Raw genomic sequence first — 56,817 nt, 5'->3', positions numbered from 1 at the left:
GTACAGCGAGCCCGCGGTCAGCCCCACGTGGGCCGCCAGCTCGCGCATGCTGACCTGGCCAAAGCCCTTTTCGGCAAACAGCGCCATGGCCCGGTCACGTCGCTCTTCAAAGTTGGCACAGCGCATCGCGGCATTGACCGGGGGCATGGCGTTCGCTCCTCAGTAGGTGAAGAAACCGCGGCCGCTCTTGCGCCCCAGCCAACCGGCCGCGACCATTTCCTTGAGCAACGGGGCAGGGCGGTACTTGCTGTCGTTGAAGCCTTCATGGAAGGCCTCCATGATCGCCAGCAGGGTGTCCAGGCCGATCAGGTCGGCCAGGGCCAGCGGGCCGATTGGCTGGTTGCAGCCCAGGCGCATGCCGGTGTCGATGTCCTCGGCACTGGCCAGGCCTTCCTGGCGCACGAAGATCGCTTCGTTGATCATCGGCACCAGGATGCGGTTGACCACGAAGCCCGGGCGGTTGCCGGCGGTTATCGGGGTCTTGCCGACCTTTTCGGTCACCACCAGCGCCTGGGCGTAGGTGCTGTCGCTGGTCTGCAGGCCGCGAATGATCTCGACCAGCGCCATCATCGGCACCGGGTTGAAGAAGTGCACGCCAATGAAACGCTCGGGGTGCTCGATGCTGGCTGCCAGCTGGGTGACCGACAGCGACGAGGTGTTGGTGGCGATCAGGCAGTCGGCGGCGACGTTGGCGGCCACCTGCTGCAGGATGCGCTGCTTGAGCTGCAGGTTCTCGGTGGCGGCCTCGATCACCAGCTGCGCGCCGCTCAGCTGGGTGTAGTCGGTGCTGGTGCGAATGCGGGTCCGGGCGGCTGCCGCCTTGTCGGCGTCGAGGGTGCCTTTGCTGACCTGGCGCTCGAGGTTCTTGCTCAAGGTGGCCACGCCGCGCTCCAGCGCTGCGTCGGAAACGTCCACCAGCAGCACCTGGTAGCCGGCCACCGCACATACCTGGGCAATGCCGTTGCCCATGGTGCCGGCGCCGATCACGGCAATCTGTTCAATGCTCATGTGTCAGGCTCCCTCAGACGCGCTCGAAGACCACGGCGATGCCTTGGCCACCGCCGATGCACATGGTGGCCAGGGCATAGCGGCCCTGGATGCGTTGCAGCTCATGGATGGCTTTGGTGGCGATGATCGCGCCGGTGGCACCCACCGGGTGGCCGAGGGAAATACCCGAGCCGTTGGGGTTGACCTTTTCCGGGTCGAAGCCCAGTTCGCGGGCCACGGCGCAGGCCTGGGCGGCGAAAGCTTCGTTGGACTCGATCACATCCAGGTCCTGCACCTTCAGGCCGGTCTTCTCCAGCACCTTGCGGGTGGCCGGGATCGGGCCAAGGCCCATCAGTTCAGGCTCGACGCCGGCATGGGCGTAGCCCACCAGGCGTGCCAGCGGCTTCAGGCCCAGGCGGCGTACCGCATCACCACTGGCCAGTACCAGGCCGCCAGCGCCGTCGTTGATGCCACTGGCGTTGCCGGCGGTAACGGTGCCGTCTTTTTTGAATACCGTCTTCATCCCCGCCAGTTGCTCGGCGGTCACCTCGCCACGCACATGCTCGTCGGTGCTGAATTGCACGCTGCCCTTGCGGGTTTTCAGTTCCAGCGGGACGATCTGGCTGGCGAAGCGGCCTTCGGCAATGGCGCGCGCGGCGCGGCGCTGGCTGGTCAGGGCCAGTTCGTCCTGCATTTCGCGGGTAATGCCGTGCTTGGCCGCAACGTTCTCGGCAGTGATGCCCATATGGAAGTGTTCGAACGGGTCCTGCAGGACGCCGACGGTGTAGTCGATGCCTTGCAGGTCACCCATGCGTGCGCCCCAGCGTGCCTGCGGCAGCAGGTACGGGCCACGGCTCATGGATTCGGCGCCGGCCGCCACGGCCACGTCGGTGTCGCCCAGCAGCAGGCATTGGGCCGCCGAGACGATGGCCTGCAGGCCCGAGCCGCACAGGCGGTTGACGTTGAATGCCGGGGTTTCCTTGGGGATGCCGGCGTTCATTGCCGCTACACGGGCCAGGTAGGCGTCGCGCGGTTCGGTGGGGATCACCGTGCCCATCACCAGGTGGCCGACTTGCTCGGCGGCCACGCCCGAGCGCTCGATGGCGGCACGGGTGATCGCGCTGGCCAGGTCGGCCAGCGGCAGGTCCTTGAGGGAACCGCCAAAGCCACCAATGGCTGAACGGACGGCACTGACGACGTAGATTTCTGCGCTGCTCATAGGGGCTCCGATTGCGAAGGCATGGCGGGACGGGGCCAGGCTCTGCGAGAATGGCCGGCGATCCCGGAGTGGGTCCGAGTCTAGGCAAAGGCTCTGTTGCAGCCTATGCCGGAACTGTTCAAACAACCTGGCACTTTTTGCCACTCAGCATAGACAGCGAAAACCGCCATGCGCGATAGCGATTCGGTCGCCGTGTACTTCCTCAATGCCATGCTCCATGCCCTGCGCGATTGCCCCGCCGAACGCGATGCGCAGCTGCGTGCGGTGGGCATCGACCCGCAACTGCTCGAGCAGCCCCAGGCCCGTGTACCGGCCAAGGCTTTCGCCCAGCTGTGGCTGGCGCTGATCCAGCGCCTGGACGACGAGTTCTTCCGTCTCGACAGCCACGGCATGCCGCCGGGCAGCTTCGCCCTGATCTGCCGAGGCCTGATCCTGGAGCCGAACCTGGAGAAAGCCTTGCGCCAGTGCATGGCTGGTTTCGGCCTGTTCCTGCGTGATTTGCGCGGCAGCCTGACGGTGCGCGGCGGGCGGGCGTTGATCAGCGTGCAGTCGAGCATTGCCGACCCGCTGACCCGGGTGTATGCCGAGGAAACCTACCTGGTGCTGATGATCGGCATGCTGTGCTGGCTGGCCGGGCGGCGCATCGCCATCGACCGCACCGAGCTGGCGGTGTCGCGCCCGGCCCAGGAGGACGACCTGCTGCTGTGGGGGCCGGACCTGCGCCTGGGCAGCGGGCGCACCGAAGTGGAGTTCGACAGCGCCTACCTGCGCCTGCCAGTGGTGCAGGACCTGGCGGCCCTGAAAACCTTCCTGCGCAGCGCGCCGCAGGGGCTGGTGATTCGCTTTCGCAACCAGAACGGGCTGGTGGCCGAGGTGTATCGGCACCTGCGGGCGCGGCGCTATGGGCAGTGGCCGACGCTGGCGGCGCTGGCGCAGCAGCAGGGGGTCAGTGCCAGTACCTTCCGTCGGCAACTGGAGCGGGAGGGGCGTTCGTACCAGCAGATCAAGGATGAGGTGCGCCGGGCAACGGCCTTCGAGCGGTTGCGCGAAGGGGAGTTGAGCATTGCCGAGATTGCCGAGCAGACGGGGTTCCAGGAGCCCAGTGCGTTTCACCGGGCGTTCAAGAAGTGGACCGGGCAGAGCCCCGGGAGCTACCGGGCGCGATTGGCCGGACGTTGAGATGTTGCCTGTGCCGGCCTCTTCGCGGGCTTGCCCGCTCCCACAGGTACGGCGCAACTTTCAGATTCCGTGAGATCCCTGTGGGAGCGGGCAAGCCCGCGAAGAGGCCGGCACAGGCTCCGATCAATGATCAGGCCGGCACCATGGCAAACCCGACCCCGAAACGGTTCCAGGCATTGATGGTGGCAATTGCCAAGGTCAGGTTGGCCACCTCGGCCGGCTCGAAGTGTTGCTGCAAGGCCTCATATTCTGCCTGCGGCGCGCCGTGCTCGGGCAGCCGGGTCAGGCTCTCCACCCAGGCCAGGGCGGCACGTTCGCGCGGGGTGAAGTAGGCGGTTTCCTGCCAGACGCACAAGGTCTGCAGGCGTGCCTCGGTCTCACCGGCCTTGCGCGCATCGTTGGCGTGCAGGTTGACGCAATAGGCGCAGCCGTTGATCTGCGAAGCCCGCAGGCGCACCAGCTCCAGCAGGGAATTCTCCAGGCCGCTCTTGGCCAGGGCCTGCTCCAGGCCGACCATGGCTTTGTAGGCTTCGGGGGCGTGCTTGGCCCATTCGATACGGTTATGCATGGCTGTCTCCAAAGGGTGAGGGGAGGGATGGCGCTACTGTAGCGTCGCCCGTTGGCCCGCCCGATAGCCAATCACGCGCATAAGCGGGAGGCCAATCGGCCATTTGGGAGGCCACTGACAGGCATCCAATCTCTTCATTTCTGCCAGGCCGCCCAAGCCCGGATAATGACCAGGTCTTGCAACAGGAGGACCGATTCATGTCCGAAGAACGCTACATGCGCGAAGCCCTCGACCTGGCCCGCGCCAATATTCAGGCCGGTGGCCGGCCCTTCGGCGCCGTGCTCGTGTACCAGGGGCAGGTGCTGGCGCGTGCGGTCAACGAGATCCACAGCACCCAGGACCCGACCGCCCACGCCGAGATGCAGGCCATCCGCAAGGCCAGCCATGCCCTGGGCCAGGCGCGCCTGGACGGCGCCGAAATCTACGCCAGCGGCCACCCGTGCCCGATGTGCCTGGCGGCCATGCACCTGTGTGGCATCGAGCGGGCCTGGTTTGCCTACGACAACGCCGAGGGCGAAGCCTACGGTTTGTCCACCGCGGCGGTATACGCGCAGATGGCTCGCCCGCCCCAGCAGCAGAGCCTGCCGCTGCGCGCACTGAAGCCCAGCGGCGAAGCCGGTCTGTACCTTGAATGGAAACAGGCCAACGCACAATGAGAGCGGCATTGAACCTGTTGCTGGTCATCCTGCTGGCACTGAACCTGCGGCCGATCCTGACCAGTATCGGCCCGTTGCTCGAACCCATGCGCGCCAGCACCGGCCTGGGTTACCAGCAGGCAGCCTTGCTGACGGCGTTGCCGGTGCTGTGCATGGGCCTGGTGCCCTTGCTGCAACCCTGGTTGCGGCGCTGGATCAGCGAACATGGCGGCATGCTCGCTGGCCTGGCTGCCATCGCTCTGGCCTGCCTGTGGCGCCTGCAACTGGACAGCGCCTGGGCGCTGATTGCCAGTGCGGTGGTCGCCGGCCTGGGGGTGGCGGTAGTGCAGGGCATGATGCCGGGGCTGGTCAACCGCTGGTTCCCCGGGCGCCTGGCGGGAGCGATGGGCCTGTATTCGGCAGCACTGATGAGTGGCGGCGGCCTGGCTGCCGTGCTCGGGCCGCATATCAGTGGCTACTTCGGCCGCTGGCAGGCCGGCCTGGGCCTGTGGGCGATCCCGGCCGTACTGGCGGTGCTGGCCTGGGCCGCGCTGCGGCCACGCCAGGAGGCGCCGAAGCTGGCCGGTGCCACCGGCGGGCACTGGTTCGGTACGCGCCGGGCCTGGTTGCTGGCGCTGTATTTCGGCTTGATCAACGGCGGCTACACCAGCATGGTGGCCTGGTTGCCGGCCTATCACATCGAGCACGGCGGCAGCGCCCAGGGCGGCGCCGACCTGGTTGGCCTGATGACCATCTTCCAGGTGGCCGGTGCACTGGGCCTGCCACTGTTGCTGCGACGCTGGGCAGACCGGCGCCCGGGCCTGTGCCTGGCATTGGCGATCCAGCTGGTGGGTTTCCTCGGCCTGCTGCTGGCACCAACACTGGCCTCGGGGCTGTGGGTGGCGATGATCGGTTTCGGCCTGGGGGCCTGCTTCAGCCAGAGCCTGACACTGACCCTGGAACACCTGAAGACGCCTGCCGAGGCTGGCAGCCTGGCGGCGTTCGTGCAGGGTATCGGCTTCATCATCACCGGCATCGTGCCGTACGTCACCGGCTGGTTGCGCGATATGAGCGGTGATTTCCAGGCCTCGTGGACGCTGCTGACCGTGACTGTGGTGGCGATGCTGCTGGTAACCGCGTGCTTCAACCCACGCGGTTATGCCGCGGCCATTGCCCGCCCGGTTGTCGGGGGCAAGGCCGCGCCAGTCAACTGAGGCGCTGCAGGGTGTCGCGCACCCGGTCCAGCGCCGGGTCGATGTCCAGCAGCTCGATGGCGCCGAAGCCCAGCAACAGCCCCGGGCGTACTGGCGCTTCGCTGAAGAACGGTGCCAGCGAGTACAGGCCGACCTCCACCTTGCGCGCGAGGTTGGCCAGCAGTTCTACATCGACCCCAGGTTTGGCCAGCGCGCTGAGGTGGAAACCGGCGCTGGCGGGGATGGCGCTGAACCACGGCGCCAGGTCACCGCCCAGGCGCGCGAGGATGCGTTCGCGGCGGGCGCTGTAGACCTCGTGGCAACGGCGTATGTGCTTGTTCAGGTGGCCTTCGCCGAGAAACCGCGCCAGTGCCCACTGCAACAGGGTCGGGCTGTGCCAGTCGCTGAGGTGCTTGGCCACGCAGGCGGCCTTCAACACGGCGGGCGGTAGTACGGCGTAGCCCAGGCGCAGCTCGGGCAGCAAGGTCTTGGAAAAGGTCCCCACATAGGCCACCAGGCCATGGCGGTCGAGGCGCTGCAAAGCATCCGCGGCGGGGCCGTGGTAGCGGAATTCGCAGTCGTAGTCGTCTTCGATGATCAGTGCACCCAGCTCGGCGGCCCGTGCCAGCAGGGCGTGCCGGCGTGGCTCGCTCATCGGCATGCCCAGCGGGAACTGGTGCGAGGGCGTCACATAGATCAGCCGGGTGCCGTCGGCGATCTGCTCCACGCACAGGCCTTCATCGTCCACCGGTACCGATTGCAGGCGTGCGCCCAGGGCCAGGAACAGTTGCCGCGCCGGCGGGTAGCCGGGGTCTTCCATGGCCACCTGGCAACCTGGCTCGACCAGCACCCGGGCGATCAGGTCCAGTGCCTGCTGGGCGCCGTTGCACACCAGCAGGTCGGCGGCGCTGCAGTGCACGCCGCGGGCGTAGGCGACATGGTGGGCGATGGCCTCGCGCAGCTCTGGCAGGCCCTGGGCCGCGAACTGTCGCTCGGGGTGACGCTGGCTGCGGCGCAGGGCATAGTTCAGGCAACTGCGCCACTGGTCGAACGGGAACTGCGCCTTGCTCGACGCCCCGCCGATAAAGTCATAGCGCGAGGGTGCCTCCAACTGACGTTGGCTCAGCACGGTGGCGCGTTGCTGCCAGCGTTCGAGCGAGGCGGCACCGGCCAGGGGAATGGCGCTTGATTCGCTGTTGCGCAGCGGCTGGCGCGGGGTGATGAAGGTGCCACGGCCGACTACGCCGCTTAGCAGATTGTCGTAGGTCAGCCGGGAATAGGCCTCGGCAACGGTCTTGCGCGATACGCCCAACTGCACTGCCAGCAGGCGGCTTGGCGGCAGTTGAGTGCCGGCGGCCAGATGGCCGCTGTCGATGCCGGCACGCAGTTGCTGGTAAAGCTGGTCTGCCAGGCCTTTGCGGCCTTCCAGGCGAATGTGCAGTTCCATGGTGTGGTCCGGAGCAAGGGATTGCTCAGGATAGCGGATTGGCTGGGGAAGGGCAGGGGGCCGCTTTGCGGCCCATCGCGACACAAGGCCGCTCCCACAGTAACATCACAGACTTTGAATGCAGCGCTGTACCTGTGGGAGCGGCCTTGTGTCGCGATGGGGTGCGAAGCCCCCCCGGAAAGCCAACGCAAACTCAGATCCGGGCAGTGCTCACCGTGATGTAGCCCTTGTCCGCCAGCGCAATGCGTATCACCGTCTCGTCCGCCGGCGCCTTGCGGTTGCGTTTGATGCGCACGCCTTCCACCGCCGCCGCTTTCATATGCTCGGAAATGATCCGCCCGTTCGGGTCGAAGAACACCTCGCTGGCCAGCAACTCGATACGCTCGATCAGTTGGCGGGAGCGTTCATCGGTGGCGCAGAAGAACATCACCCCCGACAGGTGGGGGTCTTCATCCGGGTTGTTCATGTCATGGGCCAGCAGTTCGCGCAGGGTGCTGCGCAATTCGGCGGTGGGGCGGGCGTACGGGTGCATGCATAAACTCCTCTGGATCGCGACCTTGCGTCATCCAGTGCCGATCATGTTTTCAGTGGGCAGGGCCCACAATTAGGACGCTTCCGAGCGTCTTGTAGGAAATTTCTGAAGCGACCGGGATGCCCCCCAAGCTGGCGAGAGGACGGTGCCTGCGGCACAATCTGCCGCCCGCTACCTGCCTTGCCGAGGATTGCCATGAACAGCCATTTCCAAGCCGTCGACCTGAAAAAGGCCTATCGCCTGCTGAACCACGGCCCGACGGTGCTGGTGTCGGCCAGCCACGAAGGGGTGGACAATGTCATGGCAGCTGCCTGGGCCTGTGCGCTGGATTTCGATCCACCCAAGGTGACCGTGGTGCTCGACAAGAGCGCCCGCACCCGGCAGTTGGTGGAGGGCAGTGGCTGGTTCGTCATTCAGGTGCCAACCGCGGCGCAGGCGCAACTGACCCATCAGGTGGGTACCCGCAGCCTGTTCGACCAGCCTGACAAGCTCGCCAGCATTGGTGTGCAGCTGGCGCGGGTCGAGGGGCATGCGGCGCCGTTGGTGGAGGGCTGTTCGGCCTGGTTGATGTGTCGGGTGATCGACGAGCCGCACAACCAGAATACTTACGACCTGTTCATTGGCGAGGTGGTGGCGGCCTGGGCCGATGACCGGGTGTTCCGCGATGGCCACTGGGCCTACGAGCATGCCGACCCGCAGTGGCGCAGTTTGCACTATGTGGCGGGTGGGCATTTTTATGCGATTGGCGAGCCGCTGGTGGTCGATTCGCAAAATTGATTACACCGGTACCGGCCTCATCGCCGGCAAGCCGGCTCCCACAGGTATCACCCCAGGCCTGAAGCCTGTGTGGTCCTGTGGGCGCTGGCTTGCTGGCGATCGGGCCGCATAGCGGCCCCTGTCAGCATCAGCGCCCGACATCCTGCTTGAAGCGCAAGCGCCAGCCATGCAGCAACGGTTCGGTATAGCCACTGGGCTGCTGCCGCCCCTTGAACACCAGCTCACGCGCAGCGCGGAAGGCATGCGATGCCTCGAAACCGGCCGCCATCGGCCGGTACGCCGGGTCCCCGGCATTCTGCTGGTCGACCACGCGGGCCATGCGTTGCAAGGTCGCCTCGACCTGGTCGGCATCGACCACCCCATGGTGCAGCCAGTTGGCAATGTGCTGCGCCGAAATCCGCAGGGTCGCGCGGTCTTCCATCAGGCCCACATCATGGATATCCGGCACCTTGGAGCAGCCGACCCCTTGCTCGACCCAGCGCACCACGTAACCGAGGATACCTTGGCAGTTGTTGTCCAGTTCGGCCTGGATGTCGGCTGCGCTCCAGGGCCGCTCGGGGCTGACCGGGACGCTGAGCAGGTCATGCAGCAACTCCGCGCGCTGGGCATTCAGGTCAATCTGTTCCAGCGTTTGCTGCACGGCCGCCACATCTACCTGGTGGTAGTGCAGCGCATGCAGTGTTGCGGCGGTGGGTGAGGGCACCCAGGCTGTGTTGGCTCCGGCCTTGGGCTGGGCGATTTTCTGTTCGAGCATGGCCGCCATCAGGTCGGGCATGGCCCACATGCCCTTGCCGATCTGCGCCTTGCCGCGCAGGCCACAGGCCAGCCCCACCAGTACGTTGCTGCGCTCGTAGGCCTGGATCCAGGCGCTGCCCTTCATGTCGCCCTTGCGCAGCATGGCGCCGGCTTCCATGGCCGTGTGCATCTCGTCACCGGTGCGGTCGAGGAAGCCGGTGTTGATGAACACCACACGTGACGCGGCGCTGGCGATGCAGGCCTTGAGGTTGACGCTGGTACGCCGCTCCTCGTCCATGATGCCCATCTTCAGGGTATGCGCAGGCAGGCCCAACAGCGATTCGACGCGGCTGAACAACTGGTCGGCAAAGGCCACTTCGGCCGGCCCGTGCATCTTTGGCTTGACGATATACAGGCTGCCCTCGCGGGAGTTGCCGCGGCGCTTGAGGTCATGCAGGCCGATCAGGCTGGTGACCACGGCATCGAGGATGCCCTCCGGGATTTCCCGGCCATCGCGGTCGTGGATGGCCGGGTTGGTCATCAGGTGGCCGACGTTGCGGATAAACAGCAGCGAGCGGCCCGGCAGGGTCAGTGGCTGGCCGTTAGCGCCGCGGTAGTGGCGGTCTTCGGCCAGGGTGCGATTGAAGGTTTTGCCGCCCTTGCTGACCTGCTCGCTGAGGTCGCCTTTCATCAGGCCCAGCCAGTTGCGGTAGACGTTGACCTTGTCGTCGGCGTCCACGGCAGCTACCGAGTCCTCGCAGTCGATGATGGTGGTGAGCGCGGCTTCCAGGAGGATGTCCTTGACCCCGGCCGGGTCCTGCTGGCCGATCGCGTTGGCCGGGTCGACCTGGATTTCGAAATGCAGTTGGTGGTGCTGCAACAGGATCGCTGTTGGCGTGTTCGGCTCACCTTGGTAGCCACGCAGTTGCGCGGGCTGCCTGAGGCCGACCTGGCGGCCATCGGCCAGGGTTACCTGCAGCATGCCCTGATTGATCGCGTAGGCCTTGGCGTCGTTGTGCGACGCACCGTCGAGCGGGGCAGAGGTATCGAGGAACTGTCGGCCATAGGCGATCACCTTGGCGCCGCGTTGCGGGTTGTAGCCCTGGCCACGTTCGGCGCCACCGGTTTCGGCGATGGCATCGGTGCCGTACAGGGCATCGTAGAGCGAGCCCCAGCGGGCGTTGGCAGCATTCAGGGCGTAGCGGGCGTTGCTCAGCGGCACCACCAGTTGCGGGCCGGCCTGTACGGCAATCTCGCGGTCTACGTTGCGGGTGCTGACCTGCACGCTTGCGGGTGCCTCCACGAGGTAGCCGATGCCCTGCAGGAAATGCTGGTAGGCGGCCATGTCACGGATCGGGCCGGGGTGCTGGCGGTGCCAGTTGTCCAGTTCGGTCTGCAGGCGCTCGCGTTCGGCGAGCAGGGCGCGGTTTTGCGGGGCGAGGTCATGGACCAGGGTGCTGAAGCCTTGCCAGAAGGCGTGGGCTTCGATGCCGGTGCCGGGGAGCACTTCGTCTTCGATGAAGCGCTGCAGGGTGGGGGCGATCTGGAGTGGATGGTTTGGCATTGTCTGTTCGCTCTATGTTCAGGCTTCTGGAAAGTTGTTGCCTGTGCCGGCCTCTTCGCGGGTGAACCCGCTCCCACAGGTACTGCACAGGTCTCAGGCCATGTGAAAGCCCTGTGGGAGCGGGTTCACCCGCGAAGAGGCCGGCACAGGATTCAGAGGGCAGCCGCCCCGGCCTTGGCCACTTGGGCATCCTGCTCGGCCTTGACCCCGGATACGCCGATCGCCCCTACCACCTGCCCATCCACCCGCAGCGGCACGCCACCTTCCAGGCTGGTCAGCAGCGGTGCCGTGACGAAAGCAGTACGGCCACCATTGACCATCTCCTCGTAATCCCGCGTCTCCTTGCGCCCCAGCGCGGCAGTGCGGGCCTTTTCCATCGCGATATAGGCGCTGGCCGGCGCGCAGCCGTCCAGGCGCTCCAGGGCCAGCGGGTGGCCGCCGTCGTCGACCACGGCAATGGTCACGTTCCATTGTTGCGCCTGGGCTTCCTGGCGGGCGGCGGTCAGCACGCGGGTGACTTCGGCCTGGCCGATCACGGACTTGCTATGCATGGTGGTTCTCCGGGTTCAAGGCTGCTTCGACGATTTCGATCCAGTGTCGCACTGGTGTGCGCCCGGCCCCGTCGAGGTGGGCCTGGCAGCCAATGTTGGCGGTGGCGATGACTTGCGGTTTGCCGCTTTCCAGGGCGTTGAGGCGGTTGTCACGCAGTTGCAGCGACAGCTCAGGCTGGGTCAGCGAATAGGTGCCGGCCGAGCCGCAGCACAGGTGGCCGTCCGGTACCGGGGTCAAGGTGAAGCCCAGGCGTGTCAGCAACGCCTCCACCGCACCGCCCAGCTTCAGCGCGTGCTGCAGGGTGCACGGGCAATGGAAGGCCAGGCGCTGTTCGGCGCACAGCCCCAGTTGCTCGACCGGCTCGTCGCGCAGCACCTCCACCAGATCGCGGGACAGGGCGCTGACCCGTGCGGCCTTGGCGGCGTAGCGTGGGTCCTTTTCCAGCAGGTGGCCGTAGTCGCGCACGAACGCGCCGCAGCCGCTGGCGGTTTGCACGATAGCCTCGGCGCCTGCCTCGATGGCTGGCCACCAGGCATCGATATTGCGCCGCGCCCGCTGCAAGCCTTGTTCCTGGGCATTGAGGTGATAGTCCACCGCGCCACAGCAGCCGGCCTGCTGGATCGGTACCACGCTGATGCCCAGGCGATCCAGCAGGCGTGCGGCAGCAGCATTGGTATTGGGCGACAGCGCCGGTTGCACGCAGCCTTCGAGCATCAGCACCCGACGCGCATGGTGCGGCGCGGGGCGTTGGCCGGGGGCGGTGACTCGCGCCGGCAGCTTGCGCTTGAGCGTGGCCGGCAGCAGCGGGCGCAGGGCCTGGCCGCCGCGGGTCAGGGCCTTGAACAGCGCCGGGCGTGGCACCACTGCACGCAGGCCCTGGCGCAGCAGGCGCTGGCCGAGCGGGCGCGGCACCTGCTGTTCGACCACGGCGCGGCCGATGTCCAGCAGGTCGTGGTACTTCACCCCGGAAGGACAGGTGGTTTCACAGTTGCGGCAGGTCAGGCAGCGATCCAGGTGCAACTGGGTGCTGGCGGTGATCGGCGCGCCTTCGAGCATCTGCTTGATCAGGTAGATGCGCCCGCGTGGGCCGTCCAGTTCATCGCCCAGCAGCTGGTAGGTGGGGCACGTGGCGGTGCAGAAGCCACAGTGCACGCAGGAGCGCAGGATGCTTTCGGCCTCGTCGGCGCGGGCCAGGCGCCGGGCGGTTTCACTCAGGTTGGTTTGCATGGTCTGGCCTCACAGGTCCGGGTACAGGCGGCCAGGGTTGAACACCCCCTGGGGGTCGAGTTGCTGCTTGAGCGCACGGTGGTAGCGCATTAGCGCAGCGGGCAGCGGTGGGCTGCTGGCAGCGCCAGGGGCATGGCAGGTGGCATGGCCACCGACCTTGGCCACCTGCCGGCGGATGTCCTGTGCCGGTGCCGTGGACTTGAGCCAGCGCTGGGCTCCACCCCAGTCGATCAGCTGCTGGCCGGGCAGGTCCAGGTCGCCGGTGGCGTTGGGCACGGACAGGCGCCACAGCGGCGCGGGGTCGGCAAAGAATGCCAGGCGCTGCTCGCGCAGGTCGCTCCAGAAGCGGCTGTCCAGTGCTTCGCCGCCCAGGCGTTGGCGCGCCGACTGCACCGAGCCTTCTCCGCCTTCCAGGCGCAGGTACAGCGCGTCGCCGTCATGGCACGCCGCGCTGATCGGCAGCGGCTGCTGGCCCCACTCGGCCAGCGCCGCCAGCGCCTGGTGGCGGCCCATCGGCAGGCGCAGGCTGAGGCATTGGCGTGGGCGGGGCAGTACTTTCAGCGACACTTCGGTCAGCAACCCGAGGCAGCCGAAGCTGCCCGCCATCAGCCGCGACACGTCATAGCCGGCGACGTTCTTCATCACTTCGCCACCAAAGCGCAGCAGCTTGCCGTGGCCGGTGATCACCCGCGTGCCCAACACATAGTCGCGCACTGACCCGGCCCACGGCCGCCGTGGGCCTGACAGCCCGGCCGCGACCATGCCACCCAGGGTGGCGTCGGGGCCAAGGTGTGGTGGTTCGCAAGGCAGCATCTGGCCAGCTTCGTGTAGCGCCGCCTCGATCTCGCGCAGTGGCGTGCCGGCGCGGGCGGTGAGCACCAGTTCGGTCGGGTCGTAGCTGACGATGCCCCGGTGGCTGCGGGTGTCCAGCACCTCGCCGTCCACCGGGCAGCCGAGCATGGCCTTGCTGTTGCCGCCCTGGATACGCAGCGGCGTGGCCTGGTTCAGCGCCTGGTTGACCTGCTCCAGCAGGGCCTGGCTGATGTCGCGGTCCATGCTCATCAGAAGCGCTCCAGTTCGGGGAAGGGCAGTTGCCCATGGTGCACATGCATGGCGCCGAACTCGGCGCAGCGGTGCAGGGTGGGGATGTTCTTGCCGGGGTTGAGCAGGCCCTGTGGATCGAAGGCGGCCTTGACCGCATGGAACAGGGTGATTTCGTCGCTGTTGAACTGTGCGCACATCTGGTTGATCTTCTCGCGCCCCACGCCGTGCTCGCCGGTGATGCTGCCGCCCACGGCCACACACAGTTCGAGGATCTTGCCGCCGATGGCTTCGGCACGTTCCAGCTCGCCGGGCAGGTTGGCATCGAACAGGATCAGCGGGTGCATGTTGCCATCGCCAGCGTGGAATACGTTGGCCACGCGCAGACCGTATTCGCTGGACAGTTCGCTGATGCCCTTGAGCACGCGCGGTAGTTCGCGGCGCGGGATGGTGCCGTCCATGCAGTAGTAGTCCGGGGAAATGCGCCCCACCGCCGGGAAGGCGTTCTTGCGCCCTGCCCAGAAGCGCACGCGCTCGGCCTCGTCGCAGGCCAGCCGTACATCACGCGCGCCGGCTTGCGCCAGCACGGCGGCGACCCGTTCGCAGTCGTCGTGCACATCGGCCTCGACGCCATCCAGCTCGCACAGCAGGATGGCCGCGGCATCCACCGGGTAGCCGGCGTGGATGAAGTCTTCGGCGGCGCGAATGGCCAGGTTGTCCATCATCTCAAGGCCGCCGGGGATGATCCCGGCAGCGATGATTTCGGCTACCGCCCGGCCGGCGTCCTCGACGCTGTCGAAACTGGCCAGCAGCACCCGTGCGACCTGGGGCTTGGGCAACAGCTTGACGGTGACTTCGGTGACGATGCCGAGCATGCCTTCGGAACCGGTGAACAGCGCCAGCAGGTCGAAACCCGGGCTGTCCAGGGCATCGCTGCCGAGGGTCAGGTGCTCGCCCTCGACGGTGAGGATGTCCACCTTGAGCAGGTTGTGCACGGTCAGGCCGTACTTCAGGCAATGCACGCCACCGGCGTTTTCGGCGACATTACCGCCGATGGAGCAGGCGATTTGCGAGGACGGGTCCGGCGCATAGTACAGGCCGTGGGGTGCGGCAGCCTGAGAGATGGCCAGGTTGCGCACGCCAGGCTGCACACGGGCGAAGCGGCCCTGCGGGTTGACTTCGAGAATGCGGTTGAAGCGCGCCATCACCAGCAGAATGCCTTTGGCCAGCGGCAGGGCGCCGCCCGACAGGCCGGTACCGGCACCGCGTGCCACCACCGGTACGCCACGCTGGTGGCAGAGCCTGAGCAGCGCCTGCACCTGTTCCAGGCGCTCGGGTAGCACCACCAGCAGCGGCACCGTGCGGTAGGCCGAGAGGCCGTCGCATTCATAGGGCTTGAGGTCTTCCTCGCGGTGCAGGATCTCGAGGTCCGGCAGGGCAGCGCGCAGCGCCTGCAGCAGCGTGCCCCGGTCTATGTCGGGCAGTGCGCCATCGACGCGTTCGTCGTACAGGATATTCATCGGCTCACTCGGCAACGGTTTTTGTTGTTGTTGGCAAAGCGTTCTCCCTTGCAGCCTGCGCGTGGCAGCGGCCGGGGTCGAGCACGGGGTGAACTGGTCCTACCAGTTTTTGCTACGGGTACTGGCTATTGACAGCTTTGCCCGGCTAGATTGAGGCAGGTGTTCGAAGTGGTCCTACCAGTAGGAGGGTGCGCAGTGGGTACTGAAGGCAAGGCCAAGGTCGCCGACCAGGTGGCCGAACGGGTCGAGCGGCTGATCGTGGAAGGCGTGCTGAAGGTGGGCCAGGCGCTGCCGTCGGAGCGACGCCTGGTGGACAAGCTGGGTTGCTCGCGCTCGGCGCTGCGAGAAGGTCTGCGCATCCTGCGCGGGCGCGGCATCATCGACACCGAGCAGGGGCGCGGCTCGTTCGTTGCAGACCTGACGGGCCAGGCGGGTGCCACGCCTTTGATGCACTTGTTCAGCTCGCAGCCGCGCACGCTGTTCGACCTGCTGGAAGTACGGGCGTTGCTGGAGGCCGAATCGGCGCGCCTGGCGGCGTTGCGGGCCACCGAGGTCGACCGTTTGCTGATTCGTCGGCGTTATGAAGAAATGCTGGCTGCGCACGATGCCCCCGAAGCGATCGATGCCCGTGAACATGCCCGCCGCGACCATGCCTTTCACCGGGCGATCAGCGAGGCGTCGCACAACCCGGTGCTGGTGCATACCTTGCAATCGCTCAGTGACCTGACCTTGAGCACGGTGTTCGCCTCGGTCAACAACCTGTATTGCCGTCCGGCACAGAAGCGCCAGATCGACCGCCAGCATGCGCGGTTGTATCACGCCGTGATGGAGCAACTGCCCGAGCAGGCGCAGCGCGCGGCGCGTGAGCATATCAACGGGATCCGCGACAGCTTGCGTGAGATCGAGCAGGAAGAGCAGCGGTTGGTAAGGGCGACGATGCGCATGGATGGCTGGGGTTGAGGTTTTGCCTGTGCCGGCCCTTTCGCGGGTAAACCCGCTCCTACAGGGGACCACACTGGGTTTGAAGTCGGTGCGGTTCCTGTGGGAGCGGGTTTACCCGCGAAGAGGCCGGTGCAGGATTACCTTAATCAATGATCGGCTATGCGGTCATCCTGCGAGAGGATGGCCCGGGCCAGCTCTTCATCATTGGCCTGCAGGCCTGGGTGGTCCTTGCGGGCTTGTTCCAGCGCCGACTCCACATAGGCGCCACGGATTGCACCACCGCTGGCGACGTAGGCCGAAAGTTCGTCACGCGCCGGGATGATCCGTTTGTCGTCCTTGAAGGTCGAGTAAAGCGAGGCGGAAACACCGGCCGAGGTTGCGACGTCGCCTGCGTCGACGTCAGCCAGGGCAGCACCGGCAGGCAGCAGGAGCAGCAGCGCAGGGGCGAGGAGTAGGTGGCGCATGGTGTGTTCTCCAGTAGCATGAAGCCCAAGTAATTGAACCACTCAGTGTTTAAGAAAGCGCAGGTGGGGTGGTAGTTCCCTTGTTCGTCCCGGGAAACAGGCATTGACCATGTCGAGTCAGGCGTGATTTGCTCGGGCTGATGGCCCAATCATTCAAAGGACACTGAAGGTTCTCGCCCATGCCCGACTACAAGCTGCACTGTTTCGCCGAATCCGGAAACGCCTACAAGGCCGCGCTCATGCTTGAACTCACCGGCCAGGACTGGCAGCCGGTGTTCGTCGACTTCTTCAATGGCCAAACCCGCGAACAAGCCTGGCGCGAAGAGGTGAACGAGCAGGGCGAGGTGCCGGTGCTGGAACACGCCGGCAAGTCCATCACCCAGTCTGCCCTGATCCTTGACTACCTCGCAGAAAAAACCGGGCAGTTCGGCCCCCGCGACGAAGACGAAAAGCGCGAGATCTGGCGCTGGATGCTGTTCGACAACCACAAGTTCACCAGCTACTACGCAGCGCTGCGCTTTCTTTTCTGCCTGAAGAAAACCGGCGAAACGGACGTGACCCGGTTCCTGCGTGAACGTGCCACGGCGGCCTACCGTATTGTCGACGCGCACTTGGCGAAGACGCCGTTCATGGTCGGTGGCCGGCTGACTATCGCTGACCTGTCGCTGGCGGGGTATGTGTTCATGCCGGAGGACACTGGCATTGCGTTGGCGCAGTTCACCCACATTGAGGCATGGAAGGCGCGGATCCAGGGGTTGCCAGGGTGGAAGCACCCGTATGAGCTGATGCCACGCGCGGCCTCCTGACCAATCCGGCTCGCTGGGCCATGGTGCAGTAGCCTTTGGCGAGCCAACCATTCTGATGATCGGTCGGTGACAAGCGCAGCGGGGTGGCTACGCTCAAAAAAATCAAGAAACATTCTGAAATATTTGGCCAGCAGGCCCTGAAGGATCTCGTTCAACCGCTGCAGATGGAAGGTCGCGCTGGTTTGCAGGTCGCCCCATGGGGGGGCCGGAAATCACAGGGTGCGTCATGCAACCCTGTGCTACTCCAAGCGGAGGCTCATCATGCTCAGGAAATGCTTGCTGGCTTTGGCTATCGGTGCTGTGCTGTCGGCTTCGGCTGTGTTGGTGCCTGACTCCATTGGCGGTACCTCCAGCGCGTATGCGAAGGATGGTAGCGGTGGTGGTGGTGGTGGCCATGGTGGCGGTGGTGGTGGAAGCGGCGGTGGGGGTGGCCATGGCGGCGGAGGAGGTGGTAGCGGTGGTGGCGGTGGTCATGGCGGAGGTGGTGGAAGCGGCGGCGGTGGCTCGGGTGGTGGCCACGGCGGTAGTGGCAGCGGGCACAGCGGCGATGGCGGTGGCCATGGCGGCCCAGGCCATGATGGCCGCGGGCGCAATGGTGCTGATGATGGCGCCAACCACGAAGCTGATCACGAAGCCAACCATGAGGCGAATCACGAAGCGAATCACGACGTGGGCGAGCCCCACGGTGTAGGGCATGGTGCTGATGATGGGGCTGACCATGATGTTGGGGATGATCGCGGAGGCGATCAGAACTAGCAACTTGGGTGTCTGTGTCGGCCCCTTCGCGGGTAAACCCGCTCCCACAGGGACCGCGCCAAGCTTGAGCTCGGCACGGTCCCTGTGGGAGCGGGTTTACCCGCGAAAGGGCCGGCACAGGTTTACAAGCAATCAGATCGACAACCGCACCACCCGGTTATCCAGCACCTGCTGTTCCTGCCCGCGCCGCTTGTTCACCACCAACTCGCCGATCGCAATCAGCCGGGTACGGGTGATGTTGCGCGACAACCCCAGCAACTGTGCGGTATGCACCTGGTTGTAATGGCAGAACCGATACGCCGACCGCAGCAGGGCATTTTCCACCTTCTCGTACAGGTCGCCAGACTGCTCCTCGTACAAGCGGCTGAACGCCCGCTGCAGCAAATCCTCCACACCATTGCCCGCCGGCTCTTCCTCCTGCCGTTCGATACGCAGGTTGGACAGGCGCAGGTCCTGCGCCTGCACCGTACCGTCGCCGCAGGTCAGCAAGCTGTGGTGGATCACGTTCTCCAGCTCGCGGATGTTGCCCGGCCAGCTGTATTCCACCAGCTTGGCCTGGGCCTTGGCGCTCAGCTCCACCGGCCCGTAGCCCAGCCGGTCGCTGTAGCTGCGGATGAAGTGCCGGGCCAGCGGCAGGATGTCACCCGGGCGGTCGCGCAAGGGGTGCAACTGCAAGGTCACCACGTTCAGCCGGTAGTACAGGTCTTCGCGAAAATGCCCGGCGTTAATCGCCTTTTCCAGCTGCACGTTGGTCGCCGCCAGCACCCGCACATTGATCGGGATGCTCTTGCGCGACCCCAGCCGCACCACTTCGCGCTCCTGCAACACACGCAGCAGCTTGACCTGGATCGGCAACGGCAGGTCGCCGATTTCGTCGAGGAACAACGTGCCGCCGTTGGCCTCCTCGAACCAGCCAGCCTTGGCCGCCAGGGCACCGGTGAAGGCGCCTTTTTCATGGCCGAACAGCTCCGCCTCGACCAGCGACTCGGAGAACGCCCCGCAGTTGACCGCGACGAACGGGCCGTTGCGCCGACCGCTGAGGTTGTGGATGTGGCGTGCGACCAGCTCCTTGCCCGTGCCGGTTTCGCCGATGATCAGCACGCTGGCTTCGCTGGGGGCGACCTGTTGCAGGTGGGCGAGCAGCGCCTGCGACCTGGGGTCTTCGAAGACCTGTGCGGTCGCCCGGATCGAGGTGGCCAGTGTCGGGGACGGGGGGAGGGTCAGCAGTTGCATGGGCAATCCTCAGGAATAGAAGGATGGGGCAGGGCGCTTGTCGTTGAGGGCCCACTCGCCGAGTTCGTGGATGCGGTAGTCCACCGGGTCGTGCAGGGTTTGTGTACGCAGGTTGCGCCAGTGGCGGTCGAAGCGCAGTGAGGCATGGGTGGCGCGGGCGCCGGTGACCTCGAACAGCCGGTTGCAGATGTCCAGACCATGGCGGCTGGCGGCGACCTTGGCGGTGCCGATGGCCAGGGCCAGGTCGCCGCGCTCTTGCGCCGTGAGGGCGTGTTCCTTGGCCCAGGCGGCATCGAGCTGGCGCGCGGCCCGCTCGATCAGCAGGCGCACGCTTTCCAGGCCGACCCAGAACTCGCCGTAATGGCGCAGCACGTAGGGGTCTTCGGCGCTGCTGGCGGCGCTGGAGCGGAACCACGGCCGGCTTTCCTTGAGGGTGTACTGGCGGGCCTCCTCGAACGCCCCCTCGGCAATGCCGAGGAACAGGTTGGCGAAGTGCAACTGGGCAATCAGCGGGCGCAGGGCAGCGAACGGCGTGCTCAAGGGGCCTGGGTCGAGCAGCAGTTCGTTGTGCTCCACCCGTACCCGCTCGAAGGTGGCGCTGCCGCTGTCGGTCTGGCGCTGGCCGATGTTGTTCCAGTCGTTGTGCAGGCTGATGCCGGTACGGCCACTGGGGATGGCGGCGATCAGCAGCTTGCCGCCAGCACGTTCGTCCACCGCCGAGGCGATGAGCATTTCCGAGTCGCTGGCGCCGGAGCAGAAGCTTTTCTTGCCGGAGAACTCGCACCAGCCATCGAAGTGCTTGACCACGGTGCGGGTGTCCAGCGGGTTCAGGGCATTGCCCCAGAACCACTGCTTGCGGGCGGTCTGCTCGAACCACGGTTGCCATTGGTCCGGGCGTGAGAACAGGCGCACGGTGGCCAGCATCAGGTGATGGAAGCCGAATACGTGGGCGATGGAGCTGTCGACCCGGGCGAATTCGCGCACCACCGCGAAGGTGTCGTGCCAGCTGGCGCCCTGGCCGCCGAAGGCCTGCGGGATCACCAGCGACAGCAGGCCGCTGTCACGCAGGGCGTCGCGCTCGGCTTTTGGCGTGCCGCCGCGCTCATCGCGCTCGACGGCGGTCTGGGCAAACTGCCCGGCCAGTTCGCGGGCGATGGCCAGGGCAGGGCGCGGGGGCGTATTCACAGGTGCATTCATGGCCGCTCCTCAGGCGCTCTTGCGCAGCGCGTGATGGGCGCCGAACAGCGGCACGGCGCGCTCGGCGGCCAGGCGGATACGGGCGGCGAGGGCTGCGCTGGATACCCGGTAGTCGGCCATTTCTGCCTGGCTGGCGAACACACCGATGGGCAGGGTCAGGGCTTGCAGGAAGCTGAACAGTGGGCGCAGCTGGTGGTCGAGCACCAGCGCGTGGCGTTCGCTGCCGCCGGTGGCGGCGAGCAGCACCGGTGTGTCGACCAGTGCGTCCTGGCCGATCAGGTCGAACAGGTGCTTGAAGTGGCCAGTGAAGCTGCCGCGGTACACCGGCGTTGTCACCACCAGCAGGTCGGCTTTTTCCACCAGGCGCAGTTGCTGTTCGACGGCCTCGGGCAGTTCGCTGCGCCACAGGGCGCTGCCCAGCGGGCGGGCGATCTCGCCCAGCTCGATCAGGTGCGGCTTGATGTGCAGGTGCTGGGCCAGTTCGGCGAGGATTGCCTCGGTCAGGGCCAGGGTGCGCGAAGGGCGGGAAGTACCGCCGGACAGGGCGACGACGTTCAGTGGGGTGCTCATGGGCAGGTCTCCGGTTCGGGTTGAGCGGGGGACTTTGCTTGAGCAATCGTCGTGCCGAAATTTAATATTGTTTTACATCAAACAGTTAGCGCGTTTCTGATGCCTGCGGCGCTGTTGCCTTGCGGGCGTTTCCTGTTGATCGGGTGTTGCGCTGCAGACAGTTGGCCGGGTGTTGGCGGCTGTGCAGTTGGGGGATTTATAGAGGATTACGGAATGATGAAAAAGGAATAAGATTTTATATTCTTATTCCCAATTTTTATTTTAATATGCTGGGACCGTTTCGCGCCCCATCGCGACACAAGGCCCACGGGTGCTGCACATAGCTGCCCAGTGCATGGCTGGGGGGGGGTGAGGTGGTGCATAGAGCATGCCTTGATTCTTTCTGCGCCAGTGAGATCGAGCGCCGCGCTGCCTGTGACGCAACACTGAACTTGTGGGAGCGGCCTTGCGTCGCGAAAGGGCTGCGAAGCGGCCCCAAAATTCTCAAGTATGCGGCACGCTGCGAGGCGCTACCCCGCCCGCATACTCCGGCTTCAGATGCCCCTGCTCATCCAGCAGATAGGCATCCATCACCTCCCGCACCACCGGCCCCGCCACCCGTCCACCGGCCTCGCCGTTCTCGATCATCACCGCCACCACCACACTTGGGTGATCAGCCGGGGCAAAGCCGACGAACAGGGCGTTGTCGCGGTGCCGCTCCAGGGTCTTGTCGCGGTTGTAGCGTTCGCCCTGCTTGATCGCCACCACCTGCGCGGTGCCGCTCTTGCCGGCAATCCGGTACTGCGCACCGGCCGCGGCCGCGCGGGCGATGCCGCGCGGGTCGTGCATGACCATCTGCATGCCCTGGTTGACCTGGTCCCAGGCGTGCCTGTCGTGCAGCACGATATCGGGCATCGGGTGGGGGTCGACCGGCGCATCGCCGCCCACGGTCATGGCCAGGTGCGGGCGGTGCCACACGCCCTTGCTCGCCAGCAGGCTGGTGGCCTGGGCCAGCTGCAGCGGGGTGACCTGCATGTAGCCCTGGCCGATGCCCAGGATCAGCGTCTCGCCCGGGAACCAGGCCTGGCGCCGGGTGGCGCGCTTCCACTCAGCTGACGGCATCAGCCCGGGCGCCTCCTCGAACATGTCCAGCGACACCTTCTGGCCCAGGCCGAACTCGGCCATGTAGTCGTGCAGGCGGTCGATGCCCAGCTTGTGTGCCAGGTCGTAGAAGTAGGTGTCGTTGGAACGCATGATGGCGGTGTACATATCCACCCAGCCATCGCCGCTGCGGTTCCAGTTGCGGTACTTGTGGTCGTAGTTGGGCAGCTCGTAGTAGCCCGGGTCGAACACCCGGCTGCCCGGGGTGATCACGCCGCTGTCGAGGCCGGCGATGGCCACCTCCGGCTTCACCGTCGAACCGGGGGCATACAGGCCGCGCAGCACGCGGTTGAACAGCGGGCGGTCGATGGAGTCGCGCAGGGCGGCGTACTGTTTGAAGCTGATGCCCTTGACGAACAGGTTGGGGTCGAAGCTGGGGTTGCTGACCATCGCCAGCACGTCGCCATTGGCCGGGTCGAGTACCACCACCGAGCCACGGCGGTCGCCCAGGGCCTTTTCCGCGGCCAGTTGCAGGTGCGCGTCCAGGGTCAGGACGATGTCCTGGCCCGGGGTCGGGGCCTTGTGGTTGAGCACACGCATCACCCGGCCCTGGGCGTTGGTCTCGACCTCCTCGTAGCCCACGTGACCGTGCAACTGGCTTTCGTAGAAGTGCTCGATGCCGGTCTTGCCGATCGACTGGGTGCCCCGGTATTCGGTGCTGTCGAGGGCCTTGGCTTCTTTCTCGTTGATGCGCCCCACATAGCCCACCGAATGGGCGAAATGCTCTGCCAGCGGGTACTCGCGGATGAACTGCGGTTCCACCTCCAGGCCGGGCAGGCGGAACTGGTTCACCGCCACCAGGGCGATCTGCTCTTCGCTCAGGCCGACCATCAGGGTCACCGGCTCGAACGGCTTGCGGCCACGGCGCAGGTCCTTGTCGAACTGCTTGCGGTCGTCGTCGCTCAGGCTCAGCACCTGCGCCAGGGTATCGAGCACCTTGGCCGTGTCGCCGCCGGCCCGCTCGCGGGTCATGGTCAGGTCGAAGCTGGGCTTGTTGTCGGCCAGCACCACGCCATTGCGGTCGTAGATCAGCCCGCGCTCGGGGGCGATGGGCAGCACGTGCACGCGGTTGTTTTCCGATACGGCGGTCTGCTGGTCGTGTTGCAGCACCTGCAGCACATAGAGCCGGCCCACCAGGACGGCGACCAGGCTGAAGACCAGGGCGGCGCAGGCCAGAAGCCGGCGGTTGACCAGGTGCTTTTCCTTTTCGTGGTCCTTGAGGGGGATGGGTTGCGGCATCAGGGGCTCTTTTCTACGGGGTCGCCTTGGCCGTGCGGGCGCGCGAATGGGCGGGTGATGCTACGCAACCCGCTATGCCGCCTCAAGGCGAGTGCCATCTGGCGATAGCGTGGCATCGGCTGTGAGCCCCGTGATCAGGGCGCTGGCGGGCTATATGAAGATTTGTTCATGGCTGACCCTCCGTGAAGGTTTAATGGAGGTTTTTTTGCCTTTATGGATCCATAAAATTTGTTTGTTCGATAAACGAACAGTAATTCTTGATTTATTTAAGCTAATAACACATTGAAAAATCTAGATTTATTTTGCTTATCTCAAGCATGTAGTGGCGTATTGCTAAACGAAACCCTACGTTCTTGAGTTCACGATGATTGTTTATGGATCCATTATCTGGTTGATTAGCGCCTGACAACGGCCGGGAACCTCCGGCCGTATGCGACAACAATTACAAAAAGGGCCCAGTCATGAATGGCTTTTCAAGGGTGTGGAACCGCGAGGGTTCCTTGCGCTTTGCCTGCACGTGCGCATCTCTTCTCTCACCTGTGAACCGGCAGGTGAGCCCATGAATTCCAACCTCAAGCAACGCCTGGACGCCGACCCGATGGGGCGCTTCCAGTGCCTGGCCATTGGTATCTGCATCATTCTCAACATGATCGACGGCTTCGACGTATTGGTCATGGCCTTCACTGCTGCCTCGGTGTCTGCTGAGTGGAGCCTGAACGGGGCGCAGGTGGGGTTGCTGCTCAGCGCCGGTTTGTTCGGCATGGCGGCGGGGTCGCTGTTCATCGCGCCATGGGCCGATCGCCTTGGTCGTCGCCCGCTGATCCTGTTGTGCCTGGCGCTGTCCGGTATTGGCATGTTGCTCTCGTCGCTGAGCCAAAGCCCGCTGCAACTGGCAACATTGCGTGGACTGACCGGTTTGGGGATCGGCGGCATCCTGGCCAGTAGCAACGTGATTGCCAGCGAGTACGCCAGCAAGCGCTGGCGTGGCCTGGCGGTCAGCCTGCAGTCCACCGGCTATGCGCTGGGCGCGACCTTGGGCGGTTTGCTGGCAGTATGGCTACTGGGGCACTGGGGCTGGCGCTCGGTGTTCCTGTTCGGCGGCATCGTCACCGTCCTGGTGATTCCGCTGGTGCTGTTGTGGTTGCCGGAGTCATTGGACTTCCTGCTGGCACGCCGGCCAGCCAATGCCCTGGCGCGGGTCAACCGCCTGGCGGCGCGCCTCGGCCAGCCGACACTGGTGCAACTGCCAGCAATGGCGGCAAGGGAGCAGGGCGCAGCCAGCGGTTTCAAGCAGCTGCTGACACCGGTCATGCGCCGCATCACGCTGGTGATCTGGTTGTTGTTCTTCCTGGTCATGTTCGGCTTCTACTTCGTCATGAGTTGGACGCCGAAGCTGCTGGTGGCCGCTGGGCTTTCGGCCGAGCAGGGCATTACTGGCGGGGTACTGCTGAGCGTTGGGGGCATCCTTGGTGCGGCGCTGATCGGCGGCCTGGCCTCGCGCTGGCCACTGACCCGCGTGCTGGCGCTGTTCATGCTCATCACCGCAGCGCTGCTGGTGCTGTTCGTGGCCAATGGCGCCTCGGTCAGCGCGGCGTTGGTATTGGGGTTGTTGATCGGGCTGTTCTCCAACGGCTGCGTGGCCGGGTTGTATGCCTTGTCGCCCGTGGTCTATGGCGCTTCGGTGCGCGCCACTGGTGTGGGCTGGGGCATAGGCATCGGTCGCATGGGCGCGATCCTGTCGCCGACCGTGGCTGGTGTGCTGCTCGATGGCGGCTGGCAACCGTTGCACCTGTACGGGGTATTCGCCAGCGTGTTCGTGCTGGCCGCAGGTTGCCTGCTGTTGCTGCGGAGCGGAACAAGGCCGACGCCAGGCTTGGCTGGCGATGCACTGAGCCACTGAGTACTGCCCGGCCAGGTCGGGCACCTGAATGCAGCTTGTCTCCCTGTGCCCATGCCGGCACGGGGTGGTCGGCTGCGCCTACGAAAAGCGGAGAACAATAATAATGATGCACACGACTTGTACACTGAACCGTTCGGCCCTGGCGGTTTCGCTGGCGCTAGGCCTGGGGTTGCCGGCCTGGGCCGGGGAAGGGGGCTTCTTCGAGGATGCCAAGGCCGGGTTGACACTGCGCAACTACTATTTCAACCGTGATTTTCGCGACCCAGGGGCGGCCAAGAGCAAGGTTGAAGAATGGGCCCAAGGGTTCATCTTCAAGTTCAGTTCAGGCTACACCCCAGGATTGATCGGTTTGGGCCTGGACGGCATCGGCATGTTCGGCGCAAAGCTGGACAGTGGCCGCGGTACAAGCGGCTCCGAACTGCTGCCGGTGCATGATGAGGGGCGCGCGGCTGACGACTATGGGCGCGCCGGGTTGGCGGCGAAGCTGCGCATTTCGGCCACCGAGTTGAAGGTAGGTGAACTGCTGCCGGACATTCCATTGCTGCGCTACGACGATGGCCGTCTGTTGCCGCAGACCTTCCGCGGCGCAATGTTCGACTCACGCGAAATCGAAGGTCTGAGCTTGCAGGCTGGCCAGTACCGTGAGGTTAGCCTGCGCAACTCGTCGGACATGCAGGATCTTTCTGCCTGGGCTGCGCCAGGGGTGACTGCGGACGGTTTCAACTACGCCGGTGCCGAGTACCGTTTCAACCAGCAGCGTACGCTGATCGGCGTCTGGCATTCGCAACTGGAGGACATCTACCAGCAGAGCTACTTCAACCTGCTGCATAGTCAGCGAGTAGGGTATTGGACGCTGGGTGCCAACCTCGGTTACTTCATCGACCGGGACGATGGCCAGGCGCGCATCGGCGGTATCCAGAGCCGTACAGGCTACGCCTTGCTGTCTGCCGCGCGCAGTGGCCACACGTTGTACCTAGGGCTGCAGAAGGTGAGTGGTGATAGCCAGTGGATGTCGGTGTACGGCAGTAGCGGACGGACCTTGGGCAACGACATGTTCAACGGCAACTTCAGCAATGCTGACGAGCGCTCATGGCAAGTGCGTTACGACTACAACTTTGTCGCGTTGGGCGTGCCAGGCCTGCTGGCCATGGTGCGTTACGGGCACGGCGAGAACGCGACCACGGCGGCAGGCAGCAATGGCAAGGAGTGGGAGCGCGATACCGAGGTCAACTACACCTTCCAGAGCGGGACATTGAAGGACCTCAACATCCGGCTTAACAACGCGACCAACCGGCGTAGCTTCAATGGTGACTTTGATCAGACACGGTTGATCATCACCTATCCGCTGACGTTGTAAGCGCGTCGTATCCTTGAGGTTGCGGTGGGGGACAAAACCGGTCGCATGCTCCGCGTCGTCCACTTTGCGGCCAAACCCGCTCCTGTATCTAAAGCGCATGGCTTGAGGCGGGGGCGCTGTCATGCAACCCGTCAGCCCGAACAGGTCAGCAACAACCTCTCGGCTTGCGCTAAGATACCCGCTCATGTCTCTGGAAGTTGCCTGGATGAGCAAACCCGGTCAAATGGTGCTTGTCGCGTTGCGCAAGATGATCGCCTCGGGCGAGCTGGCGGCCGGCGAGCGCTTGATGGAAGTCCCCACCGCAGAATTGTTCGGTGTCTCACGCATGCCGGTGCGCATTGCGTTCCGTACCCTCGAGCAGGAAGGCTTGCTGGTACGCTTTGGTGGCCGAGGGTTCCAGGTGCGTTCTGTCAGCGCCGATGAGATCGCCGGAGCTGTCGAGGTGCGAGGCGTGCTGGAAGGATTGGCTGCGCGCCAGGCCGCCGAACGTGGCTTGTCCGCGCAAGCTTGCGCGGCCTTGCAACAATGCCTGGTTGATGGCGACCAGCTGTTCGACAAGGGCTTCGTGACCGAAGCAGACCTGCAGGCCTACCACGATCTCAACATGCGCTTTCACCAGGTGATCACCGAGGCCAGCCACAACCCGGCCATTGCCGTAGCACTGGCGCGTAACGATCACCTGCCGTTCGCTTCGGTCACCGCGCTGGCTGTGGACCGCCATAACCTGGCCCGCGAATACCGGCGCTTCAACTTCGCCCACATGCAGCACCATGCGGTGTTCGATGCCTTGATCAACCGCCAGGGTGCCCGCGCCGAAGCGATCATGCGCGAGCATGCCAATGCCACCCTTCGTTACGCCGAGACCTTCGGCGGCACTGCTCCAGACCCAGGCATGAAGGTCATCCTGCCGACTTCGTGAGCCGGCTCAGATATCCAGCACCAGCAACGGCGTTTTCGACCGCGAGCAACAAGGCGTGAACTGATCGTTCAGGGCTTGCTCCTCCTCGGTGAGGAACATGTCGCGATGGTCGGGCGTACCCTGTAGCACACGGGTCAGGCAGGTACCGCAAATACCTTGCTCGCACGACATCGCGATCTCGATGCCGTTCTGTTCAAGCACCTGCACCACGGTCTGGTCGGCCGGCACCTCGAACACTTGACCGGTACTGTTGACCTGCACCGAGAAACTACCGTCGTTACTGGCATCCACTGGCGCAGCTGCAAAGTACTCGCGGTGCAGGTTGGCTTCCTGCCAGCCCAGCTCCTTGGCATTCTCGAGCACATGCTGCATGAAGCCACCTGGCCCGCACACATACAGGTGCATATCGCCCTGTGGGTTACCCAGCACTCGAGCAATGTCCAAAGCGGTTTCCGGCTGCTCGTCAAAATGCATGACCAGCCTATCGGCAAACGGCGCATTGCGAATACGCTCGACAAACGCCGCACGCTCGCTGGAGCGGGCGCAGTAGTGCAGTTCGAAATCATGGCCATTGTGGGACAACTGCTCGGCCATGCACAGGATCGGGGTAATGCCGATGCCTCCGGCAAACAGCAAACTGCGCCGTGCATCCTCGGCCAGCGGGAACAGGTTGCGCGGCGCGCTGATACGCAGCCGGGCACCGGCCTGCACCTGCTCGTGCAGGCTGCGTGACCCGCCCCGCGAGGCCGGGTCATTGAGCACGCCGATCAGGTAGCGGTGGCGCTCTTCGGGGTGATTGCACAGCGAATACTGGCGCACCAGCCCATCGGGCAGGTGCACATCGATGTGCGCGCCAGCGCTGAACGCCGGCAGCAGGCTGCCATCTGCCGCCGCCAGCTCGAAACTGCAGATACCCTGCGCTTCATCGTTACGGGATACCACTACGGCATCGATCATGTTGGCAGTTCCTCAGGCAGGGGTGGCGCTGGTAGCGATCAGTTGCGGCTGGGGTGCACGTTCTTTGGCGATGAGCCGCTCCAGCACCTTGCGCGACTGCACGCCGCCGGCATCAATGTTCAGCTTCAGAAGGTTGCGCTCGGGGTTGGCCAGCAGGTTCTGTTGCTGGCGTTCGAGCATCTCCAGGTCTTCGCTGAAAATCTTGCCCTGGCCCTCGCGAATGTTGTCTGTCAGGGTCTGGTCGTGTGTCGCGAAATTGCGCGCCATGCCCCAGAAGTACCAGATCGAGGTATCGCTTTCCGGGGTGATGAAGTCGACCACGATGCTCGACGCCTTGTGCTGCGCCTCGGCGTGGTAGCCACCTTTGCCAGCATGCGCCACGCCGACTTCGATCAGCACATGGCTGGGCGGGGTGAAACGGCAAATCTGCCAGCGGTCCACTGGCACATCGTCGGCCAGGCCGTTGCCGCGCAGGGCCATGCGCCAGAAGGGCGGGGCCATGATGTTTTCCATGTGTCGGGCGGTGACTACTTCGTCGCCGGTGACGGTGGTGACCGGTGGCGCCTCGTCGATTTCTTTCTGGCCGATGCTGGAGGCGTGCACGTAGGTTTCGTGGGTCAGGTCCATCAGGTTGTCGATCATCAGGCGGTAGTCGCAGCCGATGTGGAAAAGCCCACCTCCATAGGCCCACTCATCACTCACCGCCCACTCCAGGTGCGGGATCAGCGCCGGGTCGGCTTGCGCCTGATCGCCCGGCCAGACCCAGATGAAGCCATAGCGCTCGACTGCAGCAAAGGTCTTGTTGCAGGGGAAGCCCCGTACCCGCTGGCCCGGCATCGACACGGTCTTGCCGTCGCAACCCATGACCAGGCCGTGGTAGCCACATACCAGATTGCCGTCCTCGACATAGCCCAGCGACAACGGCGCGCCGCGGTGCGGACAGAAGTCCTCGACGGCCGCTACGCGGTTCTCGCGGCCACGGTAGAACACGATCTTCTCCCCGCAGATCTGTCGGCCCAGGGGCTTGGTGGCGATTTCGTCGGGGGTGCAGGCAACGTACCAAGTGTTCTTGGGGTACATGGGTAGGCTCTCCGGGGTTTTGTTTTTATTTAATGGATCCATTAGAGCCGTTGGAGTACGCATGGTCAATATAAAGAGCCCGTTATTTAAGGGTTTTGTGCGGTTATCGGATTATTAGTGGATCCATTTGTGGTGAGTATAGGTACTTTCATGCTCCAGCAGCGCTTGACCTGCTATTACTAAACAGACCTCACCCACCAAGGCCTCTCGATGCTGGTCATCGAAAACCTCTACAAATCATTCCCTACGCCCCAAGGCCCAATCCCGGTTTTGCAGGGCGTCGACCTGCGCCTGGCCCGCGGCAGCAGCCTGGCGCTGATGGGGGAGTCGGGCAGCGGCAAGAGCACCTTGCTGCACCTGGTGGCCGGCCTGGACCGTGCCGACAGTGGCCGCATCCTGATCGACGACGCACCGCTCGACAGCCGTTCCGAGGCGTCGCTGGCGCTGTGGCGGCGGGAGGGCATTGGCCTGGTGTTCCAGCAGTACAACCTGATCAGCAGCCTGGACGTGGGGGCAAACCTTGCGTTCCAGGCCCGGCTGGCCGGTCGGCATGATCCCCTTTGGCTGGCCTACCTGGCGCAGCGCCTGGGTTTGGCGGATTTGCTGGCGCGTTACCCGGAGCAACTGTCTGGCGGCCAGCATCAGCGGGTCGCCATCGGCCGCGCCCTGGCCGGGCGCCCGGCCTGGTTGCTGGCCGACGAACCCACCGGCAGCCTCGACGAAGCCAGCAGCGATGAAGTGCTGAGCCTGCTGTTGCAACTGGTCGCCGAGGCGGGCAGTGGGGTGCTGATGGTGACCCACAGCCCGCGGCTGGCGGCGCGCTTGCAGCAGCGTTGTTACCTGCAGGCCGGCCGTGTGCGGCCTGAGCAGGGCTGATGAGACTTCTATCGCTGGCCTTGTTGGCACTGCTCAGCCACTGGCGGCGCCATCGCGTGCAGTTTGTCAGCATCTTCACCGGCCTGTGGCTGGCCACGGCGCTGTGGACTGGCGTGCAGGCGCTGAACAGCCAGGCACGCAGCGACTATGCCCGGGCCAGCGCGGTGCTGGCCGGGCCGCTGCAGGCGCAACTGGTGCCACGCCGTGGCGAGCGCTTCGACCAGGCGCTGTATGTGCAGTTGCGCAGGCTGGGCTGGGCGGTAACGCCGGTACTGGAAGGGCGCTTGCGCTTGCCCGGGGAGCCGGGGCGCAGCGTGCGGTTGGTCGGCATCGAGCCGTTGAGCCTGCCGCCGGCCAGCAGCATCGCGGGTGTGCAGCCTCGAACGTTCGATCTGCAAGCCTTCATCGGCATGCCCGGGCAAGCCTGGGTTGGGCCAGACACCTTGCGTCAGCTGAATGCCGGCCCCGGGGCGTCAGTCCGTGGCAGTGAAGGGCAACTGCTGCCGCCGTTGGTTCTGCAACCAGCGCTGGCGCCGGGGGTGATCGTGGTCGATATCGGCCATGCCCAGGCGTTGCTGCACGCACCCGGGCAGTTGTCGCGCTTGCTGGTGGCCGCCACGCCGGGGCCGTTACCGGCGGATATCGCGCCTTACCTTGAGCTGCAACCCCAGCAGGATGATGGCGGTTTGCAGCGGCTGACCGACAGTTTCCACCTCAACCTGAGCGCCCTCGGCCTGCTGGCGTTCGTCGTCGGCCTGTTCATTGCCCATGCCGCAATCGGTTTGGCACTGGAACAGCGGCGCGGCCTGATCCGCAACCTGCGCGCCTGTGGCATCGGCCTGCAAACTCTGCTGTGCGCCTTGGTGCTGGAACTGGGGCTGTTCGCGGTGCTGGGCGGTCTGGCCGGCGTGGCCAGTGGTTACGGGCTGGCCGCGTGGTTGTTGCCCGATGTGGCCGCCAGCTTGCGTGGCCTGTATGGCGCTCAAGTCGCCGGGACGCTGAGCCTGCCCGCAGGGTGGTGGCTGATGGGCGTGCTGGTGAGCGTACTGGGGGCACTGCTGGCGGGCTTGGGCAGCGTAATGCGTGCGGCTCGGTTACCGTTGCTGGCGCTGGCGCAACCTCAGGCGTGGCGGTTGGCGCAGGGGCCGTGGTTGCGGCGTCAGGCCCTGGTGGCCGGCCTGTTGCTGTTGCTGGCACTGGGCTGTGGTGTGCTGGGCGACAGCTTGCCCAGCGCGTTCGGCCTGCTGGCAGGCTTGCTGTTGGCGGCGGCGCTGCTGCTGCCGGCCTTGCTCGACCGGGTGCTGGCCTGGTTGGCGCGCCGTTGCCGGCGGCCTTTGTCGCAATGGTTCGTCGCCGACAGCCGCCAGCAACTGCCGGCCCTGAGCCTGGCGTTGATGGCACTGTTGCTGGCGCTGGCCGCCAGTGTTGGCGTGGGCAGCATGACCGAGGGCTTTCGCAAGACCTTTGTCGGCTGGCTTGACCTGCGCCTGTCCGCCGACCTATATGTCAGCCCAAGGGACACCGCCCAGGGCTTGCAGATAGCCGAGTGGCTCGGGCAGCAGCCTCCAGTTGGTGTGGTGTTGCCCGGCTGGCGTGTGGAAACGCAGCTGCAGGGCTGGCCGGTGCAGGTCCAGGGCATCGTCGATGATCCCGTCTATCGCACACGCTGGCCATTGCTGGCGCAGCAAGAGCAGGCCTGGCAGCAACTGGCCAGTGGGCAGGCGGTGATGCTCAGTGAACAGCTGGCCAGGCGACTGAAGCTGCAACTGGGCGATCACCTGAGGCTGCCCGCAGACACTTCGCCAGCCCTGAGGGTTGTGGGGATCTACGCCGATTACGGCAACCCCAAAGGGCACATGCTGGTCAATGCCGACTGGCTGCGCGGGCACTGGCCACAGGCAACCCTGACCGGGTTGAGTGTCGATCTGGCGGTCGAGCAGGTGTCGGCGCTCAAGGCCGCCTTGCAACAGCGCTTTGCCCTGGATGATAGCCGCGTGGTCGAGCAGGCACGTCTCAAGCGCTGGTCGACCGACGTGTTCAACCGCACCTTCGCCGCCACCGCCGCGCTCAACAGCCTTACCCTTGGCGTGGCTGGTGTAGCACTGTTCATCAACCTGCTGACCCTGGGCCAGACCCGCCTGGGCCAGTTGGCACCGCTGTGGGCACTGGGCGTGCGGCGCACGCATCTGGTGTGGCTAAGCCTCGGGCAGACACTGCTGCTGAGCAGCCTTACCGTGCTGCTGGCGATCCCGCTGGGTATCCTGCTGGCCTGGTGCCTGGTCGCGGTGGTGAACGTGCAGGCATTCGGCTGGCGTTTGCCGCTCTACGTGTTCCCTGCGCAACTGCTGCACCTGGCCGTGCTGGGCATGCTTACCAGCCTGTTGGCCAGCGCCTGGCCACTGTGGCAGCTGGCGCGTCGCCAGCCGCGTGAACTGTTGAGGCCGTTTGCCGATGAAACGTAACGCCTGGCTGTTGCTGTGTGGGTTGCTGGGCGGCTGTGATCAGCCGGCCGAGCAAAGCTATGCCGGGCTCGGGCAGCAGGCGGGCGAATTCAGCCAGGTAAGCCGCGGCCATCGCCTGGAATTTCCGCGTGACCACGGTGCCCATGATGGCTTTCGCATCGAGTGGTGGTATGTCACCGCCAACCTCCAGGACGCCCAAGGGCGGGACTGGGGCGCGCAGTGGACGCTGTTTCGCTCGGCCCTGCGCCCCGGCCCCGAGACTGCCGGCTGGAACAGCCCGAACCTGTGGATGGGGCACGCGGCGCTGACCGGGCCGGGTGCTCATCAGTCTGCCGAAACCCTGGCGCGTGGGGGGATCGGCCAGGCGGGCGTGCAGGCCCGGCCGTTCCGGGCGTGGATCAATGACTGGTCGTTGCAGGGCAGCAGTGGCATCGAGGATCTGCAAATGGTTGCCGGTGGTGAAGGCTTTCGCTATGACCTGCAACTGCACAGTGATCGGCCCTTGGTGCTGCACGGGGATCAGGGTTACAGCGAGAAGTCCGGCAAGGGGCAGGCTTCGTACTATTACAGTCAACCGTTTTATCGGGTGAGCGGGGAAGTGCAGCGTGACGGCCAGTGCATCGCTGTCACCGGCCAGGCCTGGCTGGACCGGGAATGGAGCAGCCAGCCGCTGGCTGCCGGGCAGACGGGGTGGGACTGGTTTTCGCTGCACCTGGGCAGTGGTGCCAGGCTGATGCTGTTCCAGGTGCGCGAGGTGCAAGGGGAGGCCTATCGCGCCGGGACCTGGGTTGGCCCGCAGGGTGAGGTGGTGGCGCTGCAGGGGGCGCAGATCCAGTTGCAGGCGCTGGCCTGGGCCCGGCAGAAGAACGGCAAGCAAGTGCCGACGCGATGGCGGGTGCAGGTACCGGGGCATGGGGTGGATGTGCAGGTCGACGCGGTGGAGCCGCAGGCCTGGATGGAGACGCGGTTCCCGTATTGGGAGGGGCCGGTGCGCTTGAGCGGGAGTGCGGGTGGGCGTGGGTATCTGGAGATGACCGGCTATTAGCACCTCATAGCCCATCCATGACGCGCTCCCACAAGAGACAGCGCCAACCCAGTCAGTCCTTGATCAATCCCCGCAGCACCGCCCGCGCTTCTTCAGTGCGCAGGCACTCGATGAACAACCGGCTTTCCCGCGCCACTGTCGCCTCCAGTTCGGCCCGTTGGCTGTCCTTGAGCAGCCGCTTGCTGATGCGCAGCGCCGCCTGCGGGTAGCCTTGCAGCTGCCGCGCCAGGCGCCGGGCAGCCGCCAGGCACTGTTCCCCGTCTTCATGCAGTTCATTGGCCAGCCCCCAGGCCACCACCTGCTCGCCGTCGAGCAACTCGTTTGCCAGCAGCAGACGAGCCGCTCGGGCATGGCCTAGCAGGCGTGGCAGCAGCAGGCTGGAGCCAAACTCCGGGCACACGCCCAATGGCGCGAAAGGTATGCGCAGCTTGGTCGTACGGCTGACCAGCACCTGGTCGCAATGCAACAGCAAGGTGGCACCAATACCTATCGCCGCGCCACTGACCGCGGCAATCAGCGGCTTCTCCAGGCCCATCACCACCCGCATCAGGCGAAACACCGGGCTGTCCAGGTCGGCGGGCGGGTTGTCGAGGAAGTCGCGCAAGTCATTGCCGGCAGTAAAGCAGTGCGGCCCACCGGTGATGATGATGGCTTCGACATCAGGGTCTTCACCTGCCGCCAGCAGCAGGTCGCCCAGCTGTTGGTACATGGCAGTGTTCAAGGCGTTGAGCTTGTCGGGGCGGTTGAAGGCCAGGGTCAGCAGGCCCTGGTCCAGGTCACGTGTGATCAGGTCGTTCATGGCAGCCGCTTTTGTTGTTGTGGGCATCGGTGCCAAGGGTTTATCACGCAGTCCGGCTTGTTGTACAGTCGTTCAGTCCAGCCCCTAGCCCGAGAGCCGTCGATGAACCAGGAAGCCCGCTACCACCGCATGCTGCCGGAATTGCGCAAAGCCAACCTGGTCGAGGCGACCCTGGTATGCCTCAAGCGCCATGGCTTCCAGGGCGCGTCGATCCGCAAGATTTCGGCCGAGGCCGGGGTTTCGGTCGGGTTGATCAGCCATCACTACGCCGGCAAGGATGAACTGGTGGCCGAAGCCTACATGGCGGTCACCGGCCGGGTGATGGGCCTGCTGCGCGAGGCCATGGCCCAGGCCGCGCCCAATGCCCGCGAGCGGTTGTCGGCGTTTTTCCGCGCCTCGTTCTGCGCCGAGCTGCTCGACCCGCAATTGCTCGACGCCTGGCTGGCGTTCTGGGGCGCGGTGAAGACCGCCGATGCGATCAACCAGGTGCATGACCATTCCTATGGCGAATACCGCAATGAACTGAGCGGGCTGCTGGCCACGCTGGCTGGGGAGGAGGGCTGGCAGGGCTTCGATGCCGACCTCGCGGCCATCAGCCTGAGTGCCTTGCTCGACGGCCTGTGGCTGGAGTCGGGGCTCAACCCCGGTACCTTCACCCCCGAGCAGGGCGTGCTGATCTGCGAGGCCTGGGTCGATGGCCTGCAGGCCGGTGGCCGGCGCCGCTTCAGCCTGCCGGAGGGCTGTTGATCGCCTGTTCAGTAACGAGTACGCTGCTGTCGCGAGTGTGTAGAACAACACCAATAATAAAAGAGACGACACGCAATGACGCCTCGGGTATTGATCGTCGATGACGATCCGCTTATTCGTGACTTGCTGCAGGCCTATCTGTCCCAGGAAGGCTATGACGTGCACTGCGCCGACACCGCGGAAAAGGCCGAAGCCCTGCTCGGCAGCCAGGATGTCGACCTGGTGTTGCTGGACATCCGCCTGCCCGGCAAGGATGGACTCACCCTGACCCGCGAGCTGCGGGTACGTTCGGAGGTGGGCATCATCCTCATCACGGGGCGCAACGACGACATCGACCGCATCGTCGGCCTGGAGTGCGGCGCCGACGACTACGTGATCAAACCGCTCAACCCTCGCGAGCTGGTATCCCGTGCCAAGAACCTGATCCGCCGCGTGCGCCATGCCCGCGAGGTACACCCGGCGCCGGCCTGCGCGCAATCGCTGAAGCAGTTCGCCGACTGGGCGCTGGATACCGACCGCCGGCGCCTGATCGACGCCCGTGGCGGGCAAACCCTGCTGACCCATGGCGAGTTCCAACTGCTCAGTGTGTTCCTGCGCAATAGCGGCCACACCCTGAGCCGCGACCAGCTGATGGACCAGATCCGCAACCGCGAATGGGTGCCCAACGACCGCTCCATCGATGTGCTGGTCGGCCGCCTGCGGCGCAAGCTGCACGACGACCCGGCCGAGCCCCAGCTGATCATTACCATCCACGGCACCGGCTACCTGTTCACCGCCAGCGTGGCGGCATGACCCGCAGCGCCTGGGTGCTGGCCTTGGCATTGTTCGCCGTGCAAGCCAGCGCAGGGCAACCGGTGCGCTATTGCGACTACCCGGTGTACCCGCCGATTTCCTGGAGTGACGGCCACCAGGTGCGCGGCCTGGCACCCACCGTGGTGCGAGAGCTGTTCGGGCGCATGGGGCATGAGGTGCAGACCGTGGTGCTGGGCAACTGGAAGCGCTGCCTGATGGACGCCGCCGCCGGGCGGGTGGACGTGGTGCTGGCTTATAACAGCGACCAGCGTGACCAGCGCATGCGCTTTTCCACGGTGCCGGTGGTGCGCGAGGAAGTGGCGGTGTTCTACAACCGCCTGCGGCCGGTACAGTTCCAGCGCCTGGAGGACCTGGCGGGCTACCGCGGCGGCCTGCTGTACGGCGAAAGCTACGGCGCCGAGTTCGACCGTTTCGTCGCTCGCCACCAGAACATCGAACGGGTGTCGTCCAGCCAGCAGAACTTCGGCAAGCTGATCCGTGGGCGCATCGACTACGTGATCCAGGAGCGGCGCACCGGTCAGCTGTTCATCGAAAACCTCCCCGGGGCGCAGGACATCCGTGTATTGCCCACGGCCCTGAGCGTGGACTACCTGCGCGTTGCGGTATCACGGCTATCGCCCCTGAGCCAGCATATGGACGAAATCGACGCGCAGCTGCTGCGCATGAACCAGGCCGGCGAGATCGAGCGCTGGCTGGAGCAGAGCGAAGTGACCTACCGCGACATGGTCAACCTGCCGGCGGACACTCGATGATCCGCCTGCGCACCGATGGCCTGCTGCGCCGCCTGCTGCTGTTCATCCTGCTGTTCAGCCTGTGCTTCACCGTGCTGGCCAGCTCGGTGCAGCTGTACTTCGAATACCGTCGCGAAATGCGCGATATCGAGGCGCGCATGGCATTGATCCGCGCCGGCTACCTGGCCAGCCTGGAGCGCAGCCTGTGGGACCTGGACGAGGCACAGCTGGATACGCAACTGCGCGGCCTGGTGGACTTTTCCGATGTCGCCCGGGTGCGCCTGCTCAGCGACGACTTCCAGCTGCTGCGCGGTGCCGCCGAGCCCAAGGGGCCGCTGCGCATCGAACGCTTCCCTCTCGATTACCAGCCGCCCTCGGGGCCGGCCAGGCACCTGGGCGAGCTGGAAGTGAGCATCGACCTGGGCGCGGTGCACCGGCGGCTGTATGCCACGGGCCTTGCCAGCCTGCTGTGGATGGGCGTGTTCCTGTGTGGCCTGGCGGTGGCGTTGTCGGGGCTGTTCTACCGCCTGGTCACCCGTCACCTGCAAGTGATGGCCGAGTTCGCCCGGCGTATTGGCGCCGGCCAGTGGCAGGAACCGTTGCGCCTGGGGCGCCGCCCGTCGACGCGCCCGGACGAGATCGACACCGTGGCCAATGCCCTGGATGACATGCGCCGCGCCATCCTCAGCGATATCGAGCGCCGTGAGCGCGACCGCCTGGCGCTGCAGGACAAGCGCGACGAGCTGCAGGCCATGGTCGAGCGGCGCACCGCCAGCCTGGCCCGGGCCAAGGACGAGGCCGAAGCCGCCAACCTGGCCAAGTCACGCTTCCTGGCGACCATGAGCCATGAGCTGCGCACACCGCTCAACGGCATTCTCGGCATGGCCGAGCTGCTGCGCGGCGGCCGGCTGGAGGCGGCCGACCGCCTGCGCGTCGAGGCCTTGTACAAGGCCGGCGAAGGGCTGTTGGCGATTCTCAATGAAGTGCTGTATTTCGCCCGGCTCGAAGAGGGCGAGAGCCGCGCCGAGCTGGTCGGTTTCTCGCTACGCCAGTTGTGCCAGGAAGTGCTGGCGCTGCTCGAACCCATGGCCAGGGACAACGGCGACGCACTGCAGCTGGACATCGACGAGCAATTGGCCGAGTACCAGCACGGTGCCGAACAGTACCTGCGCCAGGTGCTCAGCAACCTGCTGGCCAATGCCATCAAGTTCACCGAACACGGCCAGGTGCGGCTTGCGGTGCAGGTACTGGCCAGTGACCAGGGCTCGCAGCGAGTGCGGGTGTCGGTCAGTGACAATGGCATCGGCATCGAGCCGGCGGTACAGGCCAGGGTCTTCGACCGCTTCGTCCAGGCCAGCGAGGCGGTGGCCCGGCGCTACGGCGGCACCGGCCTGGGCCTGGCGATCTGCAAGCACCTGGTGGAAAAGCTGGGGGGCTGCATTGGCCTGGACAGCGTGCAAGGGCAGGGCAGTTGCTTCTGGTTCGAGCTCGACATGGCCAGCGGGCAGCCAGTGCTGGCCAGTGCACCAGCCCCTTCGCCCCTGGCCAGCCTGGATATCCTGGTGGTCGAGGATGTGGCGTTGAACCGCGAGGTGGCCGGTGGGCTGCTGCTGCGCGATGGCCACCGGGTGAGCTTTGCCGAAGACGCCGGGCAGGCCCTGCTGGCCTGCGCACAGCGGCGCTTCGACCTGATCCTGCTCGACGTGCACCTGCCCGGCATGAGCGGGGTGGAACTGTGCCGGCAGATTCGTGCCACCCCCGGGCCGAACCGCCACAGCCGGATCCTGGCGCTGACGGCCGGCGTGCAACCGGGGCAAGTGCCGGGTTACCTGGCCGCCGGCATGCAGGGAGTGCTGGCCAAGCCCCTGCGGCTGGACAACCTGCGCCAGGCGCTGGCCGAAGCGGCGCCCACTGAAGTGGCTGGCGCCGACGCGACAATGGACTGGTCATTGCTGGACACTCACCGCTCGCTGCTGGGTGAACAGAAGCTGCAAGGCCTGTTGAAGGTGCTGCGCCAGTCGCTGGAGCAGCACGCCACGGCGTTGGCCGAGGCGCTGCCGGCCCAGGACTTTACCGAAGTGCTGCACCTGGCCCACCGGCTGGCCGGCAGTTGCGACTCCCTGGGCTTTTCTGGCCTGGCTGCGCTGCTCCGACGCCTTGAGGACGCTGCCCGGCAGCATGACGAACAGGCATTGAAAGCGCTCTGCGAGCCGTTGGCCACCGAGCTTGCCCAGGTCCGCGCCACCCTGGAACAGCTGATCCAGAGCTGACGTACAAAAAACTTACGACTTTTTACATCTTCGATCCGTTCGTACAACGGCACCTTACATCCGTTTCCAATAATCCATGGCAACCGTGTTGCACGCGGTCCATGAGGCTTATTGGAGACAAGAATAATGACATGCCGTAGCGCTCAGCCCCTCCTTCCTACCACCCCGCGCGGCACCCCCGCGTGGCCAGGCACCGGCCGCCAAGGCGAGGTGCGCCATGACTGACATCCGCGAAAAGATCCAGCTCACCCGCGCGCTGAAAAGCCGGCACATCTTCATGCTGTCGCTGGGCGGGGTGATCGGCACCGGGCTGTTCATGGGCTCGGGCGTGACCATCAACCAGGGCGGCCCGGTCGGCGCGATCCTGGCCTACCTGGTCGCAGGTTTGCTGATGTACCTGGTGATGGTCTGCCTGGGTGAGCTGTCGGTGCAGATGCCGGTGTCCGGCTCGTTCCAGGCTCACGCCACCCAGTTCATCGGCCCGGCCACCGGCTTCATGATCGGCTGGGTGTACTGGATGAGCTGGGCCACCACTGTGGGCCTGGAGTTCACTGCCGCCGGCATGCTGATGACCCGCTGGTTCCCGGAGGTGCCGATCTGGTACTGGTCGGCGCTGTTCGTGGTCGTGCTGTTCGGCCTCAACGCCCTGGCCACCCGCGCCTTTGGTGAGGCGGAGTACTGGTTTTCGGGGATCAAGGTGGCGACCATCCTCGGCTTCATCATCATCGGCGTGCTGGTGATTTTCGGCGCCATCCCGCTGAGCAGCGGGGCGCCGGCACCGATGCTGGACAACCTGGTGGGCGAGTCGCTTTTCCCCCATGGCCTGTCGGCGGTGTTCGCGGTGATGATGACCGTGGTCTATGCCTTCCAGGGCTGCGAAATCATGGGGGTGGCGGCCGGGGAGACCGAGCACCCGGAAAAGAGCATCCCACGGGCCGTGCGCAACGTGGTGTTCCGTGTGCTGATCTTCTACGTGCTGGCGATTGCCGTGCTTTCGGCCATCGTGCCGTTCGAGCAGGCCGGGTTGATGGAGAGCCCGTTCGTGCAGGTGTTCGACATGGTCGGCATTCCCTTTGCCGCCGACCTGATGAACTTCGTCATCCTCACTGCCATCCTCTCGGTGGGCAACTCCGGGCTGTATGCCTCCACACGCATCCTCTGGGCCATGTCCAAGAGCGGCATGGCGCCGAAAAGCCTGTCGCCGCTGAGCAAGCGTGGCGTGCCGTTGCGGGCGCTGAGCATCACCCTGTGCTTTGCGCTGATCTCGCTGATGACCAGTTTCATTGCTGCCGACACCCTGTTCATGGTGCTGATGGCGGTGAGCGGCATGTCTGGCACCGTGACCTGGATCGTTATCGCCCTGGCGCAATACCGCTTCCGCAAGGCCTACCTGCGTGACGGTGGGCAACTGCAGGACCTGAAGTACAGGGCGCCGCTGTACCCGCTGGTGCCACTGCTGTGCATCACCCTGTGCAGTTCGCTGTTCGTGTTCCTGGCGCTGGATGAAACCCAGCGGCCGTCGTTGTACTGGGGCTTTGGCTTCATTGCCCTGTGCTATGCGGCGTACTTCTTCGTCAACCGCCGTCGGCAGGGGGCTTTCGAGCCTAGCGCGCCGGGGGTTTGATGCCGTGGTTCGTTGGTTGTAAGTGTTCGTCGAAGCATTTTTATTGCCTGTGAGATCAAGCGCCGCCCGCGCGGCGCTTCGCGGGACAAGCCCGCTCCCACATTTGTTGCAACGTGNNATGTGGGAGCGGGCTTGTCCCGCGAAGCGCCGCGCGGGCGGCGCTCGATCTCACGGGCAACGAAAATGCCATGCCAAAAGAAAACCGCGTAACAGCAAAAACCGAGTTGTGCGAAGTTGTAACAGCCCATCCCGCCTTGTTGAACACTCGTTTAGTATCTCCCTCATCAAGCCCTCCCAAAACCATCACAACAACACCGAGGCCCCCATGACCACCCCGTCGTCACTGCTGAGCAAGGTCGAAGCCGGCGTTGCCTGGATCACCCTCAACCGCCCCGAGCAGCGCAACGCGCTGGACATCCCCACCCTCAAGCAACTGCACGCCCTGCTGGAAGCCTGCAACACCGACCCGGCCGTGCGCGTGGTGGTGCTGACCGGCAGCGGCCGCAGCTTCTGCGCCGGTGCCGACCTGGCCGAATGGGCCGCGGCCGAGGCCCAGGGCACCCTGGAAAGCTACGGCTGGACCGAAACTGCCCACACCCTGATGTTGCGCCTGCACAGCCTCGACAAGCCCACCATCGCTGCCATCAACGGCACCGCCGTGGGCGGTGGCATGGACCTCAGCCTGTGCTGCGACCTGCGCATCGCCGCGGCCTCGGCGCGCTTCAAGGCCGGTTACACCAGCATGGGCTACAGCCCCGATGCCGGCGCCAGCTGGCACCTGCCCCGACTGATCGGCAGCGAGCAGGCCAAGCGCCTGTTGTTCCTCGATGAGCTGTGGGGGGCCGAACGTGCCCTGGCGGCCGGGCTGGTCAGCGAAGTGTGCGCCGACGAGCAACTGCCCGCCGTGGCCGCCGAGCTGGCCGGGCGCCTGGCCAACGGCCCCACCTTCGCCTACGCGCAGACCAAGCGGCTGATCCGCGACGGCGCCCGGCGCACCCTGGCCGAGCAGCTTGAAGCAGAGCGCCAGGCCGGCCTGCTGTGCGGCCGCAGCCACGACGGTGCCGAGGCGCTGCAAGCCTCGGTGGAACGCCGCGCCCCCCGTTTCACCGGCCAGTAACCCGATAACCGACCCTCACCAGGACCTTCGCAGATGAATTTCCAACTGACCCAAGAACAAGAAATGTTGGTGGAAGCGGTACGCAGCTTTGTCGCCAAGGAGCTGCTGCCCCATGAGGAGGCGGTGGATCGCGCCGACGCCGTGTCGCCCGAACTGGCTGCGCAGATCCGCGGCAAGGCTATCGCCGCCGGGTTCTATGCCTTCAACATGCCCGAGGAAGTCGGCGGCGGTGGCCTGGACTACCTGTCACAGGCGCTGATCGAGCGCGAGCTGTCCAAAGTGTCCTGGGCCTTGCACGTGTTCGTTGCGCGGCCGTCGAAAATCCTCATGGCCTGCAAGGACGAGCAGGTCAACGACTACCTGTTGCCGTGCGTGCAGGGCGAAAAAATCGACTGCTTCGCCCTCACCGAGCCGGGCGCCGGCTCCGATGCCAACGCCATCAAGACCCGCGCCGTGCGCCAGGGTGACGACTTCGTCATCAACGGCAGCAAGCACTTCATCAGCCATGCCGGCCACGCCGATTTCGCCATCGTCTTTGCCGTCACCGATACCTACGAGCACAACGGGCGCAAGCGCAATGCGGTAACCGCCTTGCTGGTCGACCGTGGCACCCCGGGCATGACCATTCGCCGCGGCCCCAAGTGTGTGAGCAACCGTGGCTACCACACCTACGAGCTGTTCTTCGACGACTGCCGGGTACCGGCCAGCAAGGTGCTGGGCGAGGTCGGCAAGGGCTGGGAGGTGGCCAACGCCTGGCTCACCGCCGGCCGGGTGATGGTCGCCGCCAACTGCGTGGGCCAGGCCCAGCGTGCCCTCGACCTGTCGCTGCAATGGGCCGCCGATCGCAAGCAGTTCGGCCAGGCCATCGGTAGCTACCAGGGCGTGTCGTTCAAGCTGGCCGACATGGCCACGCAGATTCGCGCTGCGGAAATGCTCACCCTGCACACCGCCTGGAAGATGGACCAGGGCAGCATGACCGATGGCGAGGCCGGCATGGCCAAGCTGTTCGCCAGTGAGGTGCTGGGCAAGGTCGCCGACGAAGCCGTGCAGATCTTCGGCGGCATGGGCCTGATGGACGAAGGGCCGGTCGAGCGTATCTGGCGCAATGCACGCATCGAGCGCATCTGGGAGGGCACCTCGGAAATCCAGCGGCACATCATCGCCCGCGAACTGCTGCGCCCGCTGCTGCGCTGAGCGCCAGGAGAACACCCATGTCGCATACGATTCGTGACAACCTCAAGCGCCTGCTGGCACCCCGGCACCTGGCCTTCGTCGGCGGGCGCAGCATGGCGCGGGCGCTCAAGCGCTGTGCTGAAGGTGGCTTTGGCGGCGAGCTGTGGCTGGTCAACCCGCAGCATGACAGCCTTGAAGGCATCCCCTGTGTGGCGCGGGTGGCCGACTTGCCCTATGCCCCGGACGCGGTGTTCATCGCCACCAACCGTGAGCTGACCTTGCAGTGCGTTGCCGAGCTGGCCGCACGCGGCGCAGGCGGTGTCATCTGCTACGCCTCGGGCTTTGCCGAAAGCGGCGAGGAAGGCCGCCAGCTGCAGCAACGCCTGCTCGCTGCCGCTGGCAACATGGCCTTGCTCGGCCCCAACTGCTACGGCCTGCTCGACTACCTGCACGGTGCTGCCCTGTGGCCGGTGGCCCATGGTGGCCAGCAGGTGGAGAAGGGCGTGGCGATCCTCACCCAGAGCGGCAACTTTGCCTACAACCTGTCCATGAGCGACCGCTCGCTGCCGGTGGCCTACATGGCCTCGGTCGGCAATCAGGCACAACTGGGCGTGGCCGAGCTGATGGACGTGCTGCTCGACGACCCCCGGGTGACCGCCATCGGCCTGCACCTGGAAGGCCTGAAGAACGTGCCCGGCTTCGCCCGGGCCGCCTGCAAGGCGTTGCAGCAGGGCACGCCGATCATTGCCTTGAAGACCGGCGTGTCGCAGATTGGCGCCGAACTGGCGCTCAGCCACACCAGCTCGTTGTCCGGCTCCGATGCCTTGTACGACAGCCTGTTCCAGCGCCTGGGCGTGATCCGCGTCAGTGGCCCGGTGAGCTTCGTTGAAACCCTCAAGGCCGCCGCCTGTGGCCGCCTGCCGGTGAATGGCGAGCTGATCGCCCTGGCCTGTTCCGGTGGCGATGCCGGCTTGATCGCCGACTATGCAGAGCGCAACCAGCTGGTTCTGCCGAAGCTTGAACAAGGGCAGGTGGCGCAGTTGGCCGAGGTACTGCCGGCCTATGCCAACCTGGTCAACCCGCTGGATTTCACCACGGCCATCTGGGGTGATGCAGCGGCCCTGCAACGTATGCTCGACAGCACCCTGAGCGGCGCTGCCGACGCGGCCATGCTGGTGCTGGACTACCCGGCGGCGTTCACCGGCGAACGCAAGGAATGCGACCTGCTGCTGGCGCTGTACTGCGATGCGCTGGAACGCCACGGCAAGATCGGCTTCGTCACTTCGGCGTTCCCGGAACTGTTGCCCGCCTGCGCGCGCGAGCGCTTGCACGCACGTGGCATCGCCGCCCTGCAGGGCGTGGAGGATGGCCTGGCAGCCTGGGGCCGCATCGTCGCCTACCAGCGCAACCGCCAGCGGCTGCTGGAACAGGGTGAGGCCACGCGGGTGCCGCTGTGCCCACAGGCTTACGCGGGCGAGAGTCGCCTGTTGGACGAATGGCAATCCAAGCAAGCCCTGCGTGCCTTTGGCCTGCCGGTACCGGCCGGGGTGCTGAGCACACCCGAACGCGCCGTGGCAGACGCCGCCCGCGTCGGTTATCCGCTGGTACTGAAGGCGGTCAGCGCGCAGTTGCCGCACAAGACCGAAGCCGGTGCGGTGGCGCTGAACCTGCGTGATGCCGCTGCCCTCGAGATCGCGCTGGTGCAGATGCGCCAGCGCATCGCCGCCTACGCCCCCCAGGTAGCGTTCGACCAGGTGCTGCTCGAACCCATGGCCGAGCCGCCGCTGGCCGAGCTGATCGTCGGCATCAAGCGCGAGCACGACTTCGCCCTGGCCCTGGTGATCGGCGCCGGTGGCGTGCTGGTCGAGTTGCTCAAGGACAGCGTCAGCCTGTTGCTACCGACCACTGACAACGCCATCCGCGCCGCGCTGCTCAGCCTGCGCAGCGCCAGCCTGCTGCAAGGCTTTCGTGGCCGCCCGGCCGCCGACCTCGACGCGCTGGTCGCAGCCATCCGTGCGGTGGCCGACTACGCCTGCGAGAACGCCGGGCAACTGCTGGAGCTGGATGTGAACCCATTGATGGTCGGTGCCCATGGCACCACCGCGGTCGACGCGCTGATCCGCCTCGGCCAGGCGCAAGGAGAACGACATGAATAAGCACACCCGGACTGCCGGCCAGGCGTTAGTGCGCCTGCTGGCCAACTACGGCGTGGAAACGGTATTCGGCATCCCTGGCGTGCACACCCTGGAGCTGTATCGTGGGCTGCCGGGCAGCGGCATCCGCCATGTACTGACCCGCCACGAGCAGGGCGCCGGCTTCATGGCCGACGGCTATGCCCGGGTCAGTGGCAAACCGGGGGTGTGCTTCGTCATCACCGGCCCGGGCGTGACCAATGCCGCCACTGCCATCGGCCAGGCCTATGCCGACTCCATCCCGATGCTGGTGATTTCCAGCGTCAACCACACCGCCAGCCTGGGCAAGGGCTGGGGCTGCCTGCACGAAACCCAGGACCAGCGCGCCATGACCGCGCCGATTACCGCCTTCTCTGCCGTGGCCCTGCGCGGCGACGACCTGCCCGAACTGATTGCCCGCGCCTGGGCCGTGTTCGACAGCGAACGGCCGCGCCCGGTGCATATCTCGGTGCCGCTGGACGTGCTGGCCGCGCCGGTCAGCCGTGACTGGAGCGATGAGGTGGTGCGCCGCCCCGGGCGTGGCCAGCCGTGCCGCGACATCCTCGACCAGGCTGCCGTGAAGCTGGCAGCCGCCAAGCGCCCGATGATCATTGCCGGCGGTGGGGCATTGCACGCGGCCGAGCAGCTGCAGGAGCTGAGCACCCGGCTGGCAGCCCCACTGTTCACCAGCGTGGCTGGCAAGGGCCTGCTGCCAGCGGATGCGCCACTGAATGCCGGCGCCAGCCTGTGCGTCGAACCCGGCTGGCAGCTGATCAGCCAGGCCGATGTGGTGCTGGCCGTGGGGACCGAAATGGCCGACACCGACTTCTGGCGCGAGCGCCTGCCGATCACTGGCCAGCTGCTGCGCGTGGACATCGACCCGCGCAAGTTCAACGACTTCTACCCCTGTGCCATGGCCCTGCACGGCGATGCCCGGCAAACCCTGGCCGGCCTGCTCGAACACCTGCCAGTGCTGCACCGTGACCCGGCCCAGGCCAGCGAAGCAGTGGCCAACCTGCGCCAGGCCATTCGCAGCGGGCATGCGCCATTGCAGGCCGTGCACCAGGCAATCCTCGACCGCATTGCCGCCGTGCTGCCCGACGATGCCTTCATCAGCAGTGACATGACCCAGTTGGCCTACACCGGCAACTACGCTTTCGCCAGCCGGGCGCCGCGCAGCTGGCTGCACCCCACCGGCTACGGCACCCTCGGCTACGGCCTGCCGGCCGGCATCGGCGGCATGTTCGCCAGCGACCATCGCCCAGGCCTGGTACTGGTGGGCGACGGCGGCTTCCTCTACACCGCCCAGGAGCTGGCCACGGCAGTCGAGGAACTGGAGCGACCGTTGGTCGTGTTGTTGTGGAACAATGACGCCCTTGGCCAGATCCGCGACGACATGCTCGGGCTGGATATCGAGCCGGTCGGCGTTCTGCCGCGCAACCCGGATTTCATCGGTCTGGCCCGTGCCTTCGGTTGCACGGTGCGCCAGCCGCGTGACCTGGACGCGCTGCAGGCCGATCTGGCCAGCGGTTTCGCCACCCCCGGCGTCACCTTTATCGAACTTAAACACACCTGCGTCTGCTAAACCGCAGACACCACGAACAACAAGAGAAGACACCATGCCATTTCGCCGTACCCTCCTGGCTGCATCCCTGGCGCTGCTGATCACTGGCCAGGCCCCGCTGTATGCCGCACCGCCGCTGTCGATGGACAACGGCACCACGGCCCTGACCGTGCAGAACAGCAACGCCTGGGTCGAAATCAGTGCCGGCGCGCTGCAACACAACATCCGTACCTTGCAGGCCGAGCTGGGCGGCAAGTCCAAGCTGTGCGCCGTGCTCAAGGCCGACGCCTATGGCCACGGTGTCGGCCTGGTGATGCCTTCGATCATCGCCCAGGGCGTGCCCTGCGTGGCGGTGGCCAGCAACGAGGAGGCCCGCGTGGTCCGCGCCAGCGGCTTCACCGGGCAACTGGTACGGGTACGCCTGGCCAGCGTCAGCGAAGTGGAAGATGCCCTGCAGTACGACATGGAAGAGCTGGTCGGCAGCGCCGAGTTCGCCCGCCAACTCGATGCCCTCGCCGAACGCCACGGCAAGACCTTGCGCATTCATCTGGCGCTCAATTCCAGCGGCATGAGCCGCAACGGCGTGGAAATGGCCACCTGGTCCGGCCGTGGCGAAGCGCTGCAGATCACCGACCAGAAGCACCTCAAGCTGGTCGCGCTGATGACCCACTTCGCCGTGGAAGACAAGGACGATGTACGCAAAGGCCTGGCAGCGTTCAACGAGCAGACCGACTGGCTGATCAAGCACGCGAAGCTTGATCGCAGCAAGCTCACCCTGCACGCCGCCAACTCCTTCGCTACGCTGGAAGTGCCGGAAGCGCGCCTGGACATGGTGCGCACCGGCGGCGCGCTGTTCGGCGACACCGTGCCGACGCATACCGAATACCAGCGTGTCATGCAGTTCAAGTCGCGCGTGGCGGCGGTACACAGCTACCCGGCAGGCAACACTGTCGGCTACGACCGCACCTTCACCCTGGCGCGTGATTCGCGCCTGGCCAACATCACCGTCGGCTACTCCGATGGCTACCGCCGGGCGTTCACCAACAAGGGCCATGTGCTGATCAACGGCCACCGTGTGCCGGTGGTGGGCAAGGTGTCGATGAACACGTTGATGGTCGATGTCACCGACTTCCCCGATGTGAAGGGTGGCAACGAAGTGGTGCTGTTTGGCAAACAGGCCGGGGGTGAGATCACCCAGGCCGAGATGGAAGAAATCAACGGTGCGCTGCTCGCCGACTTGTACACCGTATGGGGCAGTTCCAACCCGAAGATTCTCGTCGACTGAAACCGCCAATGAAGGGAGATTGCCATGCGCTACGCCAAGCTCACTCAACGCATCGCCGGCGACGGGGCTGCAGCCTGGGACATCCACTACCGCGCCCTGGCGCTGCAGGCCGAGGGCAAGGATATCCTGCTGCTGTCGGTGGGTGACCCGGACTTCGACACCCCCGCGCCGATCGTCGAGGCGGCCATCGACAGCCTGCGTGCGGGCCACACCCATTACGCCGATGTGCGCGGCAAGCTGGCGCTGCGCCAGGCCATCGCCAATCGCCACCGCCAGCGCAGCGGCCAGGCCGTCAATGCCGACCAGGTGACGGTGCTGGCGGGGGCCCAGTGTGCGCTGTACTGCGTGGCCCAGTGCGTGCTCGACCCGGGTGACGAGGTGATTGTCGCCGAGCCCATGTACGTGACCTACGAGGCGGTGTTTGGTGCCTGTGGCGCCAAGGTGGTTCCGGTGCCGGTCAAGCCGGAGAACGGCTTTCGCGTGTGCCCGCGTGACGTGGCCGCGCGCATCACCCCGCGCACCCGCGCCCTGGCCCTGAACAGCCCGCACAACCCCTCGGGGGCGAGCCTGCCGCGCGCCACCTGGGAAGCGCTGGCCGAACTGTGCATCGCCCACGATTTGTGGCTGATCTCCGACGAGGTCTACAGCGAGCTGCTGTACGACGGCGAGCATGTCAGCCCCGGCAGCCTGCCGGGCATGGCCGAGCGCACCGCCACCCTCAACAGCCTGTCGAAGTCGCATGCCATGACCGGCTGGCGGGTGGGCTGGGTGGTGGGTTCGACCGAGCTGGCCGCCCACCTGGAAAACCTCGCCCTGTGCATGTTGTACGGTTCACCGGACTTCATCCAGGACGCCGCCGTGGTAGCACTGGAGCAGCAATTGCCCGAGCTCGATACCATGCGCGAGGCCTATCGCCAGCGCCGCGACCTGGTGTGCGAGCAGTTGTCCGGTTGCCCGGGCATCAAGGTGCTCAAGCCCGATGGCGGCATGTTCGTGATGGTCGATATCCGCGAGACCGGCCTCAGCGCCCAGGCCTTCGCCGATCGCCTGCTCGACAGCCAGGGTGTGTCGGTGCTCGCCGGCGAAGCCTTCGGCCCCAGCGCTGCCGGGCATATCCGCCTGGGCCTGGTACTGGGTAACGAGGCCTTGGCCGACGCTTGCCAGCGCATCGCCCGCTGCGCCGCCGCACTGATGCAGGGGCAGGCCCATGCGTGAGTATGCGCGGCTGTACATCGACGGCGCCTGGCAGGTACCGAGCGGGCAGGGCATGGCCGAGGTGATCGACCCGGCCACCGAACAGGCCATCGGCCGCGTGCCGTTGGGCGCCGAGGCCGATGTCGAACGGGCGGTGATGGCCGCGCGGCGGGCCTTTGATGGTTGGTCACGCACGCCGTCCAGCGTACGGGCCGGGTACATAACGGCGTTGGCCGCACAGCTGAAAAGCCGCGCGGCGGAAATGGCCTCGGTCATCACCGACGAGCTGGGCATGCCGGTGCAGTGGTGCCAGGCGGTGCAGGTAGAGGGCCCGATCGCCGGGCTGGAGCAGTACGCCGAACTGGCCGGGCTGATGGATGAGGTGCGCGAAGTCGGTAACTCACTGGTGTACCGCGAGGCCGTTGGCGTGTGCGCGTTCATCAACCCATGGAACTACCCGCTGCACCAGATGATCGGCAAGCTGGCGCCGGCCTTGGCCGCCGGCTGCACGGTGGTGGTCAAGCCCAGCCAGGAAACGCCGCTGCATGCGTTCATGCTGGCCGAGATGATCGAGGCCATCGGCCTGCCGGCCGGGGTGTTCAACCTGGTCAGCGGGCCGGGGGCCAAGGTCGGCGAGGCCCTGGCCCGGCACCCGCAGGTGGACATGGTGTCGTTCACCGGCTCCACCGGCGCCGGGGTGCGCGTGGCCCAGGCGGCCGCGCCCACGGTGAAGCGGGTGTGCCTGGAGCTGGGCGGCAAATCGCCGCTGCTGATTACCGCGGACGCCGACCTGCACGCGGCGGTGCGCCATGGCGTGCAGGACGTGATGATCAACTCGGGGCAGACCTGCACGGCCCTGACCCGCATGCTGCTACCGGCCAGCCGCTACGCCGAAGCGCTTGAGATTGCCGAGGCCGAGACCCGCGCGTTGGTCATGGGCGACCCGCGTGACCCGGCCAGCTTCCTCGGGCCGATGTGTTCGGCAGGCCAGCGGCGCACCGTGCTCGACTACATTCGCCTGGGGCAGGAGGAGGGGGCGCGCCTGCTGTGCGGCGGCGACACGCCAGCCGGCTTCGAACGCGGCTTCTACGTGGCGCCGACGTTGTTCGCTGACGTCGACAACCGCATGCGTATCGCCCAGGAGGAAATCTTCGGCCCGGTGCTGTGCCTGATCCCCTATGCCGACGAGGCCCAGGCGTTGGCCCTGGCCAATGATTCGCCGTTCGGCCTGTCCAGCGCGGTGTGGGCCGGCAGCCGCGAGCACGGCCTGGCCCTGGCGCGGCAGATACGCGCCGGGCAATGCTTCATCAACGGTGGCGGGTTCAACTACCAGGCACCGTTCGGTGGCTACAAGCAGTCGGGCAACGGGCGCGAGTGGGGCGAGGAAGGCCTGGCGGAGTTCGTCGAGGTGAAAGCGGTACAGTGCTGAGCCACAGCTGGAAGACAACCTGTTTTGTGTGAGGAGAATGTTTGTGAATGTACTGATCGTCCACGCTCACCCCGAGCCGCAATCGTTCACTGCTGCCCTGCGTGACCAGGCCGTAGAAACCTTTCGCGCCCAGGGCCATCAGGTGCAGGTCAGCGACCTGTACGCCATGGGCTGGAACCCGGTGGCCAGTGCCGATGACTTCACCCAGCGCGAGAACCCCGAGTACCTGGTGTATGCCCTGGAGCAGCGCCAGGGGGTCAAGCGCGGCGCCATTGCCGCGGATATCCAGCAAGAGCTGGACAAGCTGCTGTGGGCCGACTTGCTGGTGTTGAACTTCCCGGTTTTCTGGTTCTCGGCGCCGGCCATGCTCAAGGGCTGGATCGACCGGGTGCTGGTGTCGGGGGTGTGCTATGGCGGCAAGCGCTTCTACGACCAGGGCGGGTTGGCGGGCAAGAAGGCGCTGGTGACCGTGACCCTGGGCGGGCGCGAGCACATGTTTGGCGACGGGGCGATCCACGGGCCACTGGAGGACATGCTGCGGCCGATCTTGCGCGGCACGCTGGCCTATGTCGGGTTCGAGGTATTGCCGCCGTTCGTGGCCTGGCATGTGCCTTACATCAGTGACGAGGCGCGGCAGGGCTTTCTACAGCAGTACCGGCAGCGCCTGGAGCAGCTTTCGGACGACCAGCCACTGGTGTTCCCGCGCCTGGAGCAGTTCGACGAGGCGCTTTACCCGCTGACCTGACCTTTCTCCTGTGCCAGCCACTGGGGCCGCGTTGCAGCCCTTTCGCGACACAAGGCCGCTCCCACAAGGACTGCGCAGCCTTCGAAGCTGGCAGTGAACCTGTGGGAGCGGCCTTGTGTCGCGAAAGGGCTGCAAAGCAGCCCCCCAAAGATTCGGCAGGCTGTTGAGATCCACCTGCCAAAAAACGACCACCCACACATTCGGGGTATGTCCCCCTTCGGCAAATCCCTCGATAGTGCCCCCATCGGCTCGATCCCGAGCATTCACACGATGGAGTTGCCATGCGCAAGGTACTGAAGGTGATTGGCGGTCTGCTGCTGGCGTCTGGCGCCAGTCTGGCCCAGGCGGCAGAGGTGGACAGCGGTAACACGTTGCGGTTGTACAACTGGACCGACTACATCGGCGAAACCACCCTGGCCGACTTCGAGAAGGCCACCGGCATCAAGGTCATCTACGACACCTTCGATGGCTACGAAACAGTCCAGACCAAACTGCTCACCGGCCGCTCCGGCTACGACCTGGTCATGCTCAACGCTTCCCTGGTACCCCCGCTGATCAGCGCCGGTGTGTTCCAGGCGCTGGACAAGCAGCAATTGCCCAGCTGGCACAACCTCGACCAGCAGGTGATGAACAACCTGCAAGGCTATGACCCCGGCCTGAAATACTCGGCGCCCTACACCTGGGGCAGCTCGGGGGTGACCTACAACGTCGACAAGATCACCGCGCGCATGCCCGATGCCCCCATCGGCTCGCTGGCCATGCTGTTCGACCCTCAGATCGTCTCGCGCTTCGCCGACTGTGGCGTCACCCTGATGGACGCGCCGACCGAAGTCATCCCGCTGGCCCTGCAGTACCTGGGCAAGGACCCACGCAGTGCATCGCCGGCCGACCTCAAGGCGGCTGAACAACTGCTGCTGGGCATTCGCCCGTACATTCGCAAGTTCGACTCGGTCAACTACCTCACCAGCCTGCCCAACGGCGATGTCTGCCTGGCCCTGACCTGGTCCGGTGACTACGCCACCGCCCAGGCCCGCGCGGTGGAAGCGAAGAAGGACATCAAACTGTCGTTCTTCATCCCCCAGGAAGGCTCGCTGATCTGGTTCGACAACCTGTACATCCCCAAGGATGCGCCGCACGCGGCCAACGCCCACCGCTTCATCGAGTTCCTGCTGCAGCCGCAGACCATGGCCAAGGTCACCGACTACATCCACTACGCCAACAGCAACGCCGCCGCCACTGCGCTGGTGCGCGACGAGATCCGCCAGGACCCGGCCATCTACCCCGACGCGCAAACCCGCGAGCGCCTGTTCGCGCAGAAAACCCAGAGCCCGAAGGACATGCGCGCCATCACCCGGGTCTGGAGCACGGTCAAGACCGGTTTCTGAACACTGCCCAACGATCACTGCCAAGGAGCTGCCCATGGCCACCCCAAGCAAAGCATTCGCCATTGCCCACGACCCGCTGGTGGACGCCGACAAGGCCCACTACATGCACGGCTACCATGTGTTCGACGAGCACCGCGAGCAAGGTGCGCTGAACATCGTTGCCGGCGAGGGCGCCTACATCCGCGATACCCACGGCAACCGCTTCCTCGATGCCGTCGGCGGCATGTGGTGCACCAACATTGGCCTGGGCCGCGAGGAAATGGCCCTGGCCATCGCCGATCAGGTACGCCAGCTGGCCTATTCCAACCCGTTTTCCGACATGGCCAACGATGTGGCCATCGAGCTGTGCCAGAAGCTCGCGCAGCTGGCGCCGGGCGACCTGAACCATGTGTTCCTCACCACCGGCGGCTCGACCGCGGTCGACACCGCCTACCGGCTGATCCAGTACTACCAGAACTGCCGTGGCAAGCCGCACAAGAAGCACATCATCGCCCGCTACAACGCCTACCACGGCTCCACCACCCTGACCATGTCGATCGGCAACAAGGCTGCTGACCGGGTGCCGGAGTTCGATTATCACCACGACCTGATCCACCACGTGTCCAACCCCAACCCGTATCGCGCCCCGCACGACATGGACGAGGCCGAGTTCCTCGACTTCCTGGTGGCCGAGTTCGAGGACAAGATCCTCTCGCTGGGGACCGACAACGTGGCGGCGTTCTTCGCCGAGCCGATCATGGGCTCGGGCGGGGTGATCATTCCGCCCAAGGGCTACTTCCAGCGCATGTGGCAGCTGTGCCAGACCTACGACATCCTGTTCGTCGCCGACGAAGTGGTGACTTCGTTCGGGCGCCTGGGCACCTTCTTTGCCAGTGAGGAACTGTTCGGCGTCACCCCCGACATCATCACCACCGCCAAGGGCCTGACCTCGGCCTACCTGCCGCTGGGGGCGTGCATTTTCTCCGCACGCATCTGGCAGGTGATCGCCGAGCCGGGCAAGGGCCGCTGCTTCACCCACGGCTTCACCTACAGCGGGCACCCGGTGTGCTGCACTGCGGCCTTGAAGAACATCGAGATCATCGAGCGCGAGCAGTTGCTGGAGCACGTCAAGGACGTCGGCGGCTACCTGGAGCAACGCCTGCAAAGCCTGCGCGAGCTGCCGCTGGTGGGGGATGTGCGCTGCATGAAGCTGATGGCCTGCGTCGAGTTCGTTGCCGACAAGGCCAGCAAGGCGCTGTTCGCGGATGAGGTGAACATCGGTGAACGCATTCACAGCAAGGCCCAGGCCAAAGGGTTGCTGGTGCGGCCGATCATGCACCTGAACGTGATGTCGCCGCCGTTGATCATCACCCATGCGCAAGTGGACGAGATCGTCGAAACCCTGCGCCAGTGCATCATCGAAACTGCGCGCGAACTCACGGCGCTTGGCCTGTATCAGGGCCGATGAACCTGGCGCAAAGGGCTGTGCGTGGGCGTGCCTGGCAGGCTAGACTGCCGGGCATGACCCAGGCCTCTCCCGACACTCCGCTTACCCTTTCACTGGGCGCGCTGCAGCAATGGCATGCGGCGCTGCAGCGCGCGCTGGCCCACAGCGAAACGCCCGAGGCGCTGGCGCATGTGGCGGCTGCCATCGGCCAGCTGGTGCAGGTGGAGTCGATGATGATCAGCCTCGAGTGCCAGGGGCGGGCGCCACAGCTGCTGTACCAGCAAGGCATCCCCGACCTGCACCGCGCCGCCGTGCTGGAGCGCTACTTCAGTGCCGGCTACCTGCTCGACCCGTTCTGCCTGGCCGTGCAGAGCGGCCTGGCCGAGGGCTTCTACCACCTGCAGGAAATCGCCCCGGACAACTTCTTCGGCAGCGACTACTACAAGGCCTATTACCTGGGTACCGGTTGCAGTGAAGACAGCTACTACATCGTCGACCTCAGCGCTGGCCGCAAATTGTCGCTGAGCCTGTTCCAGGGCTGCAGCGGCACACGCCTGAGCGCCGGGCAGATCGACCTGCTGCGGGCGCTGGAGCCGATGGTGCGTGAACTGCTGGGGCGCTATGCCAGGCATCATCTGGAGCCCGACCCGGCACCGGCCGAGCGTGGCAGCCTGCAGGCGGCGTTCGACAGTTTCGGCTGCCAGGTGCTGACCGACCGTGAGCGGGAGGTGGCGCACATGATTTTGCGCGGGCATTCGGTGAAGTCCACCGCGCTGGAGCTGGGCATCTCGCCGGAAACCGTGCGCATGCACCGCAAGAATCTGTACCTGAAGCTGGAGATCAACTCGCAGTCGGAGTTGTTTGCGCGGTTCATCGATTGGCTGCGCGGCGATCACCTCGAAAGCTAGATGCCATCGCGCTCCCCTGTGGGAGCGGGCGTGCCCGCGAACACGGGCGCAGCCCGTGCCATCCCCCGCGAAGCAGGCGACGCGGTGTTTGCTTCCGGCTATATCACAAAGCCGCCAGGCGGGCCTCGAGCGCGGCAATGTGCGCCTGCAGCCGTTCATGCTCCTGGCGCTCGGCGCTGATGTCTTCGAACACGCTGATCAGGTGCTCAGGCTCGCCATTGTCGCGGCGTTGCAGCGAGGTTCGGGCGCGCACCCAGATGTACTCGCCGTTCTTGTGGCGCACACGTTTCTCCACTTCGTAACGCTCGGTTTCGCCGGCCAGCATGCGCTGCAGCAATTGCAGGTTCTGCGGCAGGTCATCAGCGTGGGTGATCTGCTGAAAGGTCATGCCATACAGCTCCTCGGCACGGTAGCCCAGCATCTCGCACAGGCTGTTGTTGACCCGTTGCCAGGTGCCGTCGGGGTCGATGTAGGCTAGCGCGCCCCAGGCCAGCTCGAAGATCGTGCGGAAGCGTTCCTCGCTTTGGCTCAAGGCCTGCTGGGCCATCTGGCGCTCGGTGTTGTCCATGCTGATGCCGACCATCTTCACCGAGCGCCCGGCGCTGTCGCGTACCACCGTGGCGCGGGAGGAGATCCAGCGTATTTCACCGTCGGGGCGGATGATGCGGAAGTCGCACTCGCAGCCGCTGCCCTTGGCCACTGCCTCGGCATACATTTCCTGCATGTGCTGCACGTCTTCGCCCGGCAGGTGTTTCCAGAAGTCTTCGTTATGGTGCACCGGCCAGCCATATACCTGCTCGACATTGGGCGAGTAGGTGACCTCGTCGCTGATCAGGTTCCATTCCCAGGTGACGATGCGTGCGCCTTCCTGGGCCAGTTTCATGCGCGTTTCGCTTTCCATGATCTCGGCGGTCAGGCGCCGGCGCAGGTCGGTCATCGGCAGTTCGACCACCTGGGGTTGCTGGATGTTCTGCAGCGCCTCATCGCCGTAGCGCAGCCAGATCCAGTTGACCTTGAGAAAGTCGGCCAGCTTTCGCAGGTTGTCATAGTCGATTTCGCCGCCACGGGTCCACTTGTGCACCGCGGTGCGCGAGATACCCAAGGCTGTGCCCACGGCTTGCAGGGTCAGCTTGTGATGCTCGAGCAGTTCCTTTAGGCGGAAGGCAAAGCTGTTTTCCAACATCGGCAGGGTGTCCTGATCTGGGCCAAGAGCCTGCCAGTATACTCAAGCTGTCAACTTTTGGTTGACGGTTCAGGGGTGCTCTCTCGACCTTGCCTGTACTGGCCTCATCGCCGACAAGCCAGCTTGTGTCTTGA

Annotated in this window: 49 protein-coding genes (1 of these 49 only partly in view); 29 read left to right on the top strand and 20 right to left on the bottom strand. The window is 65.5% G+C overall.

The genetic code is table 11. From position 1 onward, the window contains the following. The 3 genes in view from M2S36_RS00755 to M2S36_RS00745 are tightly spaced (at most 13 nt apart) and all read right to left on the bottom strand, a layout consistent with a single transcriptional unit that may run on beyond the window. Positions 1–147: the beginning of a TetR/AcrR family transcriptional regulator gene (locus M2S36_RS00755; RefSeq protein ID WP_207837669.1), read on the bottom strand. Its footprint begins 435 nt before the window's first position; 147 of the gene's 582 nt are visible here — the first part of the coding sequence; the start codon lies at positions 145–147; the stop codon falls past the left edge of the window. A 12-nt stretch (positions 148–159) separates the two neighbouring features. Beyond that, positions 160–1,008: a 3-hydroxybutyryl-CoA dehydrogenase gene (locus tag M2S36_RS00750; protein ID WP_063914915.1), complete on the bottom strand. Its 849-nt coding sequence runs from the start codon at positions 1,006–1,008 to the stop codon at positions 160–162. Positions 1,009–1,021: 13 nt separating this feature from the next. Then, positions 1,022–2,206, bottom strand: coding sequence for an acetyl-CoA C-acyltransferase family protein (locus M2S36_RS00745; protein WP_025338698.1), 1,185 nt, complete (start codon positions 2,204–2,206; stop codon positions 1,022–1,024). A 168-nt stretch (positions 2,207–2,374) separates the two neighbouring features. Between M2S36_RS00745 and M2S36_RS00740 the strand changes: the two genes are divergently transcribed. Beyond that, the gene (locus tag M2S36_RS00740) at positions 2,375–3,385 is read left to right on the top strand and encodes an AraC family transcriptional regulator (protein ID WP_207837674.1); all 1,011 of its coding nucleotides are present in this window, start codon (positions 2,375–2,377) and stop codon (positions 3,383–3,385) included. Between the two features lie 130 nt (positions 3,386–3,515). Here the strand turns inward: M2S36_RS00740 and M2S36_RS00735 are convergent, their stop codons facing one another. Next, complete coding sequence (locus M2S36_RS00735) at positions 3,516–3,953, bottom strand: carboxymuconolactone decarboxylase family protein (protein WP_233687715.1); 438 nt, start codon at positions 3,951–3,953, stop codon at positions 3,516–3,518. 197 nt (positions 3,954–4,150) lie between these two features. Here M2S36_RS00735 and M2S36_RS00730 point away from each other — a divergent pair, with 197 nt between their 5' ends. Together M2S36_RS00730 and M2S36_RS00725 are read left to right on the top strand one after the other, a co-directional pair. Continuing rightward, positions 4,151–4,609, top strand: coding sequence for a nucleoside deaminase (locus M2S36_RS00730; RefSeq protein ID WP_063914918.1), 459 nt, complete (start codon positions 4,151–4,153; stop codon positions 4,607–4,609). Next, entirely contained in the window at positions 4,606–5,802 is a 1,197-nt protein-coding gene (locus tag M2S36_RS00725; protein ID WP_333956509.1) for a cyanate transporter, read from the top strand. The genes M2S36_RS00730 and M2S36_RS00725 overlap by 4 nt, the downstream gene beginning before the upstream one ends. Here M2S36_RS00725 and pdxR read toward each other — a convergent pair. Further along, a complete protein-coding gene (gene pdxR, locus M2S36_RS00720; protein ID WP_233694337.1) occupies positions 5,795–7,228 on the bottom strand; it encodes a MocR-like pyridoxine biosynthesis transcription factor PdxR in 1,434 nt (477 codons plus the stop codon). The genes M2S36_RS00725 and pdxR overlap by 8 nt on opposite strands. 193 nt (positions 7,229–7,421) lie before the next feature. Next, a complete protein-coding gene (locus M2S36_RS00715) occupies positions 7,422–7,760 on the bottom strand; it encodes a hypothetical protein (RefSeq protein ID WP_333956506.1) in 339 nt (112 codons plus the stop codon). Between the two features lie 195 nt (positions 7,761–7,955). On the opposite strand from M2S36_RS00715, the gene M2S36_RS00710 reads away from it, so the two are divergent. After that, complete coding sequence (locus M2S36_RS00710; protein WP_233687713.1) at positions 7,956–8,537, top strand: flavin reductase family protein; 582 nt, start codon at positions 7,956–7,958, stop codon at positions 8,535–8,537. 127 nt (positions 8,538–8,664) lie between these two features. Here M2S36_RS00710 and M2S36_RS00705 read toward each other — a convergent pair whose 3' ends face one another. From M2S36_RS00705 to glcD, 5 genes are all read right to left on the bottom strand, one after another. After that, the gene (locus M2S36_RS00705; RefSeq protein WP_333956504.1) at positions 8,665–10,836 is read right to left on the bottom strand and encodes a malate synthase G; all 2,172 of its coding nucleotides are present in this window, start codon (positions 10,834–10,836) and stop codon (positions 8,665–8,667) included. 152 nt (positions 10,837–10,988) lie between these two features. Continuing rightward, positions 10,989–11,387: a heme-binding protein gene (locus M2S36_RS00700; RefSeq protein ID WP_233687711.1), complete on the bottom strand. Its 399-nt coding sequence runs from the start codon at positions 11,385–11,387 to the stop codon at positions 10,989–10,991. Then, positions 11,380–12,615, bottom strand: a complete 1,236-nt coding sequence (glcF, locus tag M2S36_RS00695) for a glycolate oxidase subunit GlcF (RefSeq protein ID WP_333956503.1) — start codon at positions 12,613–12,615, stop codon at positions 11,380–11,382. Before glcF ends, M2S36_RS00700 begins: the two co-directional genes overlap by 8 nt. Positions 12,616–12,624: 9 nt before the next feature. Continuing rightward, complete coding sequence (gene glcE, locus M2S36_RS00690; RefSeq protein ID WP_207837692.1) at positions 12,625–13,677, bottom strand: glycolate oxidase subunit GlcE; 1,053 nt, start codon at positions 13,675–13,677, stop codon at positions 12,625–12,627. Next, positions 13,677–15,176 carry a glycolate oxidase subunit GlcD gene (gene glcD, locus M2S36_RS00685; protein WP_207837694.1) on the bottom strand — a complete coding sequence of 500 codons (1,500 nt, stop codon included), beginning with the start codon at positions 15,174–15,176 and terminating at the stop codon, positions 13,677–13,679. The genes glcE and glcD overlap by 1 nt, the downstream gene beginning before the upstream one ends. Positions 15,177–15,371: 195 nt before the next feature. Between glcD and glcC the strand changes: the two genes are divergently transcribed. Beyond that, the gene (gene glcC / locus M2S36_RS00680) at positions 15,372–16,136 is read left to right on the top strand and encodes a transcriptional regulator GlcC (RefSeq protein ID WP_207837696.1); all 765 of its coding nucleotides are present in this window, start codon (positions 15,372–15,374) and stop codon (positions 16,134–16,136) included. 128 nt (positions 16,137–16,264) lie between these two features. On the opposite strand, the gene M2S36_RS00675 is transcribed toward glcC, so the two are convergent. Next, on the bottom strand, positions 16,265–16,582 hold the full coding sequence (locus M2S36_RS00675) for a DUF2388 domain-containing protein (protein WP_207837698.1): 318 nt from the start codon (positions 16,580–16,582) through the stop codon (positions 16,265–16,267). Positions 16,583–16,761: 179 nt separating this feature from the next. Between M2S36_RS00675 and M2S36_RS00670 the strand changes: the two genes are divergently transcribed. Both M2S36_RS00670 and M2S36_RS00665 read left to right on the top strand, forming a co-directional pair. Further along, positions 16,762–17,388, top strand: coding sequence for a glutathione S-transferase family protein (locus M2S36_RS00670; RefSeq protein WP_207837700.1), 627 nt, complete (start codon positions 16,762–16,764; stop codon positions 17,386–17,388). Between the two features lie 376 nt (positions 17,389–17,764). After that, positions 17,765–18,079, top strand: coding sequence for a hypothetical protein (locus tag M2S36_RS00665; RefSeq protein ID WP_333956502.1), 315 nt, complete (start codon positions 17,765–17,767; stop codon positions 18,077–18,079). 197 nt (positions 18,080–18,276) lie between these two features. Here M2S36_RS00665 and sfnR read toward each other — a convergent pair whose 3' ends face one another. The 4 genes from sfnR to mrdA all read right to left on the bottom strand — a co-directional run bounded on the left by sfnR (position 18,277) and on the right by mrdA (position 23,523). After that, a complete protein-coding gene (sfnR, locus tag M2S36_RS00660; protein ID WP_085593485.1) occupies positions 18,277–19,377 on the bottom strand; it encodes a sigma54-dependent transcriptional activator SfnR in 1,101 nt (366 codons plus the stop codon). 9 nt (positions 19,378–19,386) lie between these two features. After that, the gene (locus M2S36_RS00655; RefSeq protein ID WP_063914933.1) at positions 19,387–20,574 is read right to left on the bottom strand and encodes an acyl-CoA dehydrogenase family protein; all 1,188 of its coding nucleotides are present in this window, start codon (positions 20,572–20,574) and stop codon (positions 19,387–19,389) included. Positions 20,575–20,583: 9 nt separating this feature from the next. Further along, a complete protein-coding gene (gene msuE / locus M2S36_RS00650; protein WP_207830630.1) occupies positions 20,584–21,144 on the bottom strand; it encodes an FMN reductase in 561 nt (186 codons plus the stop codon). A 483-nt stretch (positions 21,145–21,627) separates the two neighbouring features. Next, positions 21,628–23,523, bottom strand: a complete 1,896-nt coding sequence (gene mrdA, locus M2S36_RS00645; protein ID WP_207830628.1) for a penicillin-binding protein 2 — start codon at positions 23,521–23,523, stop codon at positions 21,628–21,630. Positions 23,524–24,082: 559 nt separating this feature from the next. Between mrdA and M2S36_RS00640 the strand changes: the two genes are divergently transcribed. From M2S36_RS00640 to M2S36_RS00630, 3 genes are all read left to right on the top strand, one after another. After that, positions 24,083–25,423, top strand: coding sequence for an MFS transporter (locus M2S36_RS00640; RefSeq protein ID WP_333956498.1), 1,341 nt, complete (start codon positions 24,083–24,085; stop codon positions 25,421–25,423). A 103-nt stretch (positions 25,424–25,526) separates the two neighbouring features. Then, complete coding sequence (locus tag M2S36_RS00635) at positions 25,527–26,780, top strand: OprD family porin (protein WP_207830623.1); 1,254 nt, start codon at positions 25,527–25,529, stop codon at positions 26,778–26,780. Positions 26,781–26,985: 205 nt separating this feature from the next. Continuing rightward, positions 26,986–27,699: a GntR family transcriptional regulator gene (locus tag M2S36_RS00630; protein ID WP_333956497.1), complete on the top strand. Its 714-nt coding sequence runs from the start codon at positions 26,986–26,988 to the stop codon at positions 27,697–27,699. A 6-nt stretch (positions 27,700–27,705) separates the two neighbouring features. Here M2S36_RS00630 and M2S36_RS00625 read toward each other — a convergent pair whose 3' ends face one another. After that, positions 27,706–28,656, bottom strand: a complete 951-nt coding sequence (locus M2S36_RS00625; RefSeq protein WP_333956496.1) for a PDR/VanB family oxidoreductase — start codon at positions 28,654–28,656, stop codon at positions 27,706–27,708. A 12-nt stretch (positions 28,657–28,668) separates the two neighbouring features. Then, positions 28,669–29,736, bottom strand: a complete 1,068-nt coding sequence (locus M2S36_RS00620) for an aromatic ring-hydroxylating oxygenase subunit alpha (RefSeq protein WP_207830615.1) — start codon at positions 29,734–29,736, stop codon at positions 28,669–28,671. A 210-nt stretch (positions 29,737–29,946) separates the two neighbouring features. On the opposite strand from M2S36_RS00620, the gene M2S36_RS00615 reads away from it, so the two are divergent. From M2S36_RS00615 to M2S36_RS00605, 3 genes are read left to right on the top strand one after another with little or no spacing between them, the layout of a single operon-like run. Further along, positions 29,947–30,612 (top strand): ABC transporter ATP-binding protein, encoded by a 666-nt coding sequence (locus M2S36_RS00615; RefSeq protein WP_333956495.1) that lies wholly within the window; start codon positions 29,947–29,949, stop codon positions 30,610–30,612. After that, complete coding sequence (locus tag M2S36_RS00610) at positions 30,612–33,074, top strand: ABC transporter permease (protein ID WP_333956493.1); 2,463 nt, start codon at positions 30,612–30,614, stop codon at positions 33,072–33,074. The genes M2S36_RS00615 and M2S36_RS00610 overlap by 1 nt, the downstream gene beginning before the upstream one ends. After that, on the top strand, positions 33,064–34,119 hold the full coding sequence (locus M2S36_RS00605; protein WP_207830609.1) for a lipocalin-like domain-containing protein: 1,056 nt from the start codon (positions 33,064–33,066) through the stop codon (positions 34,117–34,119). Before M2S36_RS00610 ends, M2S36_RS00605 begins: the two co-directional genes overlap by 11 nt. A 52-nt stretch (positions 34,120–34,171) precedes the next feature. On the opposite strand, the gene M2S36_RS00600 is transcribed toward M2S36_RS00605, so the two are convergent. Beyond that, a complete protein-coding gene (locus M2S36_RS00600; protein ID WP_207830607.1) occupies positions 34,172–34,918 on the bottom strand; it encodes an enoyl-CoA hydratase in 747 nt (248 codons plus the stop codon). 102 nt (positions 34,919–35,020) lie between these two features. Here M2S36_RS00600 and M2S36_RS00595 point away from each other — a divergent pair, with 102 nt between their 5' ends. From M2S36_RS00595 to M2S36_RS00520, 16 genes are all read left to right on the top strand, one after another. Next, a complete protein-coding gene (locus M2S36_RS00595) occupies positions 35,021–35,665 on the top strand; it encodes a TetR family transcriptional regulator C-terminal domain-containing protein (protein WP_015270774.1) in 645 nt (214 codons plus the stop codon). A 75-nt stretch (positions 35,666–35,740) separates the two neighbouring features. Further along, positions 35,741–36,457: a response regulator gene (locus M2S36_RS00590; protein WP_012271826.1), complete on the top strand. Its 717-nt coding sequence runs from the start codon at positions 35,741–35,743 to the stop codon at positions 36,455–36,457. Continuing rightward, positions 36,454–37,230, top strand: a complete 777-nt coding sequence (locus M2S36_RS00585; protein WP_207830602.1) for a substrate-binding periplasmic protein — start codon at positions 36,454–36,456, stop codon at positions 37,228–37,230. The genes M2S36_RS00590 and M2S36_RS00585 overlap by 4 nt, the downstream gene beginning before the upstream one ends. Then, on the top strand, positions 37,227–39,479 hold the full coding sequence (locus M2S36_RS00580; protein WP_333956486.1) for an ATP-binding protein: 2,253 nt from the start codon (positions 37,227–37,229) through the stop codon (positions 39,477–39,479). Before M2S36_RS00585 ends, M2S36_RS00580 begins: the two co-directional genes overlap by 4 nt. A 217-nt stretch (positions 39,480–39,696) precedes the next feature. Next, positions 39,697–41,103: an amino acid permease gene (locus M2S36_RS00575; protein WP_207830596.1), complete on the top strand. Its 1,407-nt coding sequence runs from the start codon at positions 39,697–39,699 to the stop codon at positions 41,101–41,103. Between the two features lie 325 nt (positions 41,104–41,428). Further along, positions 41,429–42,220 carry an enoyl-CoA hydratase/isomerase family protein gene (locus M2S36_RS00570; protein ID WP_207830593.1) on the top strand — a complete coding sequence of 264 codons (792 nt, stop codon included), beginning with the start codon at positions 41,429–41,431 and terminating at the stop codon, positions 42,218–42,220. Between the two features lie 33 nt (positions 42,221–42,253). Further along, positions 42,254–43,414, top strand: coding sequence for an acyl-CoA dehydrogenase family protein (locus M2S36_RS00565; RefSeq protein WP_063914949.1), 1,161 nt, complete (start codon positions 42,254–42,256; stop codon positions 43,412–43,414). 17 nt (positions 43,415–43,431) lie between these two features. Further along, the gene (locus M2S36_RS00560) at positions 43,432–45,549 is read left to right on the top strand and encodes an acetate--CoA ligase family protein (RefSeq protein WP_207830587.1); all 2,118 of its coding nucleotides are present in this window, start codon (positions 43,432–43,434) and stop codon (positions 45,547–45,549) included. Then, complete coding sequence (locus M2S36_RS00555) at positions 45,542–47,149, top strand: 5-guanidino-2-oxopentanoate decarboxylase (protein WP_207830585.1); 1,608 nt, start codon at positions 45,542–45,544, stop codon at positions 47,147–47,149. The genes M2S36_RS00560 and M2S36_RS00555 overlap by 8 nt, the downstream gene beginning before the upstream one ends. Positions 47,150–47,183: 34 nt before the next feature. Further along, a complete protein-coding gene (gene alr / locus M2S36_RS00550; protein ID WP_207830582.1) occupies positions 47,184–48,413 on the top strand; it encodes an alanine racemase in 1,230 nt (409 codons plus the stop codon). 24 nt (positions 48,414–48,437) lie between these two features. Next, on the top strand, positions 48,438–49,628 hold the full coding sequence (locus M2S36_RS00545; protein ID WP_207830579.1) for a pyridoxal phosphate-dependent aminotransferase: 1,191 nt from the start codon (positions 48,438–48,440) through the stop codon (positions 49,626–49,628). Continuing rightward, positions 49,621–51,036 carry an aldehyde dehydrogenase family protein gene (locus tag M2S36_RS00540; protein WP_207830577.1) on the top strand — a complete coding sequence of 472 codons (1,416 nt, stop codon included), beginning with the start codon at positions 49,621–49,623 and terminating at the stop codon, positions 51,034–51,036. Before M2S36_RS00545 ends, M2S36_RS00540 begins: the two co-directional genes overlap by 8 nt. A 43-nt stretch (positions 51,037–51,079) precedes the next feature. Next, entirely contained in the window at positions 51,080–51,781 is a 702-nt protein-coding gene (locus tag M2S36_RS00535) for an NAD(P)H-dependent oxidoreductase (RefSeq protein WP_207830575.1), read from the top strand. A gap of 281 nt (positions 51,782–52,062) precedes the next feature. Further along, positions 52,063–53,166 (top strand): polyamine ABC transporter substrate-binding protein, encoded by a 1,104-nt coding sequence (locus tag M2S36_RS00530; protein WP_333956483.1) that lies wholly within the window; start codon positions 52,063–52,065, stop codon positions 53,164–53,166. A gap of 34 nt (positions 53,167–53,200) precedes the next feature. Continuing rightward, a complete protein-coding gene (locus tag M2S36_RS00525; protein WP_333956482.1) occupies positions 53,201–54,613 on the top strand; it encodes an aminotransferase in 1,413 nt (470 codons plus the stop codon). A gap of 53 nt (positions 54,614–54,666) precedes the next feature. Further along, positions 54,667–55,500: a helix-turn-helix transcriptional regulator gene (locus tag M2S36_RS00520; protein WP_333956481.1), complete on the top strand. Its 834-nt coding sequence runs from the start codon at positions 54,667–54,669 to the stop codon at positions 55,498–55,500. Between the two features lie 103 nt (positions 55,501–55,603). On the opposite strand, the gene M2S36_RS00515 is transcribed toward M2S36_RS00520, so the two are convergent. Then, positions 55,604–56,683 carry a PAS domain-containing protein gene (locus M2S36_RS00515; protein WP_333956480.1) on the bottom strand — a complete coding sequence of 360 codons (1,080 nt, stop codon included), beginning with the start codon at positions 56,681–56,683 and terminating at the stop codon, positions 55,604–55,606. Between the last annotated feature and the right edge of the window lie 134 nt (positions 56,684–56,817).

The organism is Pseudomonas sp. SF2 (genome assembly GCF_036858055.1).
In the GTDB taxonomy this organism is placed as follows: Bacteria; Pseudomonadota; Gammaproteobacteria; order Pseudomonadales; family Pseudomonadaceae; genus Aquipseudomonas.
The sequence above is the reverse complement of the archived record's forward strand: the minus strand, read 5'-3'. Positions and strand labels throughout refer to the sequence as shown.

Excerpts from the sequence above, each read along its gene's own strand:
- M2S36_RS00750 (WP_063914915.1), bottom strand. The coding sequence starts at position 1,008 with ATGAGCATTGAACAGATTGCCGTGATCGGCGCCGGCACCATGGGCAAC.
- M2S36_RS00745 (WP_025338698.1), bottom strand. The coding sequence starts at position 2,206 with ATGAGCAGCGCAGAAATCTACGTCGTCAGTGCCGTCCGTTCAGCCATT.
- M2S36_RS00740 (WP_207837674.1), top strand. The coding sequence starts at position 2,375 with ATGCGCGATAGCGATTCGGTCGCCGTGTACTTCCTCAATGCCATGCTC.
- M2S36_RS00735 (WP_233687715.1), bottom strand. The coding sequence starts at position 3,953 with ATGCATAACCGTATCGAATGGGCCAAGCACGCCCCCGAAGCCTACAAA.
- M2S36_RS00730 (WP_063914918.1), top strand. The coding sequence starts at position 4,151 with ATGTCCGAAGAACGCTACATGCGCGAAGCCCTCGACCTGGCCCGCGCC.
- M2S36_RS00725 (WP_333956509.1), top strand. The coding sequence starts at position 4,606 with ATGAGAGCGGCATTGAACCTGTTGCTGGTCATCCTGCTGGCACTGAAC.
- pdxR (WP_233694337.1), bottom strand. The coding sequence starts at position 7,228 with ATGGAACTGCACATTCGCCTGGAAGGCCGCAAAGGCCTGGCAGACCAG.
- M2S36_RS00715 (WP_333956506.1), bottom strand. The coding sequence starts at position 7,760 with ATGCACCCGTACGCCCGCCCCACCGCCGAATTGCGCAGCACCCTGCGC.
- M2S36_RS00710 (WP_233687713.1), top strand. The coding sequence starts at position 7,956 with ATGAACAGCCATTTCCAAGCCGTCGACCTGAAAAAGGCCTATCGCCTG.
- M2S36_RS00705 (WP_333956504.1), bottom strand. The coding sequence starts at position 10,836 with ATGCCAAACCATCCACTCCAGATCGCCCCCACCCTGCAGCGCTTCATC.
- M2S36_RS00700 (WP_233687711.1), bottom strand. The coding sequence starts at position 11,387 with ATGCATAGCAAGTCCGTGATCGGCCAGGCCGAAGTCACCCGCGTGCTG.
- glcF (WP_333956503.1), bottom strand. The coding sequence starts at position 12,615 with ATGCAAACCAACCTGAGTGAAACCGCCCGGCGCCTGGCCCGCGCCGAC.
- glcE (WP_207837692.1), bottom strand. The coding sequence starts at position 13,677 with ATGAGCATGGACCGCGACATCAGCCAGGCCCTGCTGGAGCAGGTCAAC.
- glcD (WP_207837694.1), bottom strand. The coding sequence starts at position 15,176 with ATGAATATCCTGTACGACGAACGCGTCGATGGCGCACTGCCCGACATA.
- M2S36_RS00675 (WP_207837698.1), bottom strand. The coding sequence starts at position 16,582 with ATGCGCCACCTACTCCTCGCCCCTGCGCTGCTGCTCCTGCTGCCTGCC.
- M2S36_RS00670 (WP_207837700.1), top strand. The coding sequence starts at position 16,762 with ATGCCCGACTACAAGCTGCACTGTTTCGCCGAATCCGGAAACGCCTAC.
- sfnR (WP_085593485.1), bottom strand. The coding sequence starts at position 19,377 with ATGCAACTGCTGACCCTCCCCCCGTCCCCGACACTGGCCACCTCGATC.
- M2S36_RS00655 (WP_063914933.1), bottom strand. The coding sequence starts at position 20,574 with ATGAATGCACCTGTGAATACGCCCCCGCGCCCTGCCCTGGCCATCGCC.
- msuE (WP_207830630.1), bottom strand. The coding sequence starts at position 21,144 with ATGAGCACCCCACTGAACGTCGTCGCCCTGTCCGGCGGTACTTCCCGC.
- mrdA (WP_207830628.1), bottom strand. The coding sequence starts at position 23,523 with ATGCCGCAACCCATCCCCCTCAAGGACCACGAAAAGGAAAAGCACCTG.
- M2S36_RS00640 (WP_333956498.1), top strand. The coding sequence starts at position 24,083 with ATGAATTCCAACCTCAAGCAACGCCTGGACGCCGACCCGATGGGGCGC.
- M2S36_RS00635 (WP_207830623.1), top strand. The coding sequence starts at position 25,527 with ATGATGCACACGACTTGTACACTGAACCGTTCGGCCCTGGCGGTTTCG.
- M2S36_RS00630 (WP_333956497.1), top strand. The coding sequence starts at position 26,986 with ATGAGCAAACCCGGTCAAATGGTGCTTGTCGCGTTGCGCAAGATGATC.
- M2S36_RS00625 (WP_333956496.1), bottom strand. The coding sequence starts at position 28,656 with ATGATCGATGCCGTAGTGGTATCCCGTAACGATGAAGCGCAGGGTATC.
- M2S36_RS00620 (WP_207830615.1), bottom strand. The coding sequence starts at position 29,736 with ATGTACCCCAAGAACACTTGGTACGTTGCCTGCACCCCCGACGAAATC.
- M2S36_RS00615 (WP_333956495.1), top strand. The coding sequence starts at position 29,947 with ATGCTGGTCATCGAAAACCTCTACAAATCATTCCCTACGCCCCAAGGC.
- M2S36_RS00610 (WP_333956493.1), top strand. The coding sequence starts at position 30,612 with ATGAGACTTCTATCGCTGGCCTTGTTGGCACTGCTCAGCCACTGGCGG.
- M2S36_RS00605 (WP_207830609.1), top strand. The coding sequence starts at position 33,064 with ATGAAACGTAACGCCTGGCTGTTGCTGTGTGGGTTGCTGGGCGGCTGT.
- M2S36_RS00600 (WP_207830607.1), bottom strand. The coding sequence starts at position 34,918 with ATGAACGACCTGATCACACGTGACCTGGACCAGGGCCTGCTGACCCTG.
- M2S36_RS00595 (WP_015270774.1), top strand. The coding sequence starts at position 35,021 with ATGAACCAGGAAGCCCGCTACCACCGCATGCTGCCGGAATTGCGCAAA.
- M2S36_RS00590 (WP_012271826.1), top strand. The coding sequence starts at position 35,741 with ATGACGCCTCGGGTATTGATCGTCGATGACGATCCGCTTATTCGTGAC.
- M2S36_RS00585 (WP_207830602.1), top strand. The coding sequence starts at position 36,454 with ATGACCCGCAGCGCCTGGGTGCTGGCCTTGGCATTGTTCGCCGTGCAA.
- M2S36_RS00580 (WP_333956486.1), top strand. The coding sequence starts at position 37,227 with ATGATCCGCCTGCGCACCGATGGCCTGCTGCGCCGCCTGCTGCTGTTC.
- M2S36_RS00575 (WP_207830596.1), top strand. The coding sequence starts at position 39,697 with ATGACTGACATCCGCGAAAAGATCCAGCTCACCCGCGCGCTGAAAAGC.
- M2S36_RS00570 (WP_207830593.1), top strand. The coding sequence starts at position 41,429 with ATGACCACCCCGTCGTCACTGCTGAGCAAGGTCGAAGCCGGCGTTGCC.
- M2S36_RS00565 (WP_063914949.1), top strand. The coding sequence starts at position 42,254 with ATGAATTTCCAACTGACCCAAGAACAAGAAATGTTGGTGGAAGCGGTA.
- M2S36_RS00560 (WP_207830587.1), top strand. The coding sequence starts at position 43,432 with ATGTCGCATACGATTCGTGACAACCTCAAGCGCCTGCTGGCACCCCGG.
- M2S36_RS00555 (WP_207830585.1), top strand. The coding sequence starts at position 45,542 with ATGAATAAGCACACCCGGACTGCCGGCCAGGCGTTAGTGCGCCTGCTG.
- alr (WP_207830582.1), top strand. The coding sequence starts at position 47,184 with ATGCCATTTCGCCGTACCCTCCTGGCTGCATCCCTGGCGCTGCTGATC.
- M2S36_RS00545 (WP_207830579.1), top strand. The coding sequence starts at position 48,438 with ATGCGCTACGCCAAGCTCACTCAACGCATCGCCGGCGACGGGGCTGCA.
- M2S36_RS00540 (WP_207830577.1), top strand. The coding sequence starts at position 49,621 with ATGCGTGAGTATGCGCGGCTGTACATCGACGGCGCCTGGCAGGTACCG.
- M2S36_RS00530 (WP_333956483.1), top strand. The coding sequence starts at position 52,063 with ATGCGCAAGGTACTGAAGGTGATTGGCGGTCTGCTGCTGGCGTCTGGC.
- M2S36_RS00525 (WP_333956482.1), top strand. The coding sequence starts at position 53,201 with ATGGCCACCCCAAGCAAAGCATTCGCCATTGCCCACGACCCGCTGGTG.
- M2S36_RS00520 (WP_333956481.1), top strand. The coding sequence starts at position 54,667 with ATGACCCAGGCCTCTCCCGACACTCCGCTTACCCTTTCACTGGGCGCG.
- M2S36_RS00515 (WP_333956480.1), bottom strand. The coding sequence starts at position 56,683 with ATGTTGGAAAACAGCTTTGCCTTCCGCCTAAAGGAACTGCTCGAGCAT.